At 63.0% G+C, this 55,202-nt stretch carries 58 protein-coding genes and 3 tRNA genes (2 of these 61 only partly in view); 29 read left to right on the top strand and 32 right to left on the bottom strand.

What is annotated here, in order from left to right; genetic code table 11:
• Positions 1-154 carry the end of a hypothetical protein gene (locus LB552_RS01925; RefSeq protein WP_224601517.1) on the top strand. The gene continues 557 nt to the left of window position 1, outside the view, so only the last 154 of its 711 coding nucleotides appear in the window; its start codon lies beyond the left edge, outside the window; its stop codon occupies positions 152-154.
• A gap of 5 nt (positions 155-159) precedes the next feature.
• On the opposite strand, the gene LB552_RS01920 is transcribed toward LB552_RS01925, so the two are convergent.
• The 4 genes from LB552_RS01920 to LB552_RS01905 all read right to left on the bottom strand — a co-directional run bounded on the left by LB552_RS01920 (position 160) and on the right by LB552_RS01905 (position 3,266).
• Positions 160-648 carry an NUDIX hydrolase gene (locus LB552_RS01920; RefSeq protein ID WP_224601514.1) on the bottom strand — a complete coding sequence of 163 codons (489 nt, stop codon included), beginning with the start codon at positions 646-648 and terminating at the stop codon, positions 160-162.
• Positions 649-846: 198 nt separating this feature from the next.
• Entirely contained in the window at positions 847-1,347 is a 501-nt protein-coding gene (gpt, locus tag LB552_RS01915; RefSeq protein WP_095765134.1) for a xanthine phosphoribosyltransferase, read from the bottom strand.
• Positions 1,348-1,611: 264 nt separating this feature from the next.
• Positions 1,612-2,445: a universal stress protein gene (locus LB552_RS01910; protein ID WP_224525470.1), complete on the bottom strand. Its 834-nt coding sequence runs from the start codon at positions 2,443-2,445 to the stop codon at positions 1,612-1,614.
• Positions 2,446-2,525: 80 nt separating this feature from the next.
• Entirely contained in the window at positions 2,526-3,266 is a 741-nt protein-coding gene (locus LB552_RS01905) for a competence/damage-inducible protein A (RefSeq protein WP_224601513.1), read from the bottom strand.
• Between the two features lie 130 nt (positions 3,267-3,396).
• Here LB552_RS01905 and LB552_RS01900 point away from each other — a divergent pair, with 130 nt between their 5' ends.
• On the top strand, positions 3,397-4,365 hold the full coding sequence (locus tag LB552_RS01900) for an alpha/beta fold hydrolase (protein ID WP_224601511.1): 969 nt from the start codon (positions 3,397-3,399) through the stop codon (positions 4,363-4,365).
• Between the two features lie 176 nt (positions 4,366-4,541).
• Positions 4,542-4,814, top strand: coding sequence for a hypothetical protein (locus LB552_RS01895; RefSeq protein WP_224601508.1), 273 nt, complete (start codon positions 4,542-4,544; stop codon positions 4,812-4,814).
• Between the two features lie 70 nt (positions 4,815-4,884).
• On the opposite strand, the gene LB552_RS01890 is transcribed toward LB552_RS01895, so the two are convergent.
• The 3 genes from LB552_RS01890 to LB552_RS01880 all read right to left on the bottom strand — a co-directional run bounded on the left by LB552_RS01890 (position 4,885) and on the right by LB552_RS01880 (position 6,698).
• Positions 4,885-5,124: a DUF2188 domain-containing protein gene (locus tag LB552_RS01890; RefSeq protein WP_095765137.1), complete on the bottom strand. Its 240-nt coding sequence runs from the start codon at positions 5,122-5,124 to the stop codon at positions 4,885-4,887.
• A 25-nt stretch (positions 5,125-5,149) separates the two neighbouring features.
• Positions 5,150-5,428 carry a DUF982 domain-containing protein gene (locus LB552_RS01885; protein WP_318012007.1) on the bottom strand — a complete coding sequence of 93 codons (279 nt, stop codon included), beginning with the start codon at positions 5,426-5,428 and terminating at the stop codon, positions 5,150-5,152.
• Positions 5,429-5,594: 166 nt separating this feature from the next.
• Positions 5,595-6,698, bottom strand: a complete 1,104-nt coding sequence (locus tag LB552_RS01880) for an NADH:flavin oxidoreductase/NADH oxidase (RefSeq protein WP_224601504.1) — start codon at positions 6,696-6,698, stop codon at positions 5,595-5,597.
• Between the two features lie 189 nt (positions 6,699-6,887).
• Between LB552_RS01880 and LB552_RS01875 the strand changes: the two genes are divergently transcribed.
• Positions 6,888-7,466, top strand: coding sequence for an NUDIX domain-containing protein (locus LB552_RS01875; RefSeq protein WP_224601502.1), 579 nt, complete (start codon positions 6,888-6,890; stop codon positions 7,464-7,466).
• Positions 7,467-7,547: 81 nt separating this feature from the next.
• Here LB552_RS01875 and LB552_RS01870 read toward each other — a convergent pair.
• Positions 7,548-7,633 (bottom strand) — tRNA-Leu (locus LB552_RS01870).
• Positions 7,634-7,798: 165 nt separating this feature from the next.
• Between LB552_RS01870 and LB552_RS01865 the strand changes: the two genes are divergently transcribed.
• Positions 7,799-8,050 (top strand): hypothetical protein, encoded by a 252-nt coding sequence (locus tag LB552_RS01865; RefSeq protein ID WP_224601500.1) that lies wholly within the window; start codon positions 7,799-7,801, stop codon positions 8,048-8,050.
• A 228-nt stretch (positions 8,051-8,278) separates the two neighbouring features.
• Here the strand turns inward: LB552_RS01865 and LB552_RS01860 are convergent, their stop codons facing one another.
• Entirely contained in the window at positions 8,279-8,944 is a 666-nt protein-coding gene (locus LB552_RS01860; protein ID WP_224601498.1) for an outer membrane protein, read from the bottom strand.
• A 160-nt stretch (positions 8,945-9,104) separates the two neighbouring features.
• On the opposite strand from LB552_RS01860, the gene ade reads away from it, so the two are divergent.
• The gene (ade, locus tag LB552_RS01855) at positions 9,105-10,922 is read left to right on the top strand and encodes an adenine deaminase (RefSeq protein ID WP_224601496.1); all 1,818 of its coding nucleotides are present in this window, start codon (positions 9,105-9,107) and stop codon (positions 10,920-10,922) included.
• Between the two features lie 7 nt (positions 10,923-10,929).
• Here ade and LB552_RS01850 read toward each other — a convergent pair whose 3' ends face one another.
• On the bottom strand, positions 10,930-12,078 hold the full coding sequence (locus LB552_RS01850; RefSeq protein ID WP_224601493.1) for an alpha/beta hydrolase: 1,149 nt from the start codon (positions 12,076-12,078) through the stop codon (positions 10,930-10,932).
• Positions 12,079-12,195: 117 nt separating this feature from the next.
• Positions 12,196-13,272 (bottom strand): alpha/beta hydrolase, encoded by a 1,077-nt coding sequence (locus LB552_RS01845; protein ID WP_140840540.1) that lies wholly within the window; start codon positions 13,270-13,272, stop codon positions 12,196-12,198.
• Positions 13,273-13,503: 231 nt separating this feature from the next.
• Between LB552_RS01845 and ilvA the strand changes: the two genes are divergently transcribed.
• Together ilvA and LB552_RS01835 are read left to right on the top strand one after the other, a co-directional pair.
• The gene (gene ilvA / locus LB552_RS01840) at positions 13,504-14,760 is read left to right on the top strand and encodes a threonine ammonia-lyase IlvA (RefSeq protein ID WP_224601491.1); all 1,257 of its coding nucleotides are present in this window, start codon (positions 13,504-13,506) and stop codon (positions 14,758-14,760) included.
• Positions 14,757-15,308, top strand: a complete 552-nt coding sequence (locus LB552_RS01835) for a DUF1697 domain-containing protein (protein WP_224543786.1) — start codon at positions 14,757-14,759, stop codon at positions 15,306-15,308. The genes ilvA and LB552_RS01835 overlap by 4 nt, the downstream gene beginning before the upstream one ends.
• Positions 15,309-15,342: 34 nt before the next feature.
• Here LB552_RS01835 and LB552_RS01830 read toward each other — a convergent pair whose 3' ends face one another.
• Both LB552_RS01830 and gloA read right to left on the bottom strand, forming a co-directional pair.
• On the bottom strand, positions 15,343-15,630 hold the full coding sequence (locus LB552_RS01830) for a DUF2218 domain-containing protein (RefSeq protein ID WP_224525489.1): 288 nt from the start codon (positions 15,628-15,630) through the stop codon (positions 15,343-15,345).
• Positions 15,631-15,743: 113 nt separating this feature from the next.
• The gene (gene gloA / locus LB552_RS01825; protein ID WP_224543788.1) at positions 15,744-16,184 is read right to left on the bottom strand and encodes a lactoylglutathione lyase; all 441 of its coding nucleotides are present in this window, start codon (positions 16,182-16,184) and stop codon (positions 15,744-15,746) included.
• 262 nt (positions 16,185-16,446) lie between these two features.
• Between gloA and LB552_RS01820 the strand changes: the two genes are divergently transcribed.
• The 3 genes from LB552_RS01820 (at position 16,447) to LB552_RS01810 (ending at position 18,433) form a co-directional block, all read left to right on the top strand.
• Positions 16,447-17,040 carry a cold-shock protein gene (locus tag LB552_RS01820; protein WP_095765583.1) on the top strand — a complete coding sequence of 198 codons (594 nt, stop codon included), beginning with the start codon at positions 16,447-16,449 and terminating at the stop codon, positions 17,038-17,040.
• 114 nt (positions 17,041-17,154) lie between these two features.
• On the top strand, positions 17,155-17,649 hold the full coding sequence (locus tag LB552_RS01815) for a DUF192 domain-containing protein (protein ID WP_224525491.1): 495 nt from the start codon (positions 17,155-17,157) through the stop codon (positions 17,647-17,649).
• Positions 17,650-17,665: 16 nt separating this feature from the next.
• Positions 17,666-18,433, top strand: a complete 768-nt coding sequence (locus LB552_RS01810; protein ID WP_224601489.1) for an alpha/beta fold hydrolase — start codon at positions 17,666-17,668, stop codon at positions 18,431-18,433.
• A gap of 44 nt (positions 18,434-18,477) precedes the next feature.
• Here the strand turns inward: LB552_RS01810 and speB are convergent, their stop codons facing one another.
• Both speB and LB552_RS01800 read right to left on the bottom strand, forming a co-directional pair.
• Positions 18,478-19,443: an agmatinase gene (gene speB / locus LB552_RS01805; protein WP_224601487.1), complete on the bottom strand. Its 966-nt coding sequence runs from the start codon at positions 19,441-19,443 to the stop codon at positions 18,478-18,480.
• 94 nt (positions 19,444-19,537) lie between these two features.
• On the bottom strand, positions 19,538-20,143 hold the full coding sequence (locus LB552_RS01800; RefSeq protein ID WP_224601486.1) for a hypothetical protein: 606 nt from the start codon (positions 20,141-20,143) through the stop codon (positions 19,538-19,540).
• A gap of 131 nt (positions 20,144-20,274) precedes the next feature.
• On the opposite strand from LB552_RS01800, the gene LB552_RS01795 reads away from it, so the two are divergent.
• The 3 genes from LB552_RS01795 (at position 20,275) to LB552_RS01785 (ending at position 22,322) form a co-directional block, all read left to right on the top strand.
• Entirely contained in the window at positions 20,275-20,904 is a 630-nt protein-coding gene (locus LB552_RS01795) for a VOC family protein (RefSeq protein ID WP_224601484.1), read from the top strand.
• A 215-nt stretch (positions 20,905-21,119) separates the two neighbouring features.
• Entirely contained in the window at positions 21,120-21,968 is an 849-nt protein-coding gene (gene cysE / locus LB552_RS01790) for a serine O-acetyltransferase (RefSeq protein WP_095765150.1), read from the top strand.
• Between the two features lie 150 nt (positions 21,969-22,118).
• Complete coding sequence (locus LB552_RS01785; protein ID WP_027166457.1) at positions 22,119-22,322, top strand: DUF3126 family protein; 204 nt, start codon at positions 22,119-22,121, stop codon at positions 22,320-22,322.
• Positions 22,323-22,393: 71 nt separating this feature from the next.
• Here LB552_RS01785 and LB552_RS01780 read toward each other — a convergent pair whose 3' ends face one another.
• Positions 22,394-22,981, bottom strand: coding sequence for a hypothetical protein (locus LB552_RS01780; protein WP_224601481.1), 588 nt, complete (start codon positions 22,979-22,981; stop codon positions 22,394-22,396).
• A gap of 345 nt (positions 22,982-23,326) precedes the next feature.
• On the opposite strand from LB552_RS01780, the gene LB552_RS01775 reads away from it, so the two are divergent.
• From LB552_RS01775 to hupB, 4 genes are all read left to right on the top strand, one after another.
• Positions 23,327-23,962, top strand: a complete 636-nt coding sequence (locus LB552_RS01775) for an ATP-dependent Clp protease proteolytic subunit (protein WP_095765152.1) — start codon at positions 23,327-23,329, stop codon at positions 23,960-23,962.
• Positions 23,963-24,253: 291 nt separating this feature from the next.
• Positions 24,254-25,528: an ATP-dependent Clp protease ATP-binding subunit ClpX gene (clpX, locus tag LB552_RS01770; RefSeq protein WP_040981372.1), complete on the top strand. Its 1,275-nt coding sequence runs from the start codon at positions 24,254-24,256 to the stop codon at positions 25,526-25,528.
• Positions 25,529-25,803: 275 nt separating this feature from the next.
• Complete coding sequence (gene lon / locus LB552_RS01765; RefSeq protein ID WP_224601479.1) at positions 25,804-28,215, top strand: endopeptidase La; 2,412 nt, start codon at positions 25,804-25,806, stop codon at positions 28,213-28,215.
• Positions 28,216-28,411: 196 nt separating this feature from the next.
• On the top strand, positions 28,412-28,684 hold the full coding sequence (hupB, locus tag LB552_RS01760) for a DNA-binding protein HupB (protein WP_027166452.1): 273 nt from the start codon (positions 28,412-28,414) through the stop codon (positions 28,682-28,684).
• A gap of 71 nt (positions 28,685-28,755) precedes the next feature.
• Here the strand turns inward: hupB and LB552_RS01755 are convergent, their stop codons facing one another.
• Positions 28,756-29,778: an aldo/keto reductase gene (locus LB552_RS01755; protein ID WP_224601477.1), complete on the bottom strand. Its 1,023-nt coding sequence runs from the start codon at positions 29,776-29,778 to the stop codon at positions 28,756-28,758.
• Positions 29,779-29,963: 185 nt separating this feature from the next.
• Here LB552_RS01755 and hxlB point away from each other — a divergent pair, with 185 nt between their 5' ends.
• Together hxlB and LB552_RS01745 are read left to right on the top strand one after the other, a co-directional pair.
• Positions 29,964-30,530, top strand: a complete 567-nt coding sequence (gene hxlB / locus LB552_RS01750) for a 6-phospho-3-hexuloisomerase (protein ID WP_224601475.1) — start codon at positions 29,964-29,966, stop codon at positions 30,528-30,530.
• A gap of 4 nt (positions 30,531-30,534) precedes the next feature.
• Positions 30,535-31,278, top strand: a complete 744-nt coding sequence (locus LB552_RS01745; RefSeq protein ID WP_224601473.1) for a creatininase family protein — start codon at positions 30,535-30,537, stop codon at positions 31,276-31,278.
• 165 nt (positions 31,279-31,443) lie between these two features.
• Here the strand turns inward: LB552_RS01745 and LB552_RS01740 are convergent, their stop codons facing one another.
• From LB552_RS01740 to LB552_RS01730, 3 genes are all read right to left on the bottom strand, one after another.
• Positions 31,444-32,361: a carbohydrate ABC transporter permease gene (locus tag LB552_RS01740; protein ID WP_224601471.1), complete on the bottom strand. Its 918-nt coding sequence runs from the start codon at positions 32,359-32,361 to the stop codon at positions 31,444-31,446.
• A gap of 8 nt (positions 32,362-32,369) precedes the next feature.
• A complete protein-coding gene (locus LB552_RS01735) occupies positions 32,370-33,485 on the bottom strand; it encodes a carbohydrate ABC transporter permease (RefSeq protein ID WP_224525522.1) in 1,116 nt (371 codons plus the stop codon).
• Between the two features lie 192 nt (positions 33,486-33,677).
• On the bottom strand, positions 33,678-35,342 hold the full coding sequence (locus tag LB552_RS01730) for an ABC transporter substrate-binding protein (RefSeq protein WP_095765158.1): 1,665 nt from the start codon (positions 35,340-35,342) through the stop codon (positions 33,678-33,680).
• A 279-nt stretch (positions 35,343-35,621) separates the two neighbouring features.
• On the opposite strand from LB552_RS01730, the gene LB552_RS01725 reads away from it, so the two are divergent.
• The 4 genes from LB552_RS01725 (at position 35,622) to LB552_RS01710 (ending at position 38,318) form a co-directional block, all read left to right on the top strand.
• Positions 35,622-36,680: an ABC transporter ATP-binding protein gene (locus LB552_RS01725; RefSeq protein ID WP_140840238.1), complete on the top strand. Its 1,059-nt coding sequence runs from the start codon at positions 35,622-35,624 to the stop codon at positions 36,678-36,680.
• A gap of 27 nt (positions 36,681-36,707) precedes the next feature.
• Entirely contained in the window at positions 36,708-37,160 is a 453-nt protein-coding gene (locus LB552_RS01720; protein ID WP_224601469.1) for an RbsD/FucU family protein, read from the top strand.
• A gap of 4 nt (positions 37,161-37,164) precedes the next feature.
• Entirely contained in the window at positions 37,165-38,109 is a 945-nt protein-coding gene (rbsK, locus tag LB552_RS01715; RefSeq protein WP_224601468.1) for a ribokinase, read from the top strand.
• Between the two features lie 110 nt (positions 38,110-38,219).
• Positions 38,220-38,318, top strand: coding sequence for a putative RiPP precursor (locus LB552_RS01710; RefSeq protein WP_208648418.1), 99 nt, complete (start codon positions 38,220-38,222; stop codon positions 38,316-38,318).
• Positions 38,319-38,328: 10 nt separating this feature from the next.
• On the opposite strand, the gene LB552_RS01705 is transcribed toward LB552_RS01710, so the two are convergent.
• The 3 genes from LB552_RS01705 to LB552_RS01695 all read right to left on the bottom strand — a co-directional run bounded on the left by LB552_RS01705 (position 38,329) and on the right by LB552_RS01695 (position 40,115).
• Positions 38,329-38,532 carry a hypothetical protein gene (locus LB552_RS01705; protein ID WP_042644456.1) on the bottom strand — a complete coding sequence of 68 codons (204 nt, stop codon included), beginning with the start codon at positions 38,530-38,532 and terminating at the stop codon, positions 38,329-38,331.
• Between the two features lie 253 nt (positions 38,533-38,785).
• Entirely contained in the window at positions 38,786-39,691 is a 906-nt protein-coding gene (locus LB552_RS01700; RefSeq protein WP_224601465.1) for an ankyrin repeat domain-containing protein, read from the bottom strand.
• Positions 39,692-40,038: 347 nt separating this feature from the next.
• Positions 40,039-40,115 (bottom strand) — tRNA-Asp (locus LB552_RS01695).
• Between the two features lie 219 nt (positions 40,116-40,334).
• Here LB552_RS01695 and LB552_RS01690 point away from each other — a divergent pair.
• Positions 40,335-40,410 (top strand) — tRNA-Val (locus LB552_RS01690).
• A gap of 82 nt (positions 40,411-40,492) precedes the next feature.
• Here the strand turns inward: LB552_RS01690 and LB552_RS01685 are convergent.
• From LB552_RS01685 to LB552_RS01655, 7 genes are all read right to left on the bottom strand, one after another.
• Positions 40,493-41,035, bottom strand: coding sequence for a hypothetical protein (locus LB552_RS01685; RefSeq protein ID WP_095765589.1), 543 nt, complete (start codon positions 41,033-41,035; stop codon positions 40,493-40,495).
• 129 nt (positions 41,036-41,164) lie between these two features.
• Positions 41,165-41,920, bottom strand: coding sequence for an ABC transporter permease (locus tag LB552_RS01680; RefSeq protein WP_140840231.1), 756 nt, complete (start codon positions 41,918-41,920; stop codon positions 41,165-41,167).
• Positions 41,917-42,693 carry an ABC transporter ATP-binding protein gene (locus tag LB552_RS01675; protein WP_224601463.1) on the bottom strand — a complete coding sequence of 259 codons (777 nt, stop codon included), beginning with the start codon at positions 42,691-42,693 and terminating at the stop codon, positions 41,917-41,919. The genes LB552_RS01680 and LB552_RS01675 overlap by 4 nt, the downstream gene beginning before the upstream one ends.
• Complete coding sequence (locus tag LB552_RS01670) at positions 42,693-43,745, bottom strand: ABC transporter substrate-binding protein (RefSeq protein ID WP_224601461.1); 1,053 nt, start codon at positions 43,743-43,745, stop codon at positions 42,693-42,695. The genes LB552_RS01675 and LB552_RS01670 overlap by 1 nt, the downstream gene beginning before the upstream one ends.
• Positions 43,746-43,812: 67 nt before the next feature.
• Complete coding sequence (locus tag LB552_RS01665) at positions 43,813-44,247, bottom strand: VOC family protein (RefSeq protein WP_224601459.1); 435 nt, start codon at positions 44,245-44,247, stop codon at positions 43,813-43,815.
• Between the two features lie 2 nt (positions 44,248-44,249).
• A complete protein-coding gene (locus tag LB552_RS01660; RefSeq protein ID WP_224525550.1) occupies positions 44,250-44,984 on the bottom strand; it encodes a FadR/GntR family transcriptional regulator in 735 nt (244 codons plus the stop codon).
• Positions 44,981-46,417 (bottom strand): FAD-binding oxidoreductase, encoded by a 1,437-nt coding sequence (locus LB552_RS01655; protein ID WP_224601457.1) that lies wholly within the window; start codon positions 46,415-46,417, stop codon positions 44,981-44,983. Before LB552_RS01655 ends, LB552_RS01660 begins: the two co-directional genes overlap by 4 nt.
• 183 nt (positions 46,418-46,600) lie before the next feature.
• Here LB552_RS01655 and LB552_RS01650 point away from each other — a divergent pair, with 183 nt between their 5' ends.
• Complete coding sequence (locus tag LB552_RS01650; protein ID WP_224601455.1) at positions 46,601-47,779, top strand: M24 family metallopeptidase; 1,179 nt, start codon at positions 46,601-46,603, stop codon at positions 47,777-47,779.
• Positions 47,780-47,873: 94 nt separating this feature from the next.
• Here LB552_RS01650 and LB552_RS01645 read toward each other — a convergent pair whose 3' ends face one another.
• On the bottom strand, positions 47,874-49,154 hold the full coding sequence (locus LB552_RS01645; protein ID WP_224601453.1) for a M23 family metallopeptidase: 1,281 nt from the start codon (positions 49,152-49,154) through the stop codon (positions 47,874-47,876).
• A 298-nt stretch (positions 49,155-49,452) separates the two neighbouring features.
• Between LB552_RS01645 and LB552_RS01640 the strand changes: the two genes are divergently transcribed.
• Both LB552_RS01640 and LB552_RS01635 read left to right on the top strand, forming a co-directional pair.
• Positions 49,453-50,454 carry a sterol desaturase family protein gene (locus tag LB552_RS01640; RefSeq protein WP_224601451.1) on the top strand — a complete coding sequence of 334 codons (1,002 nt, stop codon included), beginning with the start codon at positions 49,453-49,455 and terminating at the stop codon, positions 50,452-50,454.
• Positions 50,451-51,587, top strand: coding sequence for a GNAT family N-acetyltransferase (locus LB552_RS01635; protein WP_224601449.1), 1,137 nt, complete (start codon positions 50,451-50,453; stop codon positions 51,585-51,587). Before LB552_RS01640 ends, LB552_RS01635 begins: the two co-directional genes overlap by 4 nt.
• 41 nt (positions 51,588-51,628) lie before the next feature.
• Here the strand turns inward: LB552_RS01635 and LB552_RS01630 are convergent, their stop codons facing one another.
• Positions 51,629-52,096 (bottom strand): peroxiredoxin, encoded by a 468-nt coding sequence (locus LB552_RS01630; protein ID WP_140840217.1) that lies wholly within the window; start codon positions 52,094-52,096, stop codon positions 51,629-51,631.
• A 95-nt stretch (positions 52,097-52,191) separates the two neighbouring features.
• Here LB552_RS01630 and LB552_RS01625 point away from each other — a divergent pair, with 95 nt between their 5' ends.
• On the top strand, positions 52,192-55,202 hold the 5' portion of the coding sequence (locus LB552_RS01625) for a DUF3971 domain-containing protein (protein ID WP_224601447.1). 388 nt of this gene lie beyond the right edge of the window; 3,011 of the gene's 3,399 nt are visible here — the first part of the coding sequence; it begins with the start codon at positions 52,192-52,194; its stop codon lies off the right edge, out of view.

The raw sequence follows: 55,202 nt of genomic DNA, 5'->3' as shown, positions 1-55,202 counted from the left end.
CAAGGACGTCTTCTTCCGCTATGCCGGGGGCACGATGGTCCGCTCGCGCATCGCCGAGGTCACCGAAGCGGTCCGCTCCGGCGACATTTTCATCGGCGGATTGATGGGCGATCGTTGGACCCGGCTCAGTTCCGACGATTTTGGCCGTGCCTGAGTGGGTCAGGCGAACTTGCGCGGCGCGGCGCAGAAGCCGGCAATGATCTGGCAAAGGTCGGGTTCGTTGACCATCCGGATGGCTTCGTTCGGGCCAACCCATTTGCGCGTTCGCGCGCGCTTCTCTTTCCAGCGATCCGCCACGCGCTCGACATGCAGCGGAAAGACCAGTACCTCGCAAGGCACTTCCTCGCCGGAGGCGAGGACTTTGGCATAGAAATAACGGCCGGCTTCAACATGCGATATGGAGCCGCGCAGTCCGGCTTCCTCGCCTGCTTCGCGAGCGGCGGCTTCGCAAAGCGGTTCCCTGGCTTCGGGCCAACCCTTGGGCAGCACCCAGCGACCGGTGTCGCGGCTGGTGATCAGCATGATCTCGACGCCGTTCTCGCTCTCGCGCCAAGGCAAGGCGGCAACCTGCAGGCGACAAGGCGCAACGCCGAAGAGCCGCCGGACTCTTTCGGCCATCTGGTTGTGCGTCGTCGGCCTCGTCAACATGGTAAGAAGCTGCCCCAGCCTCCAGAATCGTTTGCCACCTTACGAATCTTACGGCGAATTATGAGCTTTAAAAGTAAAAAACTTCACTCCGTCGGAAAATCTCACCAGAAAAAGTCAATCCCGCAAAGTAGTCGTGCTCCTTGGCACGACTACACGACCCAAGTTTAAGGCAGATTCTCTGGAAAATAAGATGGCCGTTCAGCCGGCGTGATCGTCCGCGATCGGCTTCTGGTAAGTGAAGCCCATGTCCCACGGGAAGTAGATCCAGGTGTCCTGACTGACCTCAGTGACGAACGTGTCGACCAGCGGACGGCCCTTCGGCTTGGCATAGACCGTCGCGAAATGCGCCTTCGGCATCATGGCGCGCACTATGCCCGCCGTCTTGCCGGTATCGGTCAGGTCGTCGATTATCAGCACGCCGGCGCCGTCATCGGCGAGCAGCGGCGGCGAAATCTCCTTCAGGACCTGCAGCTGGCCCTGGCTGGTGTAGTCATGATAGGAGGCGACGCACACCGTCTCGATGACGCGGATGCCGAGCTCGCGCGCGATGATGGCGGCGGGCACCAGGCCGCCGCGCGTGATGCAGACGATCGCTTTCCATTGTCCCTTGTTGGCGCCGGACAGCCGCCAGGAAAGCGCGCGGGCGTCGCGGTGGAACTGGTCCCAGGAGACGGGAAAGGCTTTTTCGGGAAGGGACATGTTCGCGCACTCCGCAAGCGCGCGCCATCAGCGCGCAGAAACAATGGAATGCAGGCGGAATTAGCTGGAAAGCCTTGCTCTTGGCAAGGGACAGCGGATGGACGTCCCCGGATGATGTTTGACCCCGGCAGGTGGGACGGCCCTCGACCTGAATTTCCGACGACCTTCCGCGGGAGACGGGTGGATCTCCGTTTGGAAAGCGCGACTGAGATATCATCGCGGACGGAGAACCGTGTCACGCTTTTTCCCAGAACTGCTCCGGCGTCACCGCGACAAGAAAGCGGCTACATTCGTGCTGCGCAGTACCGTGCGGGTAACGCCGCCGAACAGGAGCTGGCGCAGCCAGGAGTGGCTGTAGGCGCCGAGCACGAGCAGATCGGTGCCGGACTCGGCCATCCTCGACTGGATGATGTCGTCGATTGCCGAGCCATCCGACTTCTGCACAGAGACGCTGACATTGGCGCCGTGGCGCGACAGGGCGGCCGCGATCTCGGCGCCGGCCGCCTCGGGGGATTCGTCCAGGCTCTCGGGCGGATCGATGACGAGAATGTCGGTCTTGTCGGCCTCGGCAATGAAGGGCAGGGCGTCGAAGGCCGCGCGGGCCGCTTCCTTGCTGCCGTTCCAGGCCAGCAACACGCGCCTGAAGGTTGTCACCAGCGGGCCGTCATGCGGCACGACCAGCACCGGCCGGCCGGCATCGTAGACCAGCGTGTCGACATCGGCGCTCGGATCGCCGCCGGTGTCACGCTGCGCGGCGATGATCAGATCGGCGGCGCGCACGCTCGATATGCCGGTCAGCGCGCTGTCGCCGGAAAAGCTCTCCAGGCTTCGCCATTCGAAGGAGAGGCCGGATTCCTCGATCCGCTTGAGGAAATAGGCCTGCAATTTGTCGGCGCGCTCCTTGTTCATCTCGGCCGAGACCTGCAGGAATTCGGTGTCGGGAAAGCCCGTGGCCGATGTGTAGGGCACGGGAAGCGCCTCGGCATGGATGCCGACGAGATGGCTCTCGAATCTTTCGGCAAGCGGAAGGGCGCAATCGAGAACGCGCTCGGCGTCCTGCTCGTTCTGCAAAATGGCCACGATCGTCTTGAAGCGCATGGCTGGTCCCTCAATTGTTTACCCCGCGCATCTGCGCGGCAAGGGAACGCCTCAGCGCATTGACTGGTTCCAGCCGCGGATCAGCCTGCCTTGGCCAAGCCCGCCACCATCTCTTCGACGTCCTTGCGCGCGGCCTCGAGCGCTTCCTCGCTGCGGGCGCGGACAACGAGCTCGGTCCAGAACTTGCCGTCGCCATATTTGGGATAGGAGCCGATGATGGTGCCTGGATGCGCCTTCTGGATCTCGGCCAACGGCCCACCGATCAGGCCCTCGCCGAAGGGGCAGTGCACCGTGGCCGACAACATTTTGGTGCCTGCCTTGAGCGTCGGCACCACATTGTCGAGCATGGCCTGGAAGATCGACGGCACGCCGGCCATGACATGGACGTTGCCGATGCGGAAGCCCGGCGCGACCGAGACGGGATTGTCGATATGCTCGGCGCCGCGCGGCATGCGCGCCATGCGCTTGCGCGCTTCGGTGAACTCGATGCCGCGCCCGGCATAGCTTGCTTCGAGCAGCGCGTAGGCCTTGGCGTCGAATTCGCAAGGCACGCCGAAGGCCTTGGCGATGGAGTCGGCGGTGATGTCGTCATGCGTCGGGCCGATGCCGCCGGTGGTAAAGACGTAGGCATAGCGGGCACGCAAGGCATTCACCGCCGCAACGATCTCGTCTTCCTCGTCGGGGACGATGCGCACTTCCTTCAGGTCGATGCCGATCGCCGTCATGATATCGGCGAGATGGCCGATGTTCTTGTCCTTGGTGCGGCCGGAGAGGATTTCGTCGCCGATGACGAGCATGGCGGCGGTGACGATTTCAGGCATGGCGGGCTCCGGCAGCAAAGGTCGCCTGAGATAACGCGGCCCGCGGCCGGCCGCAATGCGAAAGCCAGATCCGTGCTTGTGGCGGCGGCCGTTGCGGATATGGTGCGGTCGGTCGGCTTGGGATGAAAACATGCTGATGTCATTTGTCCTGTGGTTGCTCGCCGGCTTGCTCGTCGCGGCGGCGCTTGCCGTGCTCGCCGTGATAGTTGCGACCTGGTGGATTGCGGCAAAGGCCGAAAGACTGGTGCCGGCTTGCGGCAAATTCGTCGAGATCGGCGGCAACCGTATCCACTATGTGGAAGAGGGCGACGGCAGGCCGATCGTCTTTGTGCACGGGCTGGGCGCTCAACTCCACCACTTCCGCCAGACGCTGTTCGGCCGCTTCGGTCCTGGCTACCGGCTGATCGCCCTCGACCGGCCGGGCTCGGGCTATTCAGTTCGGGCAAGCGGGGCCACCGGCCGGCTGCCCGAGCAGGCTGATATCGTGCGGCGCTTCATCGAGGAATTGCGTCTGGAGCGGCCTTTGGTCGTCGGCCATTCGCTCGGCGGGGCCGTTGCGCTTGCGCTGGCGACCGGCCATCCGACAGCGATTTCCGGCATCGCGCTGCTCTCGCCGCTGACGCATCAGGAAGCGAGGGGGCGTCAGGGATTTGACCTGCTCTATGTTCCGTCACGGCTGCTGCGCCGTGTCCTGGCCTATACGGTGGCGATACCGCTCAGCCTCCGTTACGCGCAGCCGACGCTGCAGTTCATTTTCGCGCCGCAAGCGGTTCCGGCAGACTACATGATCGGCGGCGGCGGATGGCTTGGGCTGCGTCCGTCCCACTATTTCGCCACGTCCACCGATGTCGTGGCCGTGGAACGGGATCTTGGCGAAATCGAACGGTCTTACCGCGAAATTGCGATGCCGGCAGGCATTCTGTTCGGCACCGGCGACCAGGTGATCGGCGAGGCGGTCCATGGCCAACCGATGCTGGACAAGATCGACGGCCTCGACTTTGAGCGGATCGAAGGCTTGGGCCACATGCCGCAATTTACGGACCCTGAACGGGTCGTCGCCTTCGTCCAGCGTATCGCCGCGCGCGCTTTCGCGCATTGACCGCAATTGACCTTGGCGGGGGCTCGCGGCTCTTCACGCGGCGTCACGCAAATGTGTCGGACATTCTGTCCTACCCGGAATTTCCAAGGGAACCTTCGCACCCAACCCAGGGTTTCGTTGGTGTCGCCAGGGCCTTGGCGCCCGTTTTTTTGGCGATCAAGAGAATGGAGAATCCAATGATTACAAGACTCATTGCAGCTTCGGCGCTGGTGCTGGCCATGGGTGGCGCAGCCATGGCGCAGTCATCCGATGACTGGTGGTGGTGGCACCGCGATCATCGTCCCGACACGAGCCAGCAGGTAGATCCTTATACCACAGGCAGCATCAATGGCGGCTCCGGGCTGACCACCTACGGCCATACCGGTGGCATGGGGCCGTGCGCCCACAACACACCCGGTCCGGATGCCAACTCGCAACAGAACGTCAACGATAATTACTGCGGTAAGTAGTGCCGCATAGCCACCAGCGGCCGGTGCGAGGCCTTCCGGCTTCGCCGGTCGCGGGGCGGTTCCAACTCGCTTAGTCGGAGACTTCGGTTTGCGGGCGGTCGCGGCCGTCGGCGAGTTCGTCGTGCCACGTGCCTTCAGCGTCCTCATATTGGATGCCGTCGGTGGTGCCGGCAACCTGCTGCTCGGACGAGGCGATCTCGGCGGCGCGCAGCGCCTCCTGGTGCGTGCGGAAAGTCTCGGAAAATGTGGAGCCGACCTTGTAGGCCCAGCCGCCATCATGCTCGACGATCTTGTAAGTCAGCTTCGCCATGGAATCCTCCGGTTAAGAAGCGTGCTCAGTGCAGCTTTCCGTCGGGCAGCCTGTCTTCGGGAACCAGAACTTCCGATTCCCTGGCTGCCTCGACAAGGGCGCGACGCGCGTCCGCTGTCGAACCATAACCTTCCAGCGCTTTGAGGCAAGTGTCGAGAGCATAACGATGGCGATCGCCGCGATTGAGCGGCCAAACGGTCATCAGGCACTCGGCGGCCTCGCGGGTGCTGCTTATCTGGCGGTATTTGCCGACATGGCCGAGCTCGACCACCACCGGCTTTTCAAAGGGTTTGTTGTCCATCATGGCCGCCAACGTAAAGCGGCCAAATTGGTTGCAGTTGTGGCGAGGATCCTGCGCCCAAACGTCTCAGGACTGTGCCGATTTCCGGGTTTGTTGTGACGCAATTGCGGACGAAAGGCCACGGCGAAGCCGCCGCGCCTGACCGTGTCAAACTTTCCCTGGAATTGCGTTAGCCGGCGGCCTTCATCCAATGCCGCATCGTCGTCACCGAACGCGCCAGCTGCGGCGCGGGATGGATTTCCTCGCCGAAGGCGGCGGCCGCGCGCCAGCCCCAGCGCGGGTCGGCGAGGAATGCGCGCGCCAACGCCACCATGTCGGCACGGCCTTCGGCGACGATCGCCTCGGCTTGGCTCGGATCGTCGATCAGTCCCACGGCGCGCGTCGGAATGCCGGCGCCGTTGCGCACGGCCTCCGCCAGATGCACCTGGTAGCCGGGACCGGGCGGCACCTGCTGCAGGGGCGAATTGCCGCCGCTGGAGCAGCAGATATAGGCGATGCCCTCGGCCTTCAGCGCCTTGGCCACCTCGATTGCGTTCTCGATGTCGAAACCGCCTTCGACCCATTCCTTAACCGAAAGGCGCGCCCCCAGCATCATGGACGGGACGGCCTTTCTCACCGCCCTGGCGATTTCGAGAGCGAAGCGCATGCGGTTTTCCAGCGACCCGCCCCAACGGTCGGTACGCTGGTTGGAGAGCGGCGAGAGAAACTGGAAGATCAGATAGCCATGCGCGGCGTGCAGTTCGGCAAAGTCGAAGCCGGCCCGTTCGGCGCGCACGGCCGACTGCGCAAAACGTGCAATGAGCTCCAGGATCTCGTCCTCCTCCAATGCATGCGGCACGTTCCAGCCCGTGTCGTAGGCGATGGCCGAGGCAGAAACCGTCTGCCAGGGATCTTCGCCCGGCTGCAGCGGACCGCCGCCTTCCCAGGGTTTGCGGTTGGAGGCCTTGCGGCCGGCATGGGCAAGCTGGACACCGAATTTCGTGGCGGGCGCGGCGACGCGCCTGGCGGCGTCGAGCGTACGCTTCGCGGCCGCCTCGTTGTCGTCCGAATAGAGGCCGAGGCAGCCATGCGAGATGCGCCCGCGCCGCTCGACATCGGTCATCTCGACGGTCACCATGCCGGCGCCCGACATTGCCAGGTTCATCCAGTGATGGAGATGCCAATCGCTGGCTGAGCCGTCCTCGGCCGAATACTGGCACATGGGGGCAACCGCGATGCGGTTGGGGAAGGTGAGGCCGCCGAGGGTGATCGGCTGGAAAAGCGATGACGTCATGTGAAACGGGCTCCTGGAGAGATACCGCTATCTAGGCAGTCGCGACGCGACGCGCCAGACACGAGCCGGTGAGACTCCCCCGCTGGACCAATCGGTTTCGAGGCCAGTCGGATACCAGGCCAGTCGGTTTCCTGGATTGCCTGCGACACCTTTCACCGCTACGCCTTTGCGACCAGTACGGAGGTCGTCATGGAAGATCGCATTCGCATCCGTTCGCAGGAGGTCCTTTCGGACGACTGGGCGGTGCTGAAGAAGACGGTGCTCGACTATCGCCGCCGCGACGGGCGATGGGAGACGCAGATCCGCCAGACCTACGATCGCGGCGACGGCGCCGTGATCCTGCCCTTCGATCCGCAGCGCTCGACTGTCCTCCTGGTGCGTCAATTCCGCTTCCCGGCTTACGCCGTAGGCCACCACGAGCCGCTGATCGAGGCTTGCGCCGGCTTGCTCGACGAGAACGATCCCGAAACCGCCATCCGCAAGGAAGCGGAAGAGGAACTGGGTTACCACTTGAAGGACATCGAGCGGCTGTTCGCGCCGTTCATGAGCCCGGGAAGCGTGACCGAACGGCTCTGGTTCTTCACCGCGTGCTATTCGCCGGCCGACCGCATTTCCGACGGCGGTGGCGCGCCGGAGGAGGGCGAGGACATCGAGGTTCTGGAAATGCCCTTGGACGAGGCGCTGGCCGGCATCGCCGACGGCCGCATCATCGACGCCAAGACGATCATCCTGATCCAGCATTTGAAGCTCAACCCGATGAAAGGTTGAGCCGATTGCGGTTGGAGGTGGCCTGCCATCCGAAGCTCCTCCTTCGCCAAGGCTTCGGAGGACTCGTCGAAGAGCGAAGGGTGGTGCGGACGACGGGAATCGAACCCGTACGATCAGAGATCGAGGGATTTTAAGTCCCTTGCGTCTACCAATTCCGCCACGTCCGCAGGCGTGCCCTTTTCAGATGCCAGATATGAGCCGTCAAGCCATGTTTCGGATCGGCTGCGCTTTGTGCCGCCGTCCGGCCCGTTCTCAAGTGCAGCTTTAATATTAGTGATATTTAAAATGCCAACTTCTCTGAACTGATCCCATTAGCCTTTATGTGCGAGTCTATGGCCGGCTTTGATGGTGGAACCATGCGTGGGCCAGGCTGGATCAGGGGACTGCGGGAGGAGGAGGCGCAGCAGCTGCGCAGGGAGATCGGTCGGCTCGAACGAGGGCTGATCGAGGCCGCCAATTCGAAGGCCAAATGGAACCTGCACGAGGTCGCCCACACGTTGCGATGGCAAAAGGCCCGGCTGCGGCGGCTGGAGGAATGCCTCGAGGTCATGCCTGAAGGAAAGAGGGCTTCGGACCGATCCTGACCGTTCAGCCAAGCATGTCCGCTAGGCGGGACAGGGCGGTGGGAAAGTGGCGCGATCACGCTATTACGGCCTGCCCTGGGAGCGCTAATGTTTGCGCCGTGGCGGATCGATCCGCCGAGGCCGGCGTCTATCAGGCCCCTACCCATTCCCCCGCCCCCTGCGGGCGCCGGCCACCCTGAATTTTCAAGACATGCGAGGGGGGTGCGCATCGTCGCGGTGCCGCAAACCCTAGAATTTATAGCTGAAATTCACGCCCAGCGTCTGCAGCTTCACGTCCTGGTCGCGATCGGCGAAGGTGTCCGGCGCATCGAAATGCTCCTTGCCGAAATCGTAGTAGCGGTATTGTGCGCCGACGACGACATTGTTGGTCAAGGCATAGTCGACGCCGGCGCCAAGCGTCCAGCCGGTGCTGGTGTGGGTTTGGGCAAAGGCCGTGCCTGCTGCCTGCGAGGTCTCGATGCCAGCGAAAGCGACGCCGCCGATGCCGTAGATCAGCACGCGATCCGTGGCGTAGCCGGCCTTGGCATCGATCGATCCGAACCATTTGATGTCGGTGCCGAATGTGTTTGCCGGGCCGGCCTCGGCGGTGCCGTCGATCGAGGCGTAGTTAAGATCGGCCTCGGCGCCGATCACAGCCTGGTCGAACTGCCAGAGCCCCGCGACATGGCCGCCGACGAAACCGCCGTCGATGTCGGGCTTGACCGAAAACGGACCGCCATCGTTGCCGCTGATGTCGGAGCGGCCCCAGCCATAGCCGGCCTGCAGGCCGGCGTAATAGCCGGTCCAGTCGAAGCCGGCTGCGGTCATCGGCAGATCAGCCCCCAGATCCGCCGCCCAAGCGGAGCCGGACAGCAGGACAAGAAAACCGGCACTGGCAAGCGTCAGTCGACGCATCGATCGCTCCGAAATGGCGGTTTCGAACGACTCCTCGAAGCAGACTAGCCCCATTCGCCGCTAAACGGAATTGCATCTCTGCAACAGTGGTTTACGACCTGACGCTCTGGCTCCGGACGCCGACATTTGCCAAAGTGACCTACGCAGAGGACTCAAGCCCATGACGAACGCCAAGCCGACCAGCGCCGCAAAGCCAAAGCCGTGGACGGAAGTGGCGACACATCTGGTCGACGTCGCGATGGGCCGAAAGCCGGCCGATCTGGTCATCCGCAACGGTCGCTGGGTGAACGTCCATTCGGGCGAGATCATTCCCGGCACCGATATCGCGATCGCAGCCGGCCGCTTCGCCTATTGCGGGCCGAACGCCAGCCATGCCATCGGGCAGGGGACGAAGGTCGTCGATGCCGGCGGGCGCTATCTGGTGCCCGGCCTTTGCGACGCGCATATGCATGTCGAAAGCGGCATGGTGACGGTGACGGAGTTCTGCCGCGCGGTCATCCCGCACGGCACGACCTCGATGTTCATCGATCCGCACGAGATCGCCAATGTGCTTGGACTGCCGGGCGTGCGCCTGATGCATGACGAGGCGGTCGCGATGCCGATCAACGTGCATGTGCAGATGCCGTCCTGCGTGCCGTCGGCGCCGGGGCTGGAGCATGCCGGCGCCGAATTGACGGTCGCCGACGTTGCCGAGGCCATGACCTGGGAAAACATCATCGGGCTTGGCGAGGTGATGAATTTTCCCGGCGTTGCCGCAAACGATCCGGTGATGTCGGGCGAGATCGCCGAGACGGTCAAGGCCGGCAAGACGGTCGGCGGGCACTATGCATCGCCCGATCTCGGCCTACCGTTTCACGGCTACGTCGCCGGCGGGGCGGAGGATGACCATGAAGGCACGCGCGCGGAGGATGCGATCGCGCGCGTGCGCCAGGGCATGAAGGCGATGTTGAGGCTGGGCTCGGCCTGGTACGACGTGGCGGCGCAGATCAAGGCGGTGACCGAAGGCGGCATCGACCCGCGCAACTTCATCCTGTGCACCGATGACAGCCATTCCGGCACGCTTGTGCATGAAGGCCATATGGATCGCGTGGTGCGGCATGCCATCAGCCAGGGGCTGAAGCCGGTGACGGCGATCCAGATGGCGACGCTCAACACGGCGCAGCATTTCAGGCTGGAGCGCGAGATCGGCTCCATCGCGCCCGGGCGGCTGGCCGACCTCCTGATCGTTTCGGACCTTGCCCAGATGACCATAGACGAGGTCTATGCCCGCGGCGTCCGGCTGGCCAAGGCCGGCAAGCTCGAGATCGACATCCCCGCCTATGACTATCCGCAATCCGCAAGGAACACGGTCAAGCTCGGCAAGAAGCTCGCGGCGAAGGATTTTGACATTTCCGCGCCGGCGGGCGCCAACGAGGTGCGGGCGCGGGTGATCGGCGTGATCGAGAACCAGGCGCCGACGCGGGCTCTGGAAGCCGACCTGCCGGTCGAGGACGGGTTGGTCGCCATGGATCGCCGCAACGACATCTGCCAGATCGCCCTGGTCGAGCGGCATCGCGGCACGGGCGGCGTCACCAACGCCTTCGTCTCCGGCTTCGGCTATGTGAAAGACTGCGCAATGGCGTCCAGCGTCGCGCATGACGCGCACCACATCATCGTCGTCGGCACCAACAAGGAGGATATGGCCTTGGCCGTGAACCGGCTGAGCGAGGTGGGCGGCGGCGTCGTGCTTTATTCCGAGGGCAAGGAACTGGCGCTGGTCGAGATGCCGATCGCCGGCCTGATGTCGGACGAACGCGCCGAGATCGTCGCGGCCAAGGCCGATCAACTGACCGAGGCGATGCGCAAGGTCGGCTGCTCGCTCAACAACGCCTACATGCAGCACTCGCTGCTGGCGCTGGTGGTCATTCCGGAGCTGAGGATCTCGGACGTCGGCCTTGTCGACGTGACGACGTTCCAGAAGGTCGATCTTTTTATTTGAGCGTCAGCTATCCGCCGGTAGCGATGGTCAACACACGGAACGGGGTGGTGATGACGACCTCGGCGACCGAGCCGACCGCCTTGCCGAGGCCTTGGCCGATATCGTTGAGCTGCGTCGGGTCGGGCTCGTCCGACGCAAGCCCGGCCGGTGTGCGCAGCCGGTTGCCCAGCAATTGCACCAGGATCGGGTTATCGGCGAATTTGGCGTGGTTCAGGCCGTCGCCGCCCTTGGCGTGGGTCAGGTCGACGACCGTCACGCCGTAATCGGCAAGATCGGCGGCGTTGCCGTAGTCGCCGACGCGCGGCTTGTCGCCGGAAATGAAGCTCGACAGCTTCAGCGCCCGGTCGTCGCCCGAAAGCAGGATGGCGAAGGGTTTGTCCGGCTTGCCGTAGCGGATCATCTGCTTCTTGAAGACATCGACGTCGATGTCGGGCGACGCGAGGATGACGTAGCCGAGCTTGCCGCCGAGATCGCGATCGCCGGTGATGGCGAGCTGGCGCAGCGCCTCCATCGTCAGCCAGGTGCCCATCGAATGGGCGATGATGTCGATGCTCTTGACGCGTGTCTTGGCAAGCATCCGCAGCGTCGCCTCGAGATCGTCGCGCGCGGCGGTCGAACTGTCCTTGTCATAGATGTAGCCGGTCGCCTTGGCACTCGATGCCCATGAGAACAGCACCGGCGTTCCGGGATATTTGGTGTCATGCGCTATCTGCGTGACGCGGTAGATGCCGTCGTCAAAACCGTTGTTGAAGCCGTGCACGAACACCAGGGCACGGTCGCCGCGCATGGAAATGTCGGCGCCGACCGCCTTGGCGAATTGCCGCGCGTGGCCATAGTGGACGACATCGGTGGCGGTGAACTGCTTGGCCGGATTGGAGTCTGCCGAGCCCTTGGCGCGCTCGATCGCGCCGACCTGGTGGATCTTCGGCACGGTGACGTCGACGCGGGCGTAGCTGGTGGTCAGCGAACGGTCGCCGTCGAAGACCTGGCGCGGATCCTTGGTCGCCTGCTGGCGGGTGGTGGCGACGAAGATCTCATGCGTGGCGGCGATGTCGGAGGCAGGCGCTGTAACTGTTTTGCGGTTGAGAAGATCATGCGTGGGACCGGCGCAGCCGGCGAGGGCGAGCGTGAAGGCAAGGCCGACAACGATCTTCACATGCGCAATCACCCGGGGTCCCCCAAGGGCGGCAACATCTCTTGCTACTGCGATAAAGCCAGAGAGCGGCCGGGTCCAGTTCAAAGTCCCTGCGGCGCGGAACCCGCACCGATACGGTTACTGCGCAGCCAGCTGACGGATGCGGTCCGTCACATCACGATCGCTGGCAAAGCCATCGTCCTCGCGCAGCCGCTGTCCGATCATCTGCACCATCATCGGATTGTCGGCGAATTTGGTGTGATTGAAACTGTCGACGCCCTTGATCTTGGAGAGGTCGACCACCGTGACGCCATAGGAGGCGAGATCTGCGGCATCCCGATAGTCGCCGACGCGCGGCCGCGCGCCGGCGATCAGGCCGGAGAGCCGCAGCGCCCGGTCGTCGTCCGACAGGAGCAGGATGAAGGGCTTGTCCGGCTTGCCGTAGCGGCGCATCTGGCTCTTGAACACATCGACATCGATGTCGGGCGAGGCGAGCACAACGTCGCCGAGCTTGCCGCCGAGATCGCGGTCGCCGGTGATGGCAAGCTGGCGCAGCGTCTCCATCGTCACCCAGGTTCCCATCGAATGGGCGACAATGTCGATGCGCCGGGCGCCGGTCTGCGCCAGCATCCGCAGCGTCACCTCCAGCTGGTCGCGGGCGGCGGCGGCGCTTTCCTTGTCATAGACATAGTCGGTGGTCTTGGCGCCGGAGGCCCAGGAAAACAGCACCGGCGTGCCCGGATAGCCGGAATCGTGGACGATCTGGGTCAGCCGGTAGACGGCGTCGTCGAAGCCGGTGTTGTAGCCGTGGACGAAAACCATGACGCGGCCGCCGCGGGCGTCGATGTCGGTGTTGAGGGCGCTGGCGAATTTCGGCTGCGTGTCGTAGCCGACGACTTCGGAGGCCATGAAATATTTCGTCGGGTCGTTCGACTTGCCGCGCGAACGGCGCTCGATCTGGCCGGTCTGGTGAATGGGGGGAACGGTGACGTTGACACGCGCATAGTTGAGGGTCGCCGAGCGTTCGCCGTCAAAAACCTTGTTCGGGTCGTCGGAGCGCTTGCGGGTCGTGGCGATGAAGATCGAGTGGTTGCCGGCGATCTCGGTCGCCGTCGTCGGCACGACGACGCTGCCCAGGATTTCCTGCGTCTGCTGGCCCGCGCAGCCTGCTATCAGCAGGGCAAAGGCGATGATCAGAATTGTCTTCAACCGCACGTCGACACTTTCACTGGCATTCCACTCCGGCCACGATTGGCCGTCCACCTCCGCGGAAATCTCCCGGACAGCCGAAGTGCGGCTAAAGTAAGTCGTGTCCAGCGGAAATTGGCTCAGCGTCGGGCGACGGCCATCGCACTGTTGCGCGAAAGCCAAAACGGCGGCAGGAAGATTGCAGGCGCGGGATATGGCTGTCCTGGCGTACCGCCGAGACCAAATGAGGGACTTCTATTGAACAGCTTCTCTTCTCGCGTCGCCGCTGCCGCCGAGGCGATCCGCGAAATCCTTCCGGAGACGCCGCTGCAGGAGAACGATTACCTGTCCAAGAAGACAGGCGCGCGCATCCTTTTGAAGCGTGAGGATCTGACGCCGGTGCGCTCCTACAAGATCAGGGGCGCGTTCAACTTCTTCCGCAAGGCGCTCGCCGCCGGCAACAATGCCGAGCTGTTCGTCTGCGCCTCGGCAGGCAATCACGCCCAGGGCTTTGCCTTCGTCTGCCGCCATTTCGGCAAGAAGGGCGTCGTGTTCATGCCGGTGACGACACCGCAGCAGAAGATCGACAAGACGCGGCTGTTCGGCGGCGATTTCGTCGAGATCAGGCTGGTCGGCGACTTCTTCGACGATTGCTACCGCGCCGCCTTCGAATTCACCGAAACCGCCGGCGCGCATATGGTGCCGCCCTTCGACCACAAGGACATTATCGAGGGCCAGGCGACGGTTGCCTACGAGATCGCGGCCCAGATGCCGGGCGAGCGCGTGCCCGACATCGTCATGCTGCCGGTGGGCGGCGGCGGCCTCGCCGCCGGTGTGACCCACTATTTCGCCGACCAGCATCGCGATCCGCGTTTCGTGTTCTGCGAGCCGGCGGGCGCGCCGAGCCTGCGCGAGAGCCTTGCCGGCGGCAAGCGGGTCAAGCTCGCCAAGGTCGACAATTTTGTCGACGGTGCCGCGGTGGCCGAGATCGGACGCGAGCCGTTGCGCCATCTCAAGGACTTCACCGCCGATGCCGTGCGGCTGGTTCCGGAGAACCGGCTCTGCGCCACCATGATCGAGATGCTCAATGTCGAGGGCGTCGTGCTGGAGCCGGCCGGCGCGCTGGCGATCGACGCGCTCAAGGATTTTTCGCGCAAGGAGATCAGGGGCAAGACCATCGTCGCGGTCGTCTCCGGCGGCAATTTCGACTTCGAGCGGCTGCCGGACGTGAAGGAGAGGGCGCTGCGCTTCGAGGGGCTGAAGAAGTATTTCATCATCCGCTTCCCGCAACGGCCGGGCGCGCTGCGTGATTTCCTCGAAATGCTCGGTCCCGACGATGACATCGCCCGCTTCGAGTATCTGAAAAAATCGGCGCGCAATTTCGGCTCGGTGCTGATCGGCATCGAGACCAAGGACCGGCGCAATTTCGACCTGCTGAAAGCCAATTTCGACGCCGAAGGCGTGCAATATCAGGATATCACCGACAACGAGACGCTGGCGGGGTTCATCATATGAAGGGCCCGGTTTTCGTTGCGCTATTTTCCGGCATCAATGTCGGCGGCAACCGCATCGTCAAAATGGCGGAGCTCAAAGCCTTCTTCGAAAGTCTCGGCTTCAGCGATGTCGCGACTTATGTGCAGAGCGGCAATGTCGTGTTCCGGGCGAAGAAGGGGGACGCGGCGGCGCTGACCAAGGAGATCGAGGCTGCCTTCGAGAAGAAGTGGGGTTTTCATTCGCGCATCATGGTGCGTGATGCCGGCTGGTTCGAGCGGCTGGTGAAGGACAATCCCTATCCCGAGGTGGCCGGCGAGCCGACCAAGCTGCACGCTTATGCGCTGGAACGGGAGCCGACCGCCGAGGAGACGAAGCGGCTCGCCGACAAATGCTCCGGCCCCGAGCGCTTCGAGATCAAGGGCGACGTGCTTTATCTTCATGCGCCGGACGGGCTCGGCAAATCGGTGTTCGCCAACCTCATCCCGCGTACCTTGAAGGTGCCGGGCACGGCGCGCAACTGGCGCAGCGTGCTGGCCCTGCTCGACATGGCCGGCAAGGCCGGCGGCTGACTGTCCGAGGCACTTTTCCGGGAATTGCTCCGGCTCAGGCGGCCTTTTGCCAGTCGAAGCTCAATTCCTCGCGGAAGGCGAAGCGCTTGATATGGTCCGCGACCACGCTCTCCAGCCGCTCCAGCGACGCTTCGTCGTCGGCGGCCACAGCGATGTGCAGGGCACGATCGTCGGCATCCATCACGGTGCGGCCGATCGAGAGCTGGATAGCGCCGTGCTGCGGGTCGAACTCGACCGGGAATTTATGCGACCAGTGCTTGCAGAGCTGCTGCAGGTAGCGGCTGGCATGTTCGGTGGCGACATCGGCGCGGCTGGTCAGCATGAAATTCTCCTGGCGGATGAAGAAACGCAGCCTGGATGAGGCTGGCGCCAATTGCGAATAGATAGGCAATGCCCGGCGAAACGCCAGCCGCCCCCGGTCAAATCGGGGTGGATTTACCAGGCCCCCGTGTTCGGCATCGAGGCCCATGGTTCGGCCTTCGCCTTGGCCGGGCCTTTCTGCAGCAGCTCGATCGAGATGCCGTCCGGCGAGCGGACAAAAGCCATGTTGCCGTCGCGCGGCGGACGATTGATGGTCACGCCATTGTCCATCAGCTTCTGGCAGGTTGCGTAGATGTCGTCGACCTCATAGGCGAGGTGGCCGAAATTGCGGCCGCCCTTATAGTCCTCCGGGTCCCAATTGTAGGTCAATTCGATCAGCGGCGCCTTCTCATGGATGCCGCTTTGCTCGTCTTCCGGCGCGGCGAGGAAGATCAACGTGTAGCGGCCCTGCTCGTTCTCGTAGCGGCGCACCTCCTTGAGGCCGAGCTTGTTGCAGTAGAAATCGAGCGACTGGTCGATGTCGGCGACGCGGACCATTGTGTGCAGATAGCGCATGGCGGCTTCCTCAAAGTGTTGGGGTTGGAACGCACCATAGGAGCCGTCCTGGGAAAGGGCAATCGTCCGACAATAGCGGCGGCACGGTCGACTTCAGGCCCTGCGATTTCGGCTTCCGGAAGCGCCGGCAAAGGACATTTCAGCCTTTCCGGTGCTGAACGGTGAAAAAAGGCACGTCAGCCCTTGCACACCCCGGAAGCCGCAGTGTTAATCTCTTGGCAAGAATCAGTTGCAGTTCAGTTGGAAAAAAGGGGGCATTCTTATGGGGGAAAAAGCCTCTTTCACGAGGCGGGACGGAAGCCTTGACGACGCCTTGCAACGGGACAATGGCGGCGACTCCGCCGAGCTTGTCGAAATCGCCGGCGCTATCAAATGGTTCGACGTGGCCAAGGGCTACGGCTTCATTCTTCCGGACGACGGCGTCTCGGGTGATATTCTCCTCCATGTGACATGTCTTCGAAGGGACGGTTTCCAGACGGCGCTCGAGGGCGCGCGGGTCGTCTGCTTGGTCAAACAGGGCGAGCGCGGCTTGCAAGCTTTCCGCGTCCTTTCCATGGATGCTTCGACGGCCGTCCACCCGGCAGAGCAGGAACAGCGCACCCACGTCACCGTCAACCCGGAGAGCGGCCTTGAGCGAGCCTTGGTCAAGTGGTTCAACCGTACCAAGGGTTTCGGCTTCCTGACGCGGGGCGAGGGGACGGAAGACATCTTCGTCCACATGGAGACGCTGCGGCGCTACGGCATAACCGAGCTCCGGCCCGGGCAAGTCGTGCTCGTTCGCTTCGGACGCGGCGACAAAGGCCTTATGGCCGCCGAAATCCACCCTGATATGGGTACCTTGTCGGTCTCGCACTGAGGGCTTCTCGACGCAACTCGAAAAGTCCCTTTGCCGCGGCGCGACCATCTTGTCCGAAAACCGGTTCCACTTGTCCGGATCATGGTTTAGGACGAGCGTCTGGACGAGGTACGCATGGTTCATCGCAATTGGCTGACTGCGGGCATATTCTGCGCCGCGATCGTTTTCGCCGCCTGTTTCATCGCTGCGAAGCCAAGTTCGGCGGATGCGATGCTGCTGCCGATCGACCGGACGCCGCTTGTGGTGTCGACCGGTTCGGGCGAGCGTTCCTTCTCCATCGAGATCGCCGATACCTCCGCCGAACGCGAGGCGGGACTGATGTTTCGCCAGACTATGGCCGACGATCACGGCATGCTGTTCGTCTTCGAAAGAACGGACGAGGTGGACTTCTGGATGAAGAACACGCCGATGGCGCTCGACCTAATCTTCATCGGTGAGGATGGCAGGATCAAAGCCATCAAGCGCGGCGAGCCTGAATCCGAAGCGATCATCTCGCCGGGACAACCCGTGCGCTTCGTGCTTGAGCTCAAGGCCGGCACAGCCGCCAGGGACGGCATCAAGGAAGGCGATCTGTTGCGCCACCCGGCTATCGGTACTGGCGCCAACTGAAAAAGCAAATCTGCCGATGCAGTTCTTTTCCCATGACGGTTTCGAACTTGCCTATCTCGATCGCCAACCGGCCTCGGGGCAGGGCGACCCGGTGCTGATGATCCATGGCTTTGCCTCGAGCCACTACGTCAACTGGGTCTCGCCGGGCTGGTTCAAGACGCTGAATGACGCCGGCTACCGGGCGATCGCCTTCGACCATCGCGGCCATGGCTCGTCGTCGAAGAGCTATGACGAGGCCGATTACACGCCGGCCAAGATGGCGTCCGATGCGGCCGCGCTGCTTGATAATCTCGGCATCGAGCGCGCGCATGTCATGGGTTATTCGATGGGCGCGCGCGTTTCGGCTTTCCTGGCGCTCTCCGATCCGCAGAAGGTGGCGACGCTGGTGTTCGGCGGCCTCGGCATCGGCATGGTCGACGGCGTCGGCGACTGGGACCCAATCGCTACCGCCCTGCTGGCGGAGGATCCTTCCCAGACCACGCATCCGCGCGGGCGCTCGTTCCGCGCTTTCGCGGATCAGACGCGCAGCGATCGTCGCGCGCTTGCGGCTTGCATCGCAAAGTCGCGCGAGTTGCTGAGCGAGGATGACATGGCCCGCATCGCCCAGCCGACATTGATCGCTGTCGGCACGAAGGACGACATCGGCGGTTCGCCGGACGAGCTTGCGGCGCTGATGCCGAATGCCAGGGCCTTTCATATTGAGGGCCGCGACCACATGCTCGCCGTCGGCGACAAGAGCTTCAAGCAGCGCGTGCTCGAGTTCTACGCCGAAAACCCGCTCTGAGCGCGGCGCTGCTGGGCTGACAAATGGTCGATCTGCTCGTCGCGCTAGCCCTGCGCCCTCCTGTCGGCGAGAGACCTCGCCATGACGCACAGCAGCTCGAACATCATTGTCGCGCCGGCCAGCGCCGTCATGCCGCCGACGTCGAACGGAGGCGCGACCTCGACGACATCGGCGCCGACGAAATTCAATCCGTCCAAAAATCGAACCAACTCCTGCGCCTCGCGTGTCGTGAAACCGCCGATCTCCGGCGTGCCGGTGCCGGGTGCCATGGACGGGTCGATGCAATCGATGTCGAACGTCACATAGGTCGCGCTGTCGCCGACGAGATCGCGCGCCTCCTGCATGACGGAAGCGACGCCGCGCCGGACGAATTCTTCCATATAGATGATGCGCACGCCCCGAGCGGTCGCCCAATCGTGTTCGCCCGGTTCATAGATCGAGCCTCTGATCCCGATCTGGACAATCCGCTTCGGGTCGAGCAGCCCTTCCTCGATCGCGCGACGAAAAGGCGTTCCGTGGGTGTAGGGATTGTCGCCGAAATAGCGGTCGTTGGTGTCGGAATGCGCATCGAAGTGGATCATGCCGACCGGCCGCTTGCGGGCCACCGCGCGCAGCACCGGCAGCGTCGTCAAATGATCGCCGCCCGCAGCAAGCGGCAGGGCACCGTCCGCCACGATCGCGGCAATGCTGTCCTCGATGCGCTTCAACCCGTCGAGCAGGTTGATCGGGTTGACCGAGACGTCGCCGACATCGGCAATATTGGCGATGCTGAACGGTTCGGTTCCCGAGACATGGTGGACCCGGCGCATCAGGCTCGACTGGTTCCTGATTTCGCGCGGACCGTGGCGGGCGCCGGCCCGGTTGGTCGTGCCGCCGTCCCAGGGAATTCCGACAAGGGCGATATCGAGCCCCTTCGCGCCCGGCACGGCTGGCAGCCGCATGAAAGTGGAAAGCCCGGCAAAGCGCGGCACCTGCGCTGCGTCGACGGGTTGGTGGAAGCTGTTTTCCATGGTGGCGGCCATCCCAGAGCGGTTCACGTTCGATAGCGATCGCAGGGCCTTGAATTTGGGCATAGAGGCAAAGCCCTGCGTGAGTATGGGCCTATCAGGGTTGGTCTTGCAGGGCGTGCAACGAATGGCTGAGATTTTCCCTGGCCTGCGCCTCGAACCGATCCCTGAACTCGGTCGTATAGAAAATGTGCGGACGGGCGAGGAAACTCTTCAGAACGGCCGCCCGGCCCGCGTGCCACATCGGCTCCTCCACCCAGCCATATTCCAGCCGGACCGCCTTCTCATAAGCATTGAACACCGCCGGTTCGGCGCCGAGGATCGCCAGATCCATGTCGAGCAAAAGGGCCGCATCGTTGAGCGCGCCCTCGTCGCGCAAAGGCGGCAATTGATGGGTGGCGGTGGCGTTGATCATCGCCGCTATGCGGGCGAGGCGAGGAGGATCGACGCGCCCGGCAAGCTTTTTCTCGGCCAGGTCTGCGCTTTTTGCCTCATTGTCCTTGGCGCGGCTGTCATAGATCGCGTCATGAAACCAGATCGCCGCTTCGACGGCGCCCGGGTCGTCGAGCAGGTCTCGGTATTCTTCAGCCAGCGCCAGCATGGCCTCGATATGGGCGAGGTTGTGATAGTGCCGGTCCCCGGCCTGATAGAGGGCGCAAAGCTCGGCTTTCAGCGCAACATCGATCAGCGTCTCTTTTTCCATGACGAATTTTTCCGGGCGGCTAAGGCTGGCAGGACAACGCAAGTCGCCGCCAGCTTCAAGAGCATATGTATCCGATTGACCAAAATGCGCGACGGAGGGAAGCTGCCGAGATCGAACCCAAGGAGCGTGACATGACCGGCGGGACGAAACCTGGCACGATCGACATGAAATTGGAGGCGGTCGTCATCCCGGTTGCCGATGTCGATCGAGCCAAGGGCTTCTATGCCGGCTTGGGCTGGAGGCTCGATGCCGACTTCGTGGTCGGCGACGCGTTCCGGGTCGTGCAGTTCACGCCGCCGGGTTCGCCATGTTCGATCCATTTCGGCACGGGTCTCACATCGGCCGCGCCTGGTTCGGCGAAAGTGCTTTATCTGATCGTGTCCGATATTGAAGCGGCCCGGGCTGAACTCGAGGCGCGTGGTGTCGAGGCAAGCGACGTCTTTCACCGCGACGGCCCCGGCCAGCCGCCGATCAAAGGCCGGCATCCGGAGGGGCGCAGCTATTCCTCGTTCGTCACATTCAGCGATCCGGACGGCAATGGCTGGCTGCTGCAGGAGATCACCCAGCGCTTGCCCGGGCGCGTCGATGCGGGTGATACGACGTTCACTTCATCCCCGGAACTTGCGGCCGCGCTGCGGCGGGCCGCGGCGGCACACGGCGAACATGAGAAACGCGCTGGCGGACAGTACGACAAGAACTGGCCCGACTGGTACGCCGCCTACATGGTGGCGGAACAGGCCGGAACGGCATTGCCGCAGTAAGGTCTGACGCCGGACTGTGCCCGTTTCCTAACGTTGGGAAGACGACGATCGAGGCGATTTCGAATGCGCTCCCGATCAAAGGTTCGTTTTCCATCGCCGCTTGAATTTGCGTGAACCAGGTCCATTTGACAAAGCACTAAGGAAAATTGAGTTCAACCGTGCTATGATGTGGCCTATATGTGCCGCCGGAGAATGAGGAAGGCCGGAGAGCGTCGATGAACAGCATTACGATTGCCCGCCCCAGCAGGGTGCAGCCGGTCGATCCGATCTGGCGGTCGATCCGCGACGAGGCGATGGAGGCGGTGAACCGCGATCCATTGCTGGCGGCCTTCCTCTATTCGACGATCCTCAACCAGGAGAGCCTGGAAGAAGCGGTGATCCACCGGCTTGCCGAGCGCCTCGACCACCAGGATATCGGCTCCGATCTCATCCGCCAGACCTTCAAGGCGATGCTGGACGACGATCCTGACTGGAGCACGACGGTGCGCGTCGACATCCAGGCATATTACGATCGCGACCCGGCCTGTGACCGTTTCATCATGCCGGTGCTCTACTTCAAAGGTTTTCACGCCATCCAGACGCATCGTCTGGCGCACTGGCTGTGGAATCATGGCCGCCGGGACTTTGCGCTCTACCTGCAGAGCAGGTCGTCATCGGTGTTCCAGACCGATATCAACCCGGCCGCTCGCATCGGCAAGGGTATCTTTATCGATCACGCCACCGGGCTGGTCGTCGGCGAGACGGCGGTCATCGAGGATGACGTGTCGATCCTGCACGGCGTGACGCTGGGTGGCACCGGCAAGGCCAATGGCGACCGTCATCCGAAGATCCGCCGCGGCGTGCTGATCGGCGCTGGCGCCAAGATTCTCGGCAATATCGAGGTCGGTCATTGCTCGAAAATTGCCGCCGGTTCGGTGGTGCTGTCGCCCGTGCCGCACAACAAGACGGTCGCCGGCGTGCCGGCGCGGGTCGTGGGAGAGACCGGCTGCGATCAGCCCTCGCGACAGATGGACCAGCTCCTGCCGTCGCAGAGCATGGACCACGTGGTCAGCTTCGACATCTGAGACTGTCAGTCCGCCTTGTGACCGGAATCCGGCCACGGTTTTCAAGTGCCGGTTGTCACGTGTTATCCTGTCGGCTTGCCTTTACATCGCCATCGTCGGCGTGTCAGAAGCGCGTTCCCATGAATTAAGCCGACATTTCGGAGAAGTCTTTTGAAGCCTGACGAAATCAGAAAGCTGGACGCCTATTTCAAGCGCGTCTTCCAGAATCCCAAGCTGCAGGTGAAGGCGCGTCCGCGCAAGGAAGACTCGGCCGAAGTCTATGTCGGCGACGAATTCCTCGGCATCGTCTTCAAGGACGAGGACGACGGCGACTACAATTTCTCGATGGCGATCCTCGACATCGACCTCGCCTGAGCCGGCGACAGCTCCGGCCGGCGCGTGCGACACCGCCGTCCGGTCGGTGCAATCCTCTGGCGAAATGCCGTCTAATCCTGGCAATGCCGCGGAATGTGCACGCGCCGCCAACTGGTCGAACCTTCCCGCACCACCACCCTACGCGCTACCGCCCCGTAAGACGGCGGGATTTCCCGGATGCGGACTTGTTGCGGCCGCACCAGCACTTCGTGGGCAACCGCTTCATATTCCGCCGGCTGAACGACGCGCCGGACGCGCTCCGGCTGGACCACGACCGTCTCGGCGACGCGCGCATAGCGGGCCTTGCGCCATACCTTGCACAGCACCTTGCGGCCATGGATGACGCGCCATTCCCAACCATAGCCGCCATCGTCGACCTTGACCGTGTGGTAGACCGTGCGTGTGACCGCCGGCGCGGTCTCGTAGGTGACGCGCGGCGGCGCGATCTGCTCCACGCCTTGATAGGTGCCGTAAATCGGCGCGTCGTAGTCGACCACCTGTCCGCCGGGGTTCAGCATCACGTCCTCGTAGAGGGTATCGTAAAGTGCCGGCCTGTGGATCGGCTCGTAGCATTCGAGCGCGCGCCCGCCTGCGGCGGTTTCACAGACGCTGGCAAGCATCGCGACTGCCGCCAGCGATGCGGAGCTTTTGCGGATCATGACATTCCCCGTTTGAAAAGAACGCCTTCACAACGCAGGACCGTAACGTGAGCTCCGGGGGCGGACAGCGATTTCAAGGCTTTTCGTTAAGCATCGCGGTTAAGGAATTGCTACCTTGCGAGCGGCTTACGGGGCCGGCCGAGACTGGGCCCGTCTCATTAGGCCAGAGCGCGCCCGTGCTCCGCGGGCTTACCGCGCTTGATTCGGCTTAACCAGATGGCTAGGAGAGGCGGCCTTGCGCTAGGGTGAGCCGGCATCCTATTTAGGTCGTAACCAATCCAGAACGATTCCGCGCGATTGCTGATATATCAAGGTGCCGGAATCCATCTCCTACAAGGGTAATCCATGAAGAACCCCGTTGAAACCTACATGAACCTCGTTCCGATGGTGGTCGAGCAGACCAACCGCGGCGAGCGTGCCTATGACATTTTCTCGCGCCTCTTGAAGGAACGCATCATCTTCATCACCGGTCCGGTCGAGGACGGGATGGCGACGCTGGTTTGTGCACAGCTTTTGTTCCTCGAGGCGGAGAACCCCAAGAAGGAAATCAACCTCTATATCAATTCGCCGGGCGGCGTCGTCACCTCGGGCATGGCGATCTACGACACGATGCAGTTCATCAAGCCGGCGGTGTCGACGCTCTGCATCGGCCAGGCCGCCTCGATGGGTTCGCTGCTTCTGACCGCCGGCCACAAGGACATGCGTTTTGCCACGCCGAACGCCCGGATCATGGTCCATCAGCCGTCCGGCGGCTTCCAGGGCCAAGCCTCGGACATCGAACGTCATGCGCAGGACATCATCAAGCTGAAGCGCCGCTTGAACGAGGTCTATGTCAAGCATACCGGCAAAAGCTATGACGAGATCGAGAAGACGCTCGACCGCGACCATTTCATGACCGCGGACGAGGCCAGGGACTTCGGCCTGATCGACAAGGTCATTTCCAGCCGCGAGGCGGTCGAGACAGCCACCGCTTCAGCCTGACCTCGACGGCAAATGGGAGCATAACGCGGTTTTGGCGCGTCTTGCGGCATTTCGGCCACATTTGGCTGTTCCCTCAGGCGTTGGGATTGCCTACGTTAAGGCTATGTTGATTTTCGACGGCTTAGCTTTGCGTGGGGTTGCTGCGAATCATTGCCGCGTTTTCTGATTTGTGTTTCGTACGGAATGCGCTGTGTGAGCCGGGACACTGGCGGTGGCGGATTCCCGCGATAGATTGGTGAAGACGTCACTCAAAGCCAGACGGTCGGCGGGCGTCGGTGAAAGGACAGAAAAATGAGCAAGGTCAGCAACGGCGGCGGTGATTCAAAGAACACCCTCTACTGCTCGTTTTGCGGCAAGAGCCAGCACGAGGTCCGCAAGCTGATCGCCGGGCCGACGGTTTTCATCTGCGACGAATGCGTCGAGCTGTGCATGGACATCATCCGCGAGGAGAACAAGACCTCGATGGTGAAGTCGCGCGAAGGCGTGCCGACACCGCAGGAAATCCTCAAGGTCCTCGACGACTACGTCATCGGCCAACCCTATGCCAAGCGCGTGCTTTCGGTGGCGGTTCACAACCACTACAAGCGCCTGGCGCATGCCGGCAAGAACAACGACGTCGAGCTGGCCAAGTCCAATATCCTTCTGATCGGCCCGACCGGCTGCGGCAAGACGCTTCTCGCGCAGACGCTCGCCCGCATCATCGACGTGCCGTTCACCATGGCCGACGCCACGACGCTGACCGAGGCCGGCTATGTCGGCGAGGACGTCGAGAACATCATCCTGAAGCTGTTGCAGTCGGCCGACTACAATGTCGAGCGGGCGCAGCGCGGCATCGTCTATATCGACGAAATCGACAAGATCTCGCGCAAGTCGGATAATCCCTCGATCACCCGCGACGTGTCGGGCGAGGGCGTGCAGCAGGCGCTCCTGAAGATCATGGAGGGCACGGTCGCCTCCGTGCCGCCGCAGGGCGGCCGCAAGCATCCGCAGCAGGAATTCCTGCAGGTCGACACCGCCAACATCCTGTTCATCTGCGGCGGCGCGTTCGCGGGGCTGGACAAGATCATCTCGGATCGCGGCCGCAAGACCTCGATCGGCTTCGGCGCCACCGTGGCTTCGCCCGAGGATCGGCGCACCGGCGACCTGTTCCGCCAGGTCGAGCCGGAGGATCTCCTGAAATTCGGCCTGATCCCGGAATTCGTGGGCCGTCTGCCGGTCCTAGCGACGCTGGAAGACCTCGACGAGCCGGCGCTGATCCAGATCCTGACCGAACCGAAGAACGCGCTGGTCAAGCAATATCAGCGGCTGTTCGAGATGGAGAATGTCGACCTGACGTTCCACGAGAACGCGCTGTCGGCGATCGCCAAGCGCGCGATCGAGCGCAAGACAGGCGCGCGCGGCCTGCGCTCCATCATGGAAGCGATCCTGCTCGACACCATGTTCGAGCTGCCGGCGCTGGAAGGCGTGCGCGAGGTGGTGATTTCGGAAGAGGTGGTGTCCGGCAACGCCCGGCCGCTCTACATCTACTCCGAGCAGAAGGAAAAGAAGGGCAATGTCAGCGCCTGAAATGGCACTGCGCCCGACAATTTTCATGGAACGGCGCCCGCGTGGCGCCGTTTTGCTGTCAAGGGCGGGGAGGCGAGCAGTGGAAGGGCTCGAACGACCGTGTTAACCCTTGATCTTTGCCTCGGTTACATCCACCTAACAGCAGAAGGCCGAGGCGCCGAATTCTGTGCTGTAAAATTCCCGTCACAAACGGTGGTAGGCGGAACGACGCTCGGTCGTTAATATGAGATTCGCGGTTGGCTAAAATAAGCGGCCGCGACATGAAAGGTTGGACAATGGCCAAGATATCCAAGGCTTCCGGCGACGGCGTTTTCGCAGTCCTCCCACTGCGCGATATCGTCGTGTTCCCGCATATGATCGTTCCGCTCTTCGTGGGCCGTGAAAAGTCGATCAAGGCGCTGGAAGAGGTGATGGGTCAGGAAAAACAGATCCTGCTTGCCACCCAGATGAATGCAGCCGACGACGATCCTGAGCCCGGTGCGATTTTCGACATCGGCACGCTCGCCAATGTGCTGCAGCTTTTGAAGCTTCCCGACGGCACCGTGAAGGTGCTGGTCGAGGGCGCCTCGCGCGCCAAGATCGTCTCGTTCACCGACCGTGCCGATTTCCATGAGGCCCGCGCCACGGCGCTCGCCGAGCCGGAAGAGGAAGAGGTCGAAATCGAGGCGCTTGCCCGCTCGGTCGTCACCGACTTCGAGAATTACGTCAAGCTGAACAAGAAGATCTCGCCCGAAGTGGTGGGTGCCGCCAGCCAGATCGACGACTATTCCAAGCTCGCCGATACGGTTGCATCGCATCTCGCCATCAAGATCCCCGAGAAGCAGGAGATGCTTGCAACGCTTTCCGTCAAGGAGCGTCTGGAGAAGGCGATGGGCTTCATGGAAGCCGAAATCTCCGTGCTCCAGGTGGAAAAGCGCATCCGTTCGCGCGTCAAGCGCCAGATGGAGAAGACGCAGCGCGAGTACTACCTCAACGAGCAGATGAAGGCGATCCAGAAGGAGCTCGGCGAGGGCGAGGATGGCCGCGACGAGGCCGCCGAGATCGAGGCGCGCATCAAGAAGACCAAGCTCTCCAAGGAGGCCCGCGAAAAGGCGGAGGCCGAGTTGAAGAAGCTGCGCTCGATGTCGCCGATGTCGGCTGAATCGACGGTCGTGCGCAACTATCTCGATTGGCTCTTGTCGATCCCGTGGGGCAAGAACTCCAAGGTCAAGCAGGACCTCGGCTTTGCGCAGGACGTGCTCGATGCCGATCACTTCGGCCTCGACAAGGTCAAGGAACGCATCGTCGAGTATCTCGCTGTGCAGAGCCGCCAGAAGAAGCTGAAGGGGCCGATCCTGTGCCTCGTCGGCCCGCCCGGCGTCGGCAAGACCTCGCTTGGCAAGTCGATCGCCAAGGCCACCGGCCGCGAGTTCATCCGCATGGCGCTCGGCGGCGTGCGCGACGAGGCCGAGATCCGTGGCCACAGGCGGACCTATATCGGCTCGATGCCCGGAAAGGTCATCCAGTCGATGAAGAAGGCCAAGAAGTCCAACCCGCTCTTCCTGCTCGACGAGATCGACAAAATGGGCCAGGACTTCCGCGGCGATCCGTCCTCGGCCCTGCTCGAAGTGCTCGATCCGGAACAGAACTCGACGTTCATGGACCATTACCTCGAGGTCGAATACGACCTGTCGAGCGTGATGTTCGTGACGACCGCGAACACGCTGAACATCCCTGCGCCTCTGATGGACCGCATGGAGATCATCCGTATCGCCGGTTACACCGAGGACGAGAAGATCGAGATCGCCAAGCGTCACCTGATGCCCAAGGTGATCCGCGACCATGCCCTGCAGCCGAACGAATTCTCGGTCGGCGAGGACGCGATCCGCGGCATCATCCAGACCTACACGCGGGAAGCCGGCGTGCGCAGCCTGGAGCGCGAGCTGATGAAGCTCGGCCGTAAGGCGGTGACCGAGATCCTGCGGACCAAGAAGAAGACGGTGAAGATCACGGCGGACAACCTCGCCGATTATCTCGGCGTGCCGCGCTTCCGCTTCGGCCAGATCGAGGCCGACGATCAGGTCGGCGTGGTCACGGGTCTTGCCTGGACGGAAGTCGGCGGCGAGCTGCTGACGGTCGAAGGCGTCATGATGCCCGGCAAGGGCCGCATGACGGTGACCGGCAATCTGCGCGACGTGATGAAGGAATCGATCTCGGCGGCGGCGTCCTACGTCCGCTCGCGCGCCATCGATTTCGGCGTCGAGCCGCCGCTGTTCGACAAGCGCGACATCCACGTGCATTTGCCGGAGGGTGCCACGCCGAAGGACGGCCCGTCCGCCGGTGCGGCCATGGCCACGGCCATCGTGTCGGTGCTGACGGGTATTCCGGTCCGCGCCGATGTGGCGATGACCGGCGAGATCACGCTGCGCGGCCGTATTCTGCCGATTGGCGGCCTGAAGGAGAAGCTGCTCGCGGCGCTGCGCGGCGGCATCAAGAAGGTGCTGATCCCGGAAGAAAACGTCAAGGATCTGGCGGAGATTCCGGACAATGTGAAGAACGGCATGGAGATCGTGCCGGTCTCGCGGGTCGGCGAGGTGCTCGCGCACGCGCTGGTCAGGATGCCGGAGCCGATCGAGTGGGTCGAACCGGTCAATGCGCCGGCTCCGGTCGACAGCGGCGACGATGCTGGAAAGTCCCTTGCTCATTAGTATCCGCTAATATTGCAGCGCACAAAGAGAGAGCCGGGCTTTCAAGCCCGGCTTTTTTCGTGTGAAAAGCCACGAAAAAGTGGAAAAAAGCCCGGAATTCCGCGGTTTTCGGCTTGGGTTCCGGAGCGCTTCTTTCTAAAGTCCGTCTCCTGCCGGATGAGTCGTAGTTCCGGTTTTCTCATGGAAGGGAATTTTTATGAACAAGAACGAACTGGTGTCCGCCGTCGCCGACTCCGCAAGCATTTCGAAGGCTGATGCGCAGTCCGCTGTCGATGCGGTGTTCTCCGTGATCACTGGCGAACTGAAGAAGGGCGGCGATGTCCGGCTTGTCGGCTTCGGAAATTTCACCGTGTCAAAACGCGCTGCTTCGACCGGCCGCAACCCGCAGACCGGCGCGGAAGTGAAGATTCCGGCGCGTACCGTGCCGAAGTTCTCGGCCGGCAAGGGCCTTAAGGACGCGGTCAACTAAGACCTTTTCTTTTAAGAACAGAAAAGCCGGGCAAGCCCGGCTTTTCTTTTTTATGGCTGTTTGCAGGCCATTCAGGCCGTTGGCGCGTCGGCGCGCATCAGATCTTCCTGTTTCAAATCCGCCCACAGCGCCGCCGGTATCTTGGTGTCGAGCAGCGCGCGGTTGCTTTCGACTTCGGACGGCCGCTGGCCGCCAGGGATCACCGACACCACCGAAGGATGCTGCAGCGGGAACTGAAGCGCCGCCTCGATCAGGCGCACGTTGTGGCGCTTGCAGACGGCTTCGATGCGCGCCACGCGATCCAGGATCTCCTTCGGCGCCTCGCTGTAATTGTAGAAGGCTCCGGGCTTCGGGCCGGTCGCCAGCACGCCGGAATTGTAGGGGCCGCCCAGCACGATGCCGATGCCGCGCTTCTGGCAAAGCGGCAGGAAGGTGGCAAGCGCCTCCTGCTCGAGCAGCGTGTAGCGGCCGGCGAGCAGGAACAGGTCGAAATCGCCGCGTTCGGCGAGGGTCTGTGCCACCTGCCACTCGTTGATGCCGCCGCCGAAGGCCTTGATGACGCCCTGGTCGCGCAGCGAAAGCAGCCCGTAATAGCCGGATGACATGAACTCCTCGATGCGGGCATCGGAGGCTTCCTTACTGCCGTGGGTAAAGATGTCGACGTCGTGGACGAAGAGGATGTCGATACGGTCGACCCCGAGGCGCTCCAGCGAGGCCTCGAAGGAGCGCATGACGCCGTCATAGGAGTAGTCGTAGACTTCCCGGCGCGACGGCGTCTCGAAGAACTTGCCGATGCCGGTACGCTGGTCCGGCGGGGCGACGCGCATGATGCGCCCGACCTTGCTCGACAGCACATAGTCGTCGCGCTTCCTGCCGCGCAGAAACGGGTTGAGGCGGGTTTCCGACAGGCCGAGGCCGTAAAGAGGTGCCGTATCAAAGTAGCGGCAGCCGGTCGCCCATGCCGCCTCTAACGTGGCATTGGCGTCCTCGTCGGAGATGGCGCGATAGAGATTGCCGAGCGGCGCGGTGCCGAAGCCGAGCTCGGTGAAGGTGATGCCGCCATTGCCGATGCGGTCGAAGTGCCGTGTCTTCATGTCTGACGATGTCCCGGAGTGATTTGTCTGACATGACACTATCACGCTCGTGGCCCAGCAAAAGTGCCGAGGCTCGTTGGACAGCGATTTTCGCAATGGTAGCATGAACAAAAACAAGCCTTTCGTGGTCGCGAGCCGCAATTCCGTAGAGGCAAGCGACGCCCCGGCAGGCAAGGTGAGCCGTCATGACCAAAGCCGCATCAGGGATGTTCGCGACCGCGCTGGACGAGCTTGGCGCGGTGCTGGCGCGCACGGACGAAGCTCGCATCGACGCCGCCTGCGAAATGCTTGCCGGCGCCGGCAGGATCGCTGTCTATGGCTGCGGCCGCGAGGCGCTGCAGGTCAAGGGCTTCGCCATGCGGCTCTACCATCTCGGCCTGCCGGTCTCGGTTGTCGGCGACATGACCACGCCGCCGTTGGGGCAAGGGGATGTGTTCCTGGCGAGCTCAGGTCCCGGCGAGACCACCACGGTGCTGACCTTGATGCGGGTTGCCCGCGAGGCCGGCGCGAAGGTGCTGCTCTTGACGGCAGAACCGGCAAGCAGCGCCGCCAAGCTCGCCGACTTCACGCTCGTCATCCCGGCGCAGACGATGGCCAGCGACCAGGGCGAGGCAAGAAGCTCGGTGCTGCCGATGGGCTCGCTGTTCGAAGGCGCGCTGTTTCTTCTGTTCGAAATCATGGTGCTGAAGCTCCAGGCGCTGACCAATGCGACGCCGGAAGCGATGCGCGCCAGGCACACCAACATGGAGTAAGGAGATGCGCTACGAACTGATGCTGCCGCACCAGATCCGCAAGGCGATCGAGGAGAACTGGCCGGTGGTGCTGCCGCTCGGCGTGCTCGAATATCACGGCGAGCACATGGCGGTCGGCATGGACACGCTGGCCGTCATCAAGACGGTGGAGCTGATCGAGAAGGAAAGGGACATCGTCATCCTGCCGCCCTTCTATTACGGCGCGGCAAGCTATGCGGTGGCGGCGCCGGAAGGCAGCGGCTCGGTGCAGGTCGGCGGCCCGGCGCTTTCGCCTTTCGCGGAGGAATTGTTCTATGGGCTGCTGCGCGTCGGCTTCCGCAACATTCACGCCATCATTCATCACCAGACCGAGAATTTCGCGGCCGGCATGCCGACCGATCTCGCCTTCAAGACCGCCGGCCGGCAGGCAATCTTCCGCTTCCTCGAAAAGGAGCGCGGCGAGGGCTGGTGGGGCTCGAACGCGATGGCCGATTACTATGCCGGCCATGCGCAGGGCGAGAATGTCTTCAACTGGGTCCAGGTGCATCCGCTGATGCCGGCCGCGATGAACGGCAAATATCCGTTCGACCATGCCGGCATCGGCGAAACCTCGCTGATGCTGGCGCTATGCCCGGAGGCGGTGGACGAGAAGCATTTGGCCGACAACACCGGCTGGTACACGAAAAGTGCCGCGGAAGCCTCGGCGGGTCTCGGCAAGATCGGGGTCGCGATGATCCTCGACCATTTGCGGTCGATTCTGGTGCGATAGGCATGATTCTTCCTTCTCCCCTTGTGGGAGAAGGTGGATCGGCGCGCAGCGCCGAGACGGATGAGGGGTGTTCCAGCGGAGTAAGATGTCGGCTTTCCCTGGAACACCCCTCATCCGGCCGCTTCGCGGCCACCTTCCCCCACAAGGGGGGAAGGAGAAGTCATCCTACTTCACCGAGCCGGCCGTCATGCCCATGATCAGATAGCGCTCGAGCGCGATGCCGATGATGGCCAGCGGCGTGATTGCGGCGGTGGCCAAGGCCGCCATCGACCACCAGTTGATGCCTTGCGAGCCGGTCTGGCTCGCCACCATAACTGGGATGGTCTTGGCATCGGTCGATGTCAGAAGGGCGGCGAAGAAATACTCGTTCCAGCACAGCACCATCGCCAGGATGAAGGCGGCGACCATGCCGGGCAACGCGATCGGCATGACGATGCGGAAAAAGGCGCCCCAGATCGACAGCCCGTCGACAAGGGCTGCCTCCTCCAATTCAACGGGTATCGAGTTGAACTGGTCGCGCATGATCCAGATGACGATCGGCAGCACCATCAGCGTGTAGAGGAGCACGAGCCCGATGCGCGTATCAAGGAGGGCCACTTCGCGGTAGAGCACCAGGAAGGGGAGCGCCAGAACGACCGGCGGCAGGATCAACTGCGACAGGAAGAAGAAGGAGATGTCCTCGTTCTTGAACCAGGCGAACTTGTACCGGTAGCGGACAAGGCCATAGGCGGCGAGGCTGCCGATGATGATGGCGAGGCTCGATGCGCCGACCGAGGTGATGACCGAGTTCATGAAGCGTTTGAGGAATTCGTCGCGCACGGTCGAGGTCTGGGAGATCGAGTCCGGCGACAGGCCGAGCGAGCGCCAGCCCTTCCAGTCAGGCGTGAAGTCGACGAAGGGAATGAGATGGCCTTGGGTGACGTCGACCGCCGATTTGAACGAGGTGGTGATCGTCCAATAGATCGGGAACAGGCAGACGAAAGCCCAGAAGATAAGCGCGCCATAGATGAAGACGCGGCTGGCGATGAAGGCCGCCGGCGAGCGGATTTCGGAAACGGTGTAGTCGGTGGTCTGGACGCTCATGATGCCGCTCAGTTGACGTTGCGCACGAAGCGACTGGCAAATTTCAGCAGCCAGGTCACGAACACGACGATGATGACCAGATAGGCCATGGCCAGCATGGTGCCGTAGCCGACATTTGAGCGGTCGCGGTATTCGCGATAGATAAAGCTCGACACGGAATCGGTGGCGCCGCCAGGGCCGCCGGAGGTCAGGGTGATGATGATGTCGGCAAGCTTCAGCTTGAAGATGATGCGCAGGATCACGGCTGTCACCGATACCGGCAGCATCAGCGGAAAGGTCACCTGCCAGAATGTCTGCCATGCGGTCGCGCCATCGACGCGGGCGGCTTCCAGCACCTCGCGCGACATCGCCTGCAGGCCGGCCAGCAGCATGATCATCATGAACGGGATGAAGGTCCAGGCGTCGAGCATCATGATCGAGATGCGGGCAGTGATCGGATCGGAGAAGAAGGCGGGATTGTCCCAGCCAAGATGACGCGCCAGCGTCGCCGCAGGGCCGAACCGGTACTCCATCAGCGACTTGCCGACCATCCAGGATACCGCGACCGGCGACAGCATCAGCGGCAGCAGGAAGACGACGCGGAAGAATTTGCGGGCCCGAATCTGCGCATTGAGCAGCAGCGCCAGGCCGAAGGCGATGATATATTCGACCAGCACCGCAAGCACATAGAGCACCATGTTCAACAGCGCGTTGCGGTAATAGGGGTCGGCCAGCATCTGCCAGAAATTGTCGAGGCCGTTAAACCTGCGTCCGCTGAAGGAGCTGAGATTCCAGTCGGTCAGCGCGATGTAGAAGCCGAACAGCGTCGGGAAGATCACCATGGCGATGGTGAAGAGCAGGGCCGGCAAAAGGAACAGCGCGCGCTGCCCGTCCTCGCCGCGCGTCAGCACCTGCCAGGCGCCAAGCGCTGCGCCCCACAAGATGTAGGCGTAGACCACAGGGCGCCATGTGTCGAAACCGACCGTGGACATCTCGGTCTTGTAGAGGATCTGCACGACGATGATCGCCAGCAGGCCAAGGGTTGCAATGGCCAGCAGGCCCCAGCCGAGGCGCTTGCGGCCTGCCGGGATCAGGTCGGCCGGATGTGCCGGCCACGCATTCACGGTCGAAGTCTGCTCAGCCACGCCTCTCGCCTTCTAGAGCGGTCACCGTTTCACGGAAATGGCGAACCGCTCCATCTCTTTGTTTTTACGCAATTCCGGACGGAAAACCGCTCACACTTTTCCAGGAATTGTAAACGTATCAAACCGGCCGAGCCGGTAAAAATGCGGCCCGGTGACGATGTGCCACCGGGCCGCGACGTCTCATAAGCCAGCCTACATGCCGAGCGAGGCTTTGTAGAGCTTGATCTGGTTCTCGCGGCCGATCTGGTCGGTCAGCTTTTCCCAGGCCGCGGCGATGGCGTCGGCGCCTTCCTGCGCCTTCATCTTGCCGGCAAAGGTGTTGGCCAGGATGTCCTCGGCGGCGGAGTAGTACTGGAAGATGCCGGGGATGCGCGGCTCGATCGCAGCGTTCGGATGGTTGTAGGAATCGCCTTCCGATTTCAGGTAGGAGGTGATGAAGGCCTCGTCATAGCCGGCGGCCACCCATTCGGGAACGTTGAAATGGGAGTTGCGGTAGGGCTGGAAGCCCGACGGATACATCGCCGTCCAGATCGACAGGTCCTTGCCGCCGAGATGGGCGGCGGCCGACCACGCGGCCTTCTTCTTCTTCTCGTCGGAATCGACGCGGGCCATGACATAGACGCCCCAGCCGAGATAGGCGCAGTTCGGCGCATAGTTCGGCCCGCTGGCGAGCTTTTCCCACTTGCCGGTCTTGGAATTGTAGACGTCGTCGGAGCCGGGCAGGATCGAGAAGCCGGTGACATCGCCGATGACCGACGAGTCGTTGGTCTTCACATTCGAGCCGACGTCGCCCCACCAGGGGATCATCGAGCCGGTGCCGGCCAGGAACTGCTGGAAGGCAGTGGTGTTCGGATCGGCATTGATCTGGTCGGCGGGTTCGGACGGCAGGGCGTCGATCACGTCCTGGATGGCGCGCACCCAGGCCGGGTTGTTGATGCGTGGCTTCATCGTGTCGGCGTCGAACAGCCAGGCCTTGTCATCGGGGTGCTTGGCGTAAGCTGTGGCGCGGCTGCCGAGGAAATAGAAGCCGAAGCCGCCCCAGGGCTTGGGCGCGTCCAGATAGCCATAGATGTCCTGGCCCTTGAACTGCTTGCCCTTGAGGAACTTGGTGACGGCCTGCACTTCCTGCCAGGTCTTCGGCACGCCCCATTCGGTCGTGGCGCCGCTTTCCTTCCAGGCTTTGGCGAGATCGGCATCCGCGAACACGTCGGTGCGGTAGTTGAAATTGTGCGCGTCGCCGTCGATCGTCACGCGATACTGCTTGCCGTCCCAGGTGCCGACCGGCGGCTTCAGGTAGTTGACGAGGTCGTCGAAATCGATCTGCTTCTTGACCCAATCGGGCATCTCGGAGGTAAGGCCCTTGCCGCAGACATCGCCTTCGAAAGGCGCGCCCATCTCGATGATGTCGAAATCGACGGTCTTGGTTGCGATAGACTGCTGCAGACGGGCGTTGTAGTCGGCCTGAGCAAGGTCGATCCAGCTGATCTTGGCGCCCGTATAGGCCTCCCACGGCTTCAGGAAGCCGCGGAACAGCACGTTGTGGAGGTTCTGGTTGTTGAGGCCCATGAAGGTGAGCTCGACACCGGCAAACTCGCCTTCCTTGACATTGGCCTTGGTCGCTTCGAGGCAGAGCTCGCCGACCTTCTGGAAGTCGGCATCCGTCGGCTGGCCTTTGCCGACGCCCGGGATCTGCAGGATTTTCGCGCGCAGACTGTCGTCGGCGGCCGCGGGCTTCGTCAGTGCTCCGAGCCCGGCGCCGGAGGCGGCGGCGATTGCGGCCATGCTGGCCGCACCCTTCAGCACATCGCGGCGGCTGGCGCCGGCGCGCATCAGTTTTTCGTACAGATCGACTCTCATCTACAGGTTCCTCCCAGAACAACAATGCTTGAATTGAAGTGCCAATCTCTCAGACGTCGAAACGCCTCTCGGTTCTCCTCGATCATACCGGACGTGGGACCCCACCCTGCGTCGCCGGATCTCCGATTTCAGGATAACAGGCCTGCTCTCGGATTGGCACTCGCCACTATTCGCGTAATCGATTACCTTGTCAACAAGATTGGCTTTTTATCTATAAGATACCGACTTGCCGTTGCCGTTCGCAATGGCTAGCTTCACCGCAAACGATAAGGGGAGACGATGGCTCAAGTCGCGATCAGCAGTGTGGCCAAGGCGTTCGGAACCGTCAAGGTCCTGCATGAGGTCAGTGTCGACATCGCCGACGGACAGTTCGTCGTGCTGGTCGGTCCGTCGGGGTGCGGCAAGTCCACGCTGCTCAGGATGGTGGCCGGGCTGGAGACCGTTTCCGGCGGCACGATCTCGATCGGCGACCGCGTCGTCAACAACCTGCCGCCGGCGAAGCGCGACATCGCTATGGTGTTTCAGAACTATGCGCTCTATCCGCACAAGACGGTGGAGCAGAACATGGCCTTTGCGCTGAAGCTGCGCGGCACCGATCCGGCCGTCGTCGCCGAACGGGTCAAGCGCGCCGCCGACATCCTCGACCTTGCGCCTTATCTCAAGCGCTATCCGCGCCAGCTTTCGGGCGGCCAGCGCCAGCGCGTCGCCATGGGCCGCGCCATCGTGCGCAACCCGCAGGTGTTCCTGTTCGACGAGCCGCTTTCCAACCTCGACGCCAAGCTGCGCGTGCAGATGCGCACCGAGATCAAGGAGCTGCACCAGCGGCTGAAGACCACAACCATCTACGTCACCCACGACCAGATCGAGGCCATGACCATGGCCGACAAGATCGTGGTGATGCGCGACGGCCGCATCGAGCAGGTCGGCGCGCCGCTGGAGCTGTTCGACCGGCCGGCCAATCTGTTCGTCGCCGGCTTCATCGGCTCGCCGGCGATGAACCTGCTCAAGGGCACCGTTAAAAAGGGCGGGAAGCCCGTGGTCGACATTGCAGGCTCGGCGTTTCCGATGCCGACCAATATCGCCGCGGCGGACGGCCAGGCCGTCATTTATGGCGTGCGCCCCGAGCACCTGGAAATCCATCCCGACGGCGTAGCATCCACGATTTCGGTGGTCGAACCGACAGGCTCGGAGACGCTGGTGTTCGTACGGTTCGGCGAGGGCGAGATGGTGGCGCTATTCCGCGAGCGACACGACTTCAAGCCCGGTGACACGCTCAAGCTCAAGCCGCGTCTCGACCAGGTCCACCTCTTCGACGCCGCAACCGGCAAGCGTCTCTAACCGCACACAACCCTTCAAGAGGAAACCATGCTCAAAGGGATCAACCCGCTGCTCAATGCCGATGTGCTCCAGGCGCTGCGGGCGATGGGCCATGGCGACGACCTGATCATCGCCGACACCAATTTCCCGTCCGATTCCGTGGCCAGGCAGACGGTGCTCGGCAAGCTGTTGCGTATCGACGCGACGGCGGCGGAGGTGGTGAAGGCGGTGCTGTCGCTCTATCCGCTGGATACTTTCGTCGACGATGCGGCAGCGCGCATGGAGATCGTCGGCAAACCAAACGAAATCCCGCCGGTGCAGAGGGAGGTGCAGAAGGAGATCGACGCGGCCGAGGGCAAGCCCTGGCCGATGATCTCGATCGAGCGCTACGCCTTCTACGAGCGTTCCAAGAAAGCCTATTGCGTGATCCAGACCGGCGAGCGCCGCTTCTATGGCTGCTTTGCCTTCCGCAAGGGCGTCGTGCCGCCGAATGCGGAGTAAGGACATGGCCACAGGCAAGCCCGTCGTCGTGAAGCCTGTTGTGATCCTGGGCGTGTTCGTCGCCGACACCGCCTATCGCGCCGACCGCCAGCCGCGCCTGGGCGAAACGATCCTCGGCAATTCCTTCAAGCTCGGCCCGGGCGGCAAGGGCTCGAACCAGGCCGTGGCGGCAGGCAAGCTCGGCGCCGACATCACCTTCCTGACCAGGCTCGGAGTCGATGCCTTTGCCGACATGGCGAAGCAGACCTGGAAGGACGCAGGTGTGAAAAGCGCCGTCATCGACACGCCGGACAGCTATACGGGCGCGGCCTACATCTTTGTCGAGGAAGGCAGCGGCAACAACGCCATCATCGTCAGCCCGGGCGCGGCGATGCTGATCTCGCCCGCCGACATCGAGGCGCATGCCGACCTGATCCGGTCCGCCGGCGTCTTCGTTACCCAGCTTGAACAGCCGATCGGCGCAGCATTGAAGGCGCTCGAGATCGCGCGCGGGGCAGGGGTGACGACCATCCTCAACCCCGCCCCCGCCGCCAGCCTGCCCGACCGCGTCTACGCGCTCTGCGACTATGTCACACCCAACGAGACGGAGGCCGAAGGGCTGACCGGCATCAAGGTTTCGTCGATCGACGACGCCCGCCGCGCCGCCGACGCGCTGCTGGCCAAGGGTGTCGGCGCAGTCATCGTGACGCTCGGCGAGAAGGGCGCTTTGCTCCACACCAAGACCCGTTCGGAGTATGTCGACGCGGTCAATGCCGGCCCGGTGATCGAGACGACGGGGGCGGGTGACGCGTTCAACGGCGGTCTCGCGGCCGCCCTGGCAAAAGGCGTCGAGCCGCTGGAGGCCGTGCGCTTTGCCTGCGCGGTCGCCGGCATCTCGGTGACCCGCCCCGGCACCGCGCCGTCGATGCCGACATCGCAGGAGGTCGAGGCGCTGCTCGCCAGGGCCTGAGACCTCCCGCCTTCCATTTTTTGCGGCTTTTTTAGCGGCCCCTTATCGCGGAACGCAACTGAGGCGAGCGCGTTCATCGTCCTGTCGGCGCGCCGATTTGGAACGGTAGGATGAAAAAGCCTTACGAAAAGCCCACGCTGGTAAAGCGCCAGAAGCTCACCGAACGGACGGCCCAGATCGTCGCCTCAGGGGTTGTGCTGGGCGAATGATTCGAGAGGGCTAAAGAATCCTGCTGGTCAGCTCCAGCATCGTCGTTGCGCCTTGCTCGCTGCCGGGCATATGCACGACACGAAGCACACGAAGGTCCCTGCTCGACCCTTCGACCGGTATCGACACGCTTTCGCCAACCCGCGGCAATTCCTGGAAGGCGAGCTCGTCGACATCCCTTTCATCGTCGATGGAAATCCGACATCTCACAGCCATCTTATCTCTCCGGTGTTTTCGCCCGTTGGCTGAACGGGACAAGATTGGAATGGTTCCGGGATCAAGGATCTCAGACGGCAAACCTGCTGCGGCATTCGCGCGGAGGCCCCTTCAACGCTTTGAATTGACGCCTGAAATTTGCCAACGTTGGATACCGACCAGCTCTGCGACCACGACAATCGGCCGGTCTTCTTCAGCCAGAAGCGCGCGGGCCTCCCCGAAGCGCAGTCGCGCCGCATATTCGCAGGAGCAATCAATTCTCGGGAAGCGGCAACGGCCTGTCGCTCAAGGTCCGTAGGTAAGCGATCAGGTTTGCTCGCTGGTTCTCGTCTCGCAGGCCCGGGAAAATCATGTCTGTTCCAGGCAAAGCGAAAGCCGGGTTTGAGATAAAGGAATTGAGATCTTCAAAGGTCCATGTGCCGCCAGCTTCCCTTAGAGCCGACGAATACTGGACGTCGCTTTGTGCTGCTTTCGGTCTCCCTACCACGCCCCAGAGATTGACGCGTTTGGGAATCTTGAGATCCGGCGCTGAAAGATGACAGACACCGCATGTTTCGGCAAAAATTCCTTTGCCCGATTCGGCGTTTGCCGATGCAAGTCGCGCCGAAATAGGCGCGATGGCCGGTTGTCCCGCGCCGTGAGCGCGCAAGTAAGCCACGACGTCTTCGTGACCGCTAAGCTTGGCCAAATGTATGGGTGGGTTTCCATTCGACGTCAGCGCATTGACGTCTGCTCCAGCATCCACAAGATGGATCACGCAATGAAGACAGCCTTTCTCGGCAGCCACGTGCAGCGGGGTTTGCGATTTCGCCACCTGATTTGGATCGGCGCCGTTATCGAGCAGCAGCTTCACGACGTCAGAATAGCCACCCTTGTTGGCCGCGTAGAGTGGCGTTCTTTGCCAGCTGACGGGCATGTTAACGTCCGCCCCACGATCTATCAGAAGTTTTGCTATTTCCACATTCCCGCCCTCGCAGGCGATATAGAGCGCCGTAACACCGTCAACTTCGTTGACAGCAGCGCCTTTATCCAAGGCAGAAGCCACCCCCGAGAGATCGCCATGTTTGACAAGATCGTCCAGGCTGCTTGCCTGGGCGGGCAGGCTTAAAAGCCAAAGAACCCACAAAGCCGCTATCACCCACTTGCTTGGCCTGACCATCGTGTCCTCCCTGTGTTGTGGGCCCTCCATCTGCGAGCAGATCAATCGGTAGTTCCAGCGTTGGCCCGCGTGCAATCACGCCTCGGGTCGACATCACTGCCGGGAAAGCGCGGAACGTTGGCTCGCATTACGGCACCTGCGAAAATAAATTTTAGCAGATGCTGATATAAAGACCAAGGAGAGACGGCGAAGCACTCTCATTCGGCTGCCGTTCGCGCGGCCGACCAGTCACGTCGCGCCGGCCGCAAGGCGCTGGCCGAAGAACGCAACGAATACAAAAAGTTGAAACTCTCCGGAAAATGAAAGTTGAAATTTTTGGATCGCAGGGCGCAAGCCCCTGAAAAGACTGGCGCGAGTGACGGGGCTCGAACCCGCGACCTCCGGCGTGACAGGCCGGCACTCTAACCGACTGAGCTACACCCGCGCACTTGACGAGCACGTGTCAGGCGTGTTCGTCGTTGGGGCGGTGGATAAGGGGTTCGCCTGCGGGTGTCAAGCGCGGCATTCAAGCATTACAGCAATCAGGAGAAGGTTTTTTGACAGCGGCGCCGAGGCTGGGGAAATCCGCGCCCCGACGGGTGCGCCGTCTGTTCATTTAGCCTTGCGAATGCGGCCCTAACTGCTTAAAGGTCCGCGCTCAAGCGGGCGATTAGCTCAGTTGGTAGAGCGCTTCGTTTACACCGAAGATGTCGGCGGTTCGAGCCCGTCATCGCCCACCAGCCTGCCGGCCAAGCTGAAGCAGAATGCGGCGACGGCCCTTGCTGGGGCCGCCACCTTATTGCGCGCCGGGTTCAGGCACGGCTACTGCCTGACGTAGCAGCGCTTGTGAGCGCCAGGAGCGGGGTCATCGCCAAAGGCGTCGTTGCCGCATCTGACGCCGTTCCTGAAAACATCCTGCGTGTACTGGCCGCGTGCGCCGTATCTGACCATCGCGCGGCCGCTGAAATCGCAGAACTCACCCTCCCTGGCGCAGGCGACCCATTCGCCACGGTAGGGGCGTGAGCCGTAATCGTCGTCCCCGTAGTCGTCGTCATCGCCATAGCCGCCGCCACCGCGCGCCACGAAATAACAGGCCTTTTCGCGGCCGGGGGCGGGGTCGCCAAACAGGCGGTTCGAGCAGGGCACAGCCCGACGGTCGAAAAACCGTGCGGTGGTTCGGCCTCGGGCGCCGTAGATCACTTGGGTGGGGTAGGGCAAGCGGCATATGCCGCCCTCATTCGCGCATCGCCGCAGTTGCTGCGCCGAGGCGGAGGCGGGAAAAAGGGCGGACGCCACGGCGACCAGCCCGGCCAGACATATGAAGGCCAGCATCGTTCGGATCGAGACGTGAAAAGCTTTTGACACGAATTGTCTCCCGGTTTGGTTGCACGCCGGCATCCTACCGCAGGCCGAATAAATGCGCGATGAATGCCTGCTCGGGAGGATGTTCCTATCTCGATGCGTGAGCACACGGCGCGTGGGCCGCCGTCTTGCTCAATATTTGATGATTCGCCGCTCGATCAGGACGACGAGGCAAAACAACGCGATTGACAGCGACGACGACAGCACGATCGCCGCATAAAGTCGATCGGACTGATAGTTGAAGGTCGCCTGGATGATCAGCGCGCCGAGCCCTTTGTCCGAGCCGATCCACTCGCCGACGATGGCGCCGATCACGGCGGTGGCCGACGCGATCCTCAGCGAAGAGAACAGCATCGGCAGGGCACGGGGCAGACGCAGGCTCCAGAAAATCTCCGAGTGTGTCGCCGACAGCACGCGGAACAGCTCGTGCTCGTTGTCGCTCGCCGAATCGAGGCCGCGGATCATGTTCACCAGTGTCGGGAAGAAGCAGATTACCGCGGCAATCACGATCTTCGGCGTCATGCCGAGTCCGAAGATCAGGATGATGATCGGCGACAGCGCCAGGATCGGAATGGTGTTGAAGAAGAGCACGATCGGGAAATAGGCGGCTTGCAGGACGCGGCTGTGGACGAAGAGCACGGCGAGCAGCACGGCGGCGAAATTGCCGATGACGAAGCCGGCCAGCGCCTCGATCAGCGTCGGCCTCAGATTGTCGATGAGGAGCGCAAAATTCTTTTGGAACACGCCGAAGATCGCTGTCGGCGTCGGCACGATATAGGCCGGCACGCCGAGCAACGGCAAAAGATATTGCCAGGCAAGCAGGATCGAAGCCGCGCCCAGGATGGGAAGCGCGACCGTCATTTGCGGGGAGAGCGGCGCCTGTCTCACGATGCGCGCTCCAGCGCGACGCGCAGGTCGGCCATGGCGGCGACGATCGCCGGATCCTCGCGCTTGCAGCGGTTGCCCTCCTGCTTGAAGGGCCGCATGTCGAGGTCCTTGACCACGCGCCCAGGATTGGCGGCCAGCACGATGACGCGCTCGCCGAGATAGGCGGCTTCGGCGATCGAATGCGTGACAAAAAGAATAGTCGTGCCGCTGCGCCGCCAAAGCGCCAGCAGTTCGTCGTTCAACCGGTCGCGCGTGATCTCGTCGAGCGCGCCGAAGGGTTCGTCCATCAAAAGCAACTTGGGCTCACCGAGCAAGGCACGCGCGATCGCCACGCGTTGGCGCTGGCCGCCGGAGAGCTGATGCGGCAGGCGCTCACTGAGGCCGCCGAGCCCCATCAATTCCAGCAGTTCCGTGCTGCGATCCTCGATCTTGCGCGTCAGGCTGCCCTGACCGACGCCGAGCGGCAGGCGCACATTGTCGCGCACCGTGCGCCAGGCAAGGAGGGTCGAATCCTGGAACACGAAGCCGACATCGCGGCGCGAGCGCACCGTATGCGGCGTTTCGCCCAGCACGCTGATCGAGCCGCCAAGCGGGTCGAGCAGGTCGGCCACCACTCTGAGCAAGGTCGACTTGCCGCAGCCGGACGGCCCCAGGATCGACAGGAAGGAACCGGCCGCGACGGTGAGGTCGAGGCCGGCGAGCACTTTGACGGCTGTCTTCCGGCCGCCGCCATAGCCGACATCCAGCTGTCGCGCTTCGATCGCGTCCGGCATCACGCGGCGGGCGCGTCGAGCTTGGGCCGGTCGGCGGCCGAGAGTTCGAGTATCTTGGTGGTGTAGACATCGGCGGTCGCCGGGCGGCCGTTCGGATACTGGCCAACCTTGTCGAGCAGCGCCAATTGCCCCTCGATCGAGGCCGGGTCGAACGTACCCCAGCCATCCTTGGCGGTTGCGCCGTCGAAGGAGAGTTTCAGCACCAGATTGACGGTCTTTTCCTCCCAGCCGAGATCCATTTCGGGATAAGCGGCGACCATCTTCTTGACCGCCTCCTGCGGGTTGGCGTGGACCCAGCCCCAGCCTTTGCCGACGGCGCCGATGAACTTCGCCAGCGTCTCAGGATCCTTTTCGATTGCCGCGTCGGTCGCGAAATAGACATCGGCGTAGGAGCTCAGCCCGAGGTCACGCGTCAAGAGGTCGATGCGGTCGTCGCCGACGACGCTGAGCGCCTGCGTGTTGGTAATCCAGCCGCCGATCGCGTCGACATCGCCGCGAACCAGCGGCGCCTTGTCGAAGCCGACATTGACGATGGTCACCTCCGACGGATCGATGCCGTTCTTGGCCAGGATCTCGTCGATGACGAAGCGCGCCGTCGGCTGGATGCCGATCTTCTTGCCCTTGAGATCGGCCACGCCGCGGATCGGTTTTGCGGGCTTGGACGTCAATGCATAAGGACCGGTGCGGAAGCCGCAGGCGATGATCCTGATCGGCACGCCGCTGGCGCGGGCCGAATAGAGCTGCGGCGTTTCCGAGAACTGGCCAAGCTGCGCGGCGCCCGAGATCACCGGCGGCACGGTCGACGCATTCGGACCGCCGGGGCTGAACTCGACCTCGAGCCCGGCGTCCTTGAAGTAGCCATTGGCGACGGCCGCGATATCGCCGATCTGGCCGTTGGACATCAGCCAGTCATACTGGATGACGACCTTGCCGGCGGCCTTGGCGCCGGGCGTCAGCACCAGCTGCATGCCGGCAGATACGGCCGCCACGGCAGCCATGCCGCCTTTCACGAAAGCGCGGCGATTCAATTCGAAGTTCCTGTTCCCACTCATTTTTCGCTCCTGTTGCAGACTTTTCTCGTCTCTTCTCCAGGCGCCGTTCCCTTCGGTTCGGCGTCGTCTACGGCTGTTCGTCGTGGTAGTCGCCAGGGCCGCCGTCGAGCCAGGCGTAAAGCTCCCAAAGCGTGTCGTCCGGGTCCGTGAAATAGGCGCAGCGCGCGTTCCAGACGTAGTTTTCGGGCGGGCCGTAGAAGGGCACGCCCTTGGCGCTAAGTTCGCCATACAGCCGGTCGATATCGGCCGGCGTGTCGAGCTGCACGGCGACGCAGACCTTGTGCGCGTGGCGCGGCGATCTCAGGTTGGACACGCCGGTATGCCGGTTGATGTGGTCGAGCTCCCAAGCGGCGAGCGTCACGCCCTCGCCATGGAAATCGGCGAAGCCTTCAGCGCGGCGGCGCAGGCGGAAGCCGAGCTTTTCAACGTAGAAGTCGACCGTCCTTTCGATGTTTTCGACCAGCAGGCAGACATCGGAGATGCGGGTGACGCTCGTCGGCATGGCTATTTCGCTCCATTGGCTTTCGAGAGCGGCAGCTTGACGCCGACGCGGTTGGCGGCGCCAACGATATGCGCCCGCATCGCCGCTTCCGCCGCCGCCGGATCGCCCGCCACCAGAGCCTCAAAGATACGCACATGCTCGCCGACATTGATCTCGACGAGATCGTGCAGCGGATTGGTCATGCGCGCGTAGTGGATCGAGTGGCGGATCTGCTCGCAGACGAACGAGATGAAGGTATGGATGTAGCTGTTGCCGGTGGCGCGCGCGATCTCGCGGTGGAAGAGCAGATCGGCGTCGATGCTGCCTTCTTCCCAACGCTCCTCGCCGCCCATGCGGTCGAGCGCAGCCTTGATCGAATCGAGATGGCCCTGATTGCGCCGCGCCGCGGCAAGCGCTGCCGATTCGGCCTCGAGGATGCAGCGCAGCTCGAACAGCCGCTCCATGTTGTGCGTGTCCTTGAGCGCCTCGCGGTCGATGCGGATCGCCGCCCGCTGCTCGGGCGCCAGCACGAAAGCGCCGATGCCTTGCCGCGCCTCGATCATACCGTCGGCCCTGAGCTGGGCGATCGCCTCACGCACCACGTTGCGGCTGACGCCGAATTTTTCGGACAGTTCCTGCTCGGTCGGCAGGCGCGCGCCGGGGTTCAATTCGCCGGACTCGATCTCGCGGCTGAGGAAGGCCGCGACCCGATGCGGCAATGTCTCGACGGTGCCGATGGCGGCCAGTCTCTGCTTCATGGAAAAGTCTCCGTCGCGGGCAACAGACAGCCGGGATTCATCACGCCCTTGGGGTCGAGGGCATTCTTCAGCGCCGCGACCATGCGGCGATGCGTCGGCGATAGTCCGGCCCAGAACTCCTTGCGGCGGCTGCGGCCGATGCCGTGCTCCGCGCTGATCGAGCCGCCGAGGCCGGCGGCGATTTCATAGAGCCCGGCGATGACCTCGGCACCACGCGCACGAGCCTCGTGCTCGGCAAGTTCGGCCGGCGGCAGCACGTTGAAATGGATGTTGCCGTCGCCGGCGTGGCCGTAGGCGAGGGGAAGCCAGCCGGGATGATCGTTTGCGACGAAGCGGCGGGCCTGCTTGATTAGGGCCGGGATATCGGAAATCTTCACCGACAGGTCGGTGCGCACATGATAGCCGCGCTTGGCCTGGCCTTCGACCAGGCCTTCGCGGATGGCCCAAAATCTCCTGGCCTGCGCGGTGCTCGCGGCGAGAACCGCGTCGGTTACCAGGCCGCTCTCCACCGCATCGCCGAGGAACCCGGCCAACAGGCCGTTGAGATCGATGGCGGCGCTGGACGACAATTCGATCAGCACCTGGACGGGTGCCGGGACCGGCGCTCTCGTCGTGGGGTCGACCAGCCGGGCAAGCTCGATGCATTCGGCGCCGATGATCTCGAAAGCGGAGATCAGGTCCGAACAGTCGCGGCGTGCCCGGTTGAAGAGCGTGACGGCCTCTTCGAACGAGGCCAGGCCGAGATAGGCGGTCTCTGTCTTGGCCGGCTTCGGAAACAGCTTGACCTCGACACCGGTGATGATGCCCAGCGTGCCTTCCGAGCCGATGAAAAGCTGCTTCAAATCATAGCCGCTGTTGTTCTTGCGCAGACCGGAGAAGCCGTTCCACAGCTCGCCATCCGCCAGCACCACTTCGAGGCCCAGGATCAGGTCGCGCGCCATGCCGTAGCGCAGCACGTTGACGCCGCCGGCGTTGGTGGCCGCATTGCCGCCGATCTGGCAGCTGCCTTGCGCACCGAGCGCGAGCGGGAAAAGGCAATCCCGCGCCTCGCAGGCGTCCTTGATCGTCTGCAGCACGCAGCCTGCATCAGCACGCAGCGTGAAATTATCCGCATCGATCTGCCGGATGGCGTTCAGCCGCTCCAGGCTTAAGACAACCAGGCCGCCGCCTTTGCTGTCGATCGCGCCTGACACCAGGCCGGTGTTGCCGCCCTGTGGAACGACGCCGAGTCCGAGCTCATTGCACAGGCGCATCAGCGCCTGCACCTCGGCTACCGAACCAGGTCGCAGCACGGCAAGAGCGTCACCCTGATAGTCACCCGCCCAGTCGCCCAGATATTTCGCCATTCCAGCCGGCTCGACGGCAATGCCGTTTCGGCCGACGGCACCTTCCATGGCGCTGAGGATTTCCGGCGAGAGGCGATGAACGGTCATGAAGGTTCATGTCTGGATATCGGGTGATACATATCATCCTACAACTTGCTTCGAGTCAATCGCTCCCCGTTCGGCTAGGCCCTGCCCATACATCGTCCTGGCCGATTGTCGCCGGTCAAAACCACCGCAATGGTGGACGACAGGGCTTCGTCCCGACCAGATCGATCCCGATGAGGAGAAAAGATGATTGAGCTGCCTTTTGCCCGCGAAGAGTACCAGCGGCGGCTCGCAAGAATCCGCGCCGAGATGGCAAAGCGCGGCATCGAGCTCTTGATCGTCAACGACGTCGCCAACCAGCACTACATCACCGGTTATGACGGCTGGTCGTTCTACACGCCCCAGGTGGTGCTCGTGCCGATCGAGGACGCCGAGCCGGTCTGGATCGGCCGCGCCATGGATGCGGCCGGCGGGTTGCTGACGGCCTGGATGAAGCCGGAAAACGTGATCGGATTTCCGGAGGACCACGTTCAGCGCGCCGATCGGCATCCCATGGACTGGATCGCGGCCTGGATTGTCGCCAAGGGATGGGGAAGCCGCAACATCGGCGTCGAGCTCGAAGCCTATTATTTTTCGCCGAAGGCACATGCGCGGCTCGTCGCCGGATTGCCCAATGCGAAATGGCACGACGCCGACCTGCTCGTGAACTGGATCCGCGCGGTGAAGTCGGCGCCGGAAATCGCCTATCTGCGCAACGCATCGAGGCTGGCCGAAGCGGCGGTCGCGCGGGCCTACGAAGTCATCGCGCCGGGCGTGCGCGAGTGCGACGCGATTGCTTCCATCCAGGCGGCGCAGATCGCCGGCAGCCAGGATTTCGCTGGCGACATCACGGCGCTGCCGCCGACGATCCTCGGCGGCGAAAACGCGTCCGCACCGCACATCATGTGGAGCGACAGGCGGTTCGGGAAGGACGAAACGATCGCGCTCGAGCTTGCCGGCGTCTGCCGTCGCTATGCGGCGGGGCTCGCCAGGACGATGCAACTCGGCAGGATGCCGACCCGCGTCGCGGATACGGCAAAGGCAGTGATCGAGGGCATGGATGCGGTGCTCGACACCGCCCGCCTGGGCACGACCGCGGAGGCGGTCGAAGCCGCCTGGCGCAAGGTCATAGAGCGTCACGGGCTGAAGAAAGAGTCGCGCATCGGCTATTCCATCGGCGTCGCCTATCCGCCGGATTGGGGCGAGCATACGATCAGCCTGAGGCCCGGCGACAAGACGGTGCTCCAGCCCGGCAATGTCGTTCATTCCATCCTGGGCATGTGGATGGATGGCTGGGGCATCGAGATCAGCGAAACCATTCTGGTAACCGATACCGGCAACGAGACGCTGACGAGATTCCCGCGGGATATCCATGTCAAAGCCTGATTGGCCGGCGCGAGCGGTGCCGCGGCCGGTATCGATGCCGGGATTGTCGATCGGATGATCGAGATCGGGCACGGCGCCGGTTTGGATCAGCCGGTCAAAGGTACTGCGCGACCTTCTTGCCAACGGTGAGGAAGCGCAGTGGGTCGACCGCCTCGCCATCGTGGCGCACTTCGTAGTGCAGGTGCGGACCCGTCGAGCGGCCGCTGCTGCCGGTCTTGCCGATGACGTCGCCGGCGGCGAGCTTTTGGCCGACACTCACATCGATCTCGCTGAGATGTCCGTAGCGTGTGGCAAAGCCGTTGCCGTGGTCGACCTCGACCATGCGGCCGTAGCCGCCGGCCCAGCCGGCTCTTGTGACGACGCCCGCGGCGGTGACCTTGGCCGGCATGCCGATCGGCGCCCTGAAATCCATTCCCGTATGCAGGGCGGCGCTGCCCAGGATCGGATCGGTGCGCACGCCGAAGGGGCTGGTCACCGTGCGACCCGGGGCGGGATTGGCGAGCGGCAGCTTGCGCGCCTCTTTCTTGACCTGGTCGAGCGCATCGAGCGCCTCGTCCAACTCCTTGACCTTGCTGTCGAAACCCGTGGAGGGATCAAGCGGAACCAGCGGGCCGCCGACATCGCTCTTGTTCAGTTCGCCGTCGACCGGCAGGCCGGCCGCTTCCAGTGCCTGCGCTATGGCGTCGGCATTCTTGTAGGCGCTGTCGGCAAGCGTGGCGATGCGCGAAAGCTGCTGGCCCTCGATGGCCTTCAACGAGGCATTGATCGAGACGAACAGCTTGTCGGCGCGATCGGCCGCCGTTTCGCCGTCAAGTGGATCGGACCGTGTCGACCAGAGCGAGAAGGGCTTTGTATCGCCGGCGTCCAAGGATGCGACGGAATAGGTCGGCGCCTGCGAAAGGCTGCCGGTGACCTCGGCGTGCTCATCGGGCTTGGGTGCCGTTGCGCCCGTTGCAGGTGCGTCACCGACCTCGTTCTCGGCGCGCTCGAGTATCGGCCCGAGCCGTCCGTGCCGCTCGCTCAGCTGGGTCTGCCTGGCCAGCAGCTCGCTGACCTTGGTCTCCATCAGCTGCTGATCGAGAAGCTGGCGGCTGGTGATGCGGTCGACCTGGGCACGAAGGGCCGAGATGCGGTCCTCATAGGCCTGCTGCATGCGCGCCTGCCTTGCCGTCGTGGCGCCGATCAGGTCGTCGCGCAGCACCAGATAGGAAGTCGCGAGCAGATAGCCGATGGCGATCGCCGCCAGAGCCGAGCCGATGAAGGCGGCGAGCCAGGGGCGGATGGTGAAATGCCTTATCTCATTTCCCCTGGCGATGATGACCGTGTGCGGTTCTTTACGCCTGCCGAAGACAGCTGACTGACCGGTTGGTTTCACGGGGACCATGCTTTCGTTACGGACCAACGACAAGCCTGATTACACATTATTAGGGTTAACAAAGGCTTGCCGTGTCGACCGCGCGGCGCCGGATGCACGCAGTACGGGCACGAGGTTGCGCGAAAATCTTCATGACGCGGACGCCATGTCGCGTTGGCGATGAGCACCAAAGTTCTGCCAAGAGCAGCCTATAGCTCGCAGAGCAAGGCTCGGGTTTCTTAACTGTCTTCGATTGCGTTTAGTTGACGTTTTTCGAGTAAAGGCGTGTTGGTATTTGGGATTCATCGTGGCGGTGGGAATGCTGGGCGATCTGGTTGGCAAGATCCTCGACAAGATTTCGGGCACCAGTCTGCTGGCGACCGGGCTTTTGCTGCTGACTGCCTTTGTCAGCGCGCTTGTGGCCTATTGGCGCGCGGTCGAGGAGAAGAGCTGGAAGGAGTTTTTCGAGTTCGCCATCCCGCGCGAGGTCATCACCCATCCTTCCGCGAAGGCCGACCTGCTGTTCTGGATCACGAAGAAGGCCCTGATGCCTTTCCTGATGCTGCCCGCCGGAATCGTCTTCGTCACGGTGGTGGGGTACGGGACCAACCGGCTGTTTTCGACACTGTTCCACTTCCAGCCGCCTCTGACCCAGGGGCCGGCAGGGCCGGTGACGGTTCTGATCTTCACCGTCAGCATGCTCCTGGCCTACGACATTTCCTATTACCTCTATCACGTCGCCCAGCATCGCTATCCGCTGCTTTGGGAACTGCACAAGGTGCATCACTCGGCCGAGGTGATGGTCGGGATCACCAAGGACCGGGTCCATCCGCTCGACGAGTTGATGAACCGAGCTTGGGACGGCATCGTCGTGGGGCTCTGCTTCGGCATCTGGTCGCTGATTTCGCTGAACCTTGTCGAACTGACCGTTTTTGGCGTCAATGTCTACGTCATGCGTAACATCCTGATGATGGATTTCGTCAGGCACACGCATTTCAAGATCTCGTTCGGCCCGCTCAACAATTTGATCCTGTGTCCTCATTGGCATCAGTTGCATCACAGCGTCGATCCGCGCCACTACGACAAGAACTTCGGGCTGCTCTTCTCGTTCTGGGACCGGCTCTTCGGAACATTGTGTGTGCCGAGGCCTGACGAGGACTTCAAGTTCGGACTGGTCGATCGCGATGTGCGCGACTATCAGTCGCTCGCAGGCCTTTACGTCATGCCGCTGAGGCGGATGTGGGGACATATTGCCAGGCGCATCCGGCCCGGAAAGCCACGGTCACGCACCTCGCGAGCCTCGGAGGGGACACGGCCGTGAACGCTCCCGTTGTTCTCGCAATCCCGCGGACACGCACCTTCGAAGTCGTGACAACGGCGGCGCGTCTTGCCGAGATCGCACCGGCCTGGAGCGCGCTCTGGCAGCGGGCTGGCGGGCTTGTCTTCCAGCACCCGGATTGGATCGCGGCCTGGTGGCGCACCACCCCGCAGCAGGAGCGGCGCGCGCTCAGGATTGGGCTTGCCTGGAACGGCGCCCGGCTCGATGGCGTGATAGCGCTCGCGACCTTCAGGCGTTCCGGCATCCGCGTACTCGAATGGGCGGCGAAGGATCACAGTGACTATGGCGACGCGCTGGTTGCACCTGACAGCGACCCGCGGGCGATCTTCCGCCTCTGGCAGTATGTTTTTGACCAGGGTGGCTTCGACCTGATCTATCTCAACCGTCTGCTACCGGATGCCGGTGTTCATGCCCTGCTGGAACCGGCTCATGGCAAGGCGCTTCGGCCCAACCACCGCACTGAACTTAGCTATCGTGTCGCTGGCTCCTGGCAGGATGGGGCGGAATGGTTCGAGACGTTGTCCAAGAAGGGCCGGCAGAATTATCGTCGCGGCCGCAAGTTCATGGAAGAAAGCGGTGCATTGCGTTTCCGGCTGCTGGATGCGGAGGACCCGCGCGAACCAGTGCTCGAGCGCGTCGCGACGCTGAAGCGCCTCTGGCTCGCTCGCCATGGTCGCGCCTCGGATCTGTTCGACAAGGGCTCGCCGGTTCTCGCCGCGCTTATTTCGGTGCTGGCCGACCTCGGGCTGTTGCGCATCTTCGTGCTGGAGCTTGACGACACGATCGTCGCCGTCTCGATCAATTTCGAGCAGCACGGCACGATGATGGCTTTCGTCACCACCTATGATCCCGAATACGAGCGCGCCTCGCCGGGTATGGTACTGATGATGGACTATATCCAATGGTCGTTCGACCGCGGCCTTGCCACGATTGATTTTCTCTGCGGCGGCGAGGATTTCAAGCGGCGCTTTGCCACGCAATCAGTCACGCTGTCGTCCATGATGGGCGCGCGCGGCTTGCGTGGCCATCTTGCCGCGCTGGCCGATCAGGTGAGCCATCGTTCGAAATCCTGGAGGACGCGGCGGCAGCCGAAGCCTGAGGCATCTGACGAGTAACGACCATAATTGTCGATTGCTTTGGCGGGCTTTGGCGACGCTCAGAGCGCGCGAACGGCTTCCAGCACGGCCTCGGCATGGCCCTTGACGCGAACCTTGCGCCAGATACGGGCGATCCGCCCGTCCTTCCCGATCAGGAAGGTGGCGCGCTCGACACCCATATATTTGCGCCCATACATCGTCTTTTCGACCCACAAACGGTAGGCCTCGATCACTTTGCGCTCCTCGTCAGCGATGAGATCGACCGTGAGATCGTGCTTCGCCTTGAATTTGTCGTGTTTCTTCGCGCTATCAGGCGACAGCCCGATCACCACGGCACCGGCCTTCTCGAACTCCGGCTTCAACTGCGAGAAGCTGATGGCCTCGGCGGTGCAGCTTGTGGTGTCGTCTTGCGGATAGAAGTAAAGTACAACTGGCTTGCCCAGGAACGCCGCGAGGCTGAGAGAGCCGCCGCCGTCACGCGGAAGATCGAATTGCGGCGCTGCGTCGCCCACCTCGAGGTCAGCCATATCGATGCCCTTGTTTGCGGTTACGCGCGGGAAATCATCGATATAACGTGAGGCGGGGATTCGTCCACGACGAGTTCGTCACAACGGAATATTGCTTGGATCAGGAAGAACCGCAGCACGAGAAGATCAGGTTCAGGCGTGACGAGATCACCGACCTGGCGAGGCTTCCGTCCGCGTGCAGCGTGCCGCCGCTCGGCCGGGCAGCCGTGCGGCGGCGTTTCCGCGTCCTCGGCCGGGTGTTTGCCGGGTTTTGCGCGCTCATGCTTCTGGCGGCGGCGGGTGTCTATGTCCTCGGCGCCTCCGGCATCGGCACGGAGCGCCTGCGGACTGAGGCGGAGACAGCCATCGAGAAGCTGGCCGGCATCGATGTCAACGTCGCCGTCGGCCCGGCTCGGCTGACGCTCGACGGGTCGAGCTTCGTCGCCCTGCAGGTGAACGATGTCAGCCTGAAAACGGCCGACGGCAAGCCGATGGCCGATATCGGACGCGTACGTTTCGGCATGCGCCTTCTGCCGCTGCTTTCGGGCGACGTCCGGCTGACGAGCGCCAGATTTTCCGATGCCCATATCGTGGTGGGGGCCATGCCCTCCGGAGGCAGCGACTGGACGGCGGCGCTGCGCAACGCGGATGGCCTTGTCGACCCGGAGAAAGTGTCGGCGGCGGTGTTTTCAGGCGTCAACGGCGCGCTTGATGCCGTGCGCGAGGACTCGATGCGACAGATCGATCTGCGCAATGTCGAGTTCAAGCTGCCGGACGCCGGACCGGTCAAGCGCGTGACCATCGCCTCGGCGACCGTCGCGCAGACAGGCGCGGGACGCATGCAGGTTTCCTACGATGCCGATGTCGATGGCCGGCACGCGACTTTGACCGCCTCGGCGACGCGCGATGCGACGGCAAGGCGCATTTCGTCGCTGGACGCCAATCTCGAGATAGAAGGCGCCCCCGGCAAGGGCAGTTCGACCGAGGCCGCCCCGGCCGATGGCGCCAAGCTGGGTTCGATCGCATTGAAGCTTTCGGGCTCGGAAGCGTCGGGCGACAACCCGTCGCGCCTCGCGGCTTCGCTCTCCCTCAACGGTTCGGTGCTCGACCTGGGCGAGCGCGGGCTGCTGCCGACCAATGTCGAAGCCGATGCCACGCTGGTGGCCGGTTCAAACAAGATCTCGGTCGACCGGCTGCTGATCAGGAGCAGCCGCTCCAGCTTCAACTTTGCCGGATCGATCGGGCCGAAGCCGGCAGCTGCGGGGGAGGAGCCCGCCTACCGCTATGATCTCACCAGCGACGGCTCGACGCTGGCGCCTTCGGAATCGCAGGAACCGGCGCTTCAGTTCCTGGCCCGTATCGCCGGTGTCTACCAGCCGAAGAGCCGCAAGCTCGTTGCCGAGCAGATCGGCGTGCGCTCCGGCGGACCGGGCGAGGTACTGGGCGCGGCCACCGTCGCCTTCATCGACCACGGCCCGCCAGGGGTATCGCTGTCGCTCAACGTGCATGACATGCCAGTCTCGCATGTCAAGCAATTGTGGCCGTGGTTCTCGGCCCGCAACGCGCGGCTTTGGGTGCTGGGCAACTTGTTCGGCGGCACGGTGACCGACGCCAATCTGCAGTTCCAGGTCGCGCCGGGGCGCCTCGGCAACGGCGTGCCGCTTACCGGCGATGAAGTATTCGGCCGTTTCCAGATCGAAGGATCGCGCTTCGATACCGCCGGGCGCATCCCGCCGGTCCGCGACGCCGTCGGCGCGGTTGCGTTCCATGGTAACGATGTCGATATCGCGCTCTCCTCGGGCAGCGTCTATATGCCGAGCGGCCGCACCGTGGCGGCAAGCGGCGGCACGCTGACGGTCAAGAATGCAAACCGACCGATTGTGATCGGGGGGCTCGACATCGACGTGGCGGGCGAGGCGCCGGCGATCGCCGAACTGGCCTCCTATGAGCCGATCAATGCCATGCGCCATGTCGGACTGGCACCGGAAGACCTGTCCGGCACCGTCACCGGCCATGTCAGAGCGGACATTCCGCTGACCAAGGGCATGGACACCTCGAAGCTAGATTGGCTGGTTTCGCTCGATTATCGGGACCTGTCGCTGGCGAAGCCTTTCGAGGACCAGACCGTGACCGACGCCGATGGCTCGATCACCGTCGGGCCAAAGCAGGCGGTGATTTCCGCCGAGGCCAAGCTCAACGGCATTCCGGCCGACCTCGATCTCGTCGAGCCGCTCGCCGACGACGGGCCGGCGCGAAGCCGCAAGGTTACGCTGGTCCTCGACGACAAGACGCGCAACGCCAGCATGCCTGGACTGTCGGCCCTGCTGTCGGGAACCATCAAGGTGGCGATCGACAAGAGCGGCGAGGGCGCCCAGCAGGTTTCGGCGGACCTGACCAATGCCAGGCTCGACATTCCGTGGGCGGGCTGGAGCAAGGGCGCCGGCATTCCCGCCAAGGTCGCTTTCGACATGGCGAAGTCCGGCAGCACCACCACATTGACCGATTTCGCTCTCGACGGAAAAAGCTTCTCGATCGACGGCAATGTGACGCTGGTCAACGGCTCGCTGTCCGCGGCCCGCTTCAGCAAAGTCGCGTTGAACAGAGGCGACGACATCGCCGTTTCGGTCAAGCGTTCAGGCAAGAGCTACGCTGTCGATGTCAGCGGCGCGTCGCTCGACGCCCGCTCGCTGATCAAACAGTTCACCTCGGATGTCGATACAGCCACGAAGGGCGCCGGCAGCGACGCGATCTCGGTGAGCGCCGATGTGACATCGCTGACCGGTTTTCATGACGAGGTGCTCTCCAACCTCAAGCTCGAATACAGCGCCGCCGGATCGCGGGTGAATGGGCTAAACGTCACCGCCGCGGCAAGCTCGGGCGCCGCGATCACGATCAACAACACCACCGGCGAAGGCGGCCGCGTGCTCAGGGTGAAGTCTGCCGATGCCGGCGCGATCCTGCGTTTCCTCAATGTCTACGAGCATATGGAAGGCGGCGCGATCACGCTGTCGCTCTCGGGCGCCGGCGACGGGCCGATGAAGGGACAGGTGGATGCCCGCAACTTCTATGTCGTCAACGAGCCCAAGCTGGCCTCGATCGTGTCGACGACGCCGGCTGGCGATACACG

This window comes from Mesorhizobium sp. CA7 (genome assembly GCF_020165015.1).
Taxonomy (GTDB): domain Bacteria; phylum Pseudomonadota; class Alphaproteobacteria; order Rhizobiales; family Rhizobiaceae; genus Mesorhizobium.
Note: the sequence above shows the minus strand (reverse complement) of the source record. Positions and strands in the feature narration are given on the sequence as shown.

Bases quoted from the DNA above. Each gene is read 5' to 3' on its own strand.
- LB552_RS01835 (WP_224543786.1), top strand. From the start codon at position 14,757: ATGAAGGGCCCGGTTTTCGTTGCGCTATTTTCCGGCATCAATGTCGGC.
- LB552_RS01920 (WP_224601514.1), bottom strand. From the start codon at position 648: ATGTTGACGAGGCCGACGACGCACAACCAGATGGCCGAAAGAGTCCGG.
- LB552_RS01900 (WP_224601511.1), top strand. From the start codon at position 3,397: ATGCTGATGTCATTTGTCCTGTGGTTGCTCGCCGGCTTGCTCGTCGCG.
- LB552_RS01725 (WP_140840238.1), top strand. From the start codon at position 35,622: ATGGCTCAAGTCGCGATCAGCAGTGTGGCCAAGGCGTTCGGAACCGTC.
- gloA (WP_224543788.1), bottom strand. From the start codon at position 16,184: ATGCGCTATCTGCACACAATGGTCCGCGTCGCCGACATCGACCAGTCG.
- LB552_RS01910 (WP_224525470.1), bottom strand. From the start codon at position 2,445: ATGCGCTTCAAGACGATCGTGGCCATTTTGCAGAACGAGCAGGACGCC.
- LB552_RS01650 (WP_224601455.1), top strand. From the start codon at position 46,601: ATGATTGAGCTGCCTTTTGCCCGCGAAGAGTACCAGCGGCGGCTCGCA.
- LB552_RS01800 (WP_224601486.1), bottom strand. From the start codon at position 20,143: ATGGAAAAAGAGACGCTGATCGATGTTGCGCTGAAAGCCGAGCTTTGC.
- rbsK (WP_224601468.1), top strand. From the start codon at position 37,165: ATGGCCACAGGCAAGCCCGTCGTCGTGAAGCCTGTTGTGATCCTGGGC.
- LB552_RS01670 (WP_224601461.1), bottom strand. From the start codon at position 43,745: ATGAGTGGGAACAGGAACTTCGAATTGAATCGCCGCGCTTTCGTGAAA.
- LB552_RS01705 (WP_042644456.1), bottom strand. From the start codon at position 38,532: ATGGCTGTGAGATGTCGGATTTCCATCGACGATGAAAGGGATGTCGAC.
- LB552_RS01700 (WP_224601465.1), bottom strand. From the start codon at position 39,691: ATGGTCAGGCCAAGCAAGTGGGTGATAGCGGCTTTGTGGGTTCTTTGG.
- LB552_RS01880 (WP_224601504.1), bottom strand. From the start codon at position 6,698: ATGACGTCATCGCTTTTCCAGCCGATCACCCTCGGCGGCCTCACCTTC.
- LB552_RS01810 (WP_224601489.1), top strand. From the start codon at position 17,666: ATGCAGTTCTTTTCCCATGACGGTTTCGAACTTGCCTATCTCGATCGC.
- LB552_RS01875 (WP_224601502.1), top strand. From the start codon at position 6,888: ATGGAAGATCGCATTCGCATCCGTTCGCAGGAGGTCCTTTCGGACGAC.
- LB552_RS01865 (WP_224601500.1), top strand. From the start codon at position 7,799: ATGGCCGGCTTTGATGGTGGAACCATGCGTGGGCCAGGCTGGATCAGG.
- LB552_RS01885 (WP_318012007.1), bottom strand. From the start codon at position 5,428: ATGATGGACAACAAACCCTTTGAAAAGCCGGTGGTGGTCGAGCTCGGC.
- LB552_RS01630 (WP_140840217.1), bottom strand. From the start codon at position 52,096: ATGGCTGACCTCGAGGTGGGCGACGCAGCGCCGCAATTCGATCTTCCG.
- LB552_RS01675 (WP_224601463.1), bottom strand. From the start codon at position 42,693: ATGCCGGACGCGATCGAAGCGCGACAGCTGGATGTCGGCTATGGCGGC.
- LB552_RS01905 (WP_224601513.1), bottom strand. From the start codon at position 3,266: ATGCCTGAAATCGTCACCGCCGCCATGCTCGTCATCGGCGACGAAATC.
- gpt (WP_095765134.1), bottom strand. From the start codon at position 1,347: ATGTCCCTTCCCGAAAAAGCCTTTCCCGTCTCCTGGGACCAGTTCCAC.
- LB552_RS01815 (WP_224525491.1), top strand. From the start codon at position 17,155: ATGGTTCATCGCAATTGGCTGACTGCGGGCATATTCTGCGCCGCGATC.
- speB (WP_224601487.1), bottom strand. From the start codon at position 19,443: ATGGAAAACAGCTTCCACCAACCCGTCGACGCAGCGCAGGTGCCGCGC.
- LB552_RS01795 (WP_224601484.1), top strand. From the start codon at position 20,275: ATGACCGGCGGGACGAAACCTGGCACGATCGACATGAAATTGGAGGCG.
- LB552_RS01665 (WP_224601459.1), bottom strand. From the start codon at position 44,247: ATGCCGACGAGCGTCACCCGCATCTCCGATGTCTGCCTGCTGGTCGAA.
- LB552_RS01830 (WP_224525489.1), bottom strand. From the start codon at position 15,630: ATGCTGACCAGCCGCGCCGATGTCGCCACCGAACATGCCAGCCGCTAC.
- LB552_RS01780 (WP_224601481.1), bottom strand. From the start codon at position 22,981: ATGATCCGCAAAAGCTCCGCATCGCTGGCGGCAGTCGCGATGCTTGCC.
- LB552_RS01720 (WP_224601469.1), top strand. From the start codon at position 36,708: ATGCTCAAAGGGATCAACCCGCTGCTCAATGCCGATGTGCTCCAGGCG.
- LB552_RS01655 (WP_224601457.1), bottom strand. From the start codon at position 46,417: ATGACCGTTCATCGCCTCTCGCCGGAAATCCTCAGCGCCATGGAAGGT.
- LB552_RS01660 (WP_224525550.1), bottom strand. From the start codon at position 44,984: ATGAAGCAGAGACTGGCCGCCATCGGCACCGTCGAGACATTGCCGCAT.
- hxlB (WP_224601475.1), top strand. From the start codon at position 29,964: ATGACCAAAGCCGCATCAGGGATGTTCGCGACCGCGCTGGACGAGCTT.
- LB552_RS01775 (WP_095765152.1), top strand. From the start codon at position 23,327: ATGAAGAACCCCGTTGAAACCTACATGAACCTCGTTCCGATGGTGGTC.
- LB552_RS01640 (WP_224601451.1), top strand. From the start codon at position 49,453: ATGCTGGGCGATCTGGTTGGCAAGATCCTCGACAAGATTTCGGGCACC.
- LB552_RS01740 (WP_224601471.1), bottom strand. From the start codon at position 32,361: ATGAGCGTCCAGACCACCGACTACACCGTTTCCGAAATCCGCTCGCCG.
- LB552_RS01755 (WP_224601477.1), bottom strand. From the start codon at position 29,778: ATGAAGACACGGCACTTCGACCGCATCGGCAATGGCGGCATCACCTTC.
- LB552_RS01745 (WP_224601473.1), top strand. From the start codon at position 30,535: ATGCGCTACGAACTGATGCTGCCGCACCAGATCCGCAAGGCGATCGAG.
- LB552_RS01730 (WP_095765158.1), bottom strand. From the start codon at position 35,342: ATGAGAGTCGATCTGTACGAAAAACTGATGCGCGCCGGCGCCAGCCGC.
- clpX (WP_040981372.1), top strand. From the start codon at position 24,254: ATGAGCAAGGTCAGCAACGGCGGCGGTGATTCAAAGAACACCCTCTAC.
- LB552_RS01710 (WP_208648418.1), top strand. From the start codon at position 38,220: ATGAAAAAGCCTTACGAAAAGCCCACGCTGGTAAAGCGCCAGAAGCTC.
- cysE (WP_095765150.1), top strand. From the start codon at position 21,120: ATGAACAGCATTACGATTGCCCGCCCCAGCAGGGTGCAGCCGGTCGAT.
- LB552_RS01895 (WP_224601508.1), top strand. From the start codon at position 4,542: ATGATTACAAGACTCATTGCAGCTTCGGCGCTGGTGCTGGCCATGGGT.
- hupB (WP_027166452.1), top strand. From the start codon at position 28,412: ATGAACAAGAACGAACTGGTGTCCGCCGTCGCCGACTCCGCAAGCATT.
- LB552_RS01820 (WP_095765583.1), top strand. From the start codon at position 16,447: ATGGGGGAAAAAGCCTCTTTCACGAGGCGGGACGGAAGCCTTGACGAC.
- ade (WP_224601496.1), top strand. From the start codon at position 9,105: ATGACGAACGCCAAGCCGACCAGCGCCGCAAAGCCAAAGCCGTGGACG.
- LB552_RS01890 (WP_095765137.1), bottom strand. From the start codon at position 5,124: ATGGCGAAGCTGACTTACAAGATCGTCGAGCATGATGGCGGCTGGGCC.
- LB552_RS01860 (WP_224601498.1), bottom strand. From the start codon at position 8,944: ATGCGTCGACTGACGCTTGCCAGTGCCGGTTTTCTTGTCCTGCTGTCC.
- lon (WP_224601479.1), top strand. From the start codon at position 25,804: ATGGCCAAGATATCCAAGGCTTCCGGCGACGGCGTTTTCGCAGTCCTC.